The following is a 52867-nucleotide window of genomic DNA, read 5'->3' on the forward strand; positions in this document are numbered from 1 at the left end:
GAGGCTCTGGCTCGTGCCAAGGTGGGCAAGGACCAGGTCGGTGAAGTCATCATGGGTCAGGTGTTGACGGCGGCGGCCGGGCAGAATCCTGCGCGTCAGGCCATGATGGCGGCCGGCATTGCCAAGGAGACACCTGCGCTGACGATCAATGCCGTCTGCGGCTCCGGCCTGAAGGCCGTGATGCTGGCGGCTCAGGCCGTGGCAACCGGAGACAGCGAAATCGTGGTTGCCGGAGGCCAGGAAAACATGAGCCTGTCGCCCCATGCCGTGCCCAATTCGCGTGACGGTCAGCGCATGGGTGACTGGAAGATGGTGGACACCATGATCGTGGACGGTCTGTGGGATGTCTACAACCAATACCACATGGGCATCACTGCCGAGAACGTGGCCAAGGAAAAGAACGTCAGCCGCGCGCAGCAGGATGCGCTGGCGCTGGCCAGCCAGCAAAAGGCTGCGGCCGCGCAGGATGCTGGCAAGTTCAAGGACGAAATCGTTCCCGTGAGCATTCCCCAGCGCAAGGGTGACCCCATCGTGTTCGACAGTGACGAATACGTCAACCGCAAGACCAATGCCGATGTGCTGGCCACCCTCAAGCCCGCTTTCGACAAGGCAGGTTCGGTCACGGCCGGCAATGCCTCGGGTCTGAACGACGGCGCCGCCGCCGTGGTGGTGATGACGGCGGCCAAGGCCAAGGCACTGGGCCTCAAGCCTTTGGCCAAGATCGTGTCTTACGCCACCAGCGGCCTGGCCCCAGAGGTCATGGGTCTGGGTCCTGTCTATGCCACGCGCAAGGCGCTGGATCGCGCCGGCTGGAAGGCTGCCGATGTGGATCTGTTCGAACTCAACGAAGCCTTTGCCGCACAGGCCTGCGCGGTGAATCAGGATCTGGGCATTGACACCGCCAAGGTCAACGTCAACGGTGGTGCCATCGCCATCGGTCACCCCATTGGTGCATCGGGCTGCCGCATTCTGGTGACGCTGCTGCATGAAATGCAGCGCAGCGGTGCCAAGAAGGGCCTGGCCGGCCTGTGCATTGGCGGTGGCATGGGTGTTGCTATGGCTGTGGAAGCCTGCTGAGGCTTCAGGATTGCAGACTGCTCCGGTGCTCCTGAAGATCGGCGCAGTCTGGGAAGCCCGCTGATGCCAGCCTCCCGTCGACCCTAGGGAAGATCACGAGGTAAACCACGGCGAAAGCGGGCTCATTCGGACCTACTCGATTGCATACTGGCATGGCCAGCGTGCAGGGTGTGTGGCGTTCAAAACGATAAGCAATTCCTAAGAATTCTTATCGTTGATAGTGTGATCGTGAAATAACCATTGATTGACAGGAGAGATGAATGGGTCAGAAAGTAGCGTACGTCACGGGGGGCATGGGCGGTATCGGTACCGCAATCTGCCAGCGTTTGCATAAGGATGGCTTCAAGGTGATCGCGGGTTGCGGACCATCGCGCGACTACCGCAAGTGGCTGGACGAGCAGGCGCAATTGGGTTACACGTTTTATGCCTCGGTTGGCAATGTGGGGGATTGGGAATCCACCGTCGAAGCCTTCAACCAGACCAAGGCAGAGCACGGCAACATCGATGTGCTGGTGAACAACGCGGGTATCACCCGCGACCGCATGTTCGTCAAGATGACGCCGGACGACTGGAAGTCGGTCATCGAAACCAACCTCAACTCCATGTTCAACGTCACCAAGCAGGTGGTGGCAGACATGGTGGAAAAGGGCTGGGGCCGCATCATCAACATCAGCTCGGTCAACGGCGCCAAGGGACAGGCAGGGCAGACCAACTACTCGGCCGCCAAGGCCGGCATGCATGGTTTCACCATGGCGCTGGCTCAAGAGCTGGCTGCCAAGGGTGTGACCGTGAATACAGTCAGCCCTGGTTACATCGGTACCGATATGGTCAAGGCCATTCGTCCCGATGTGCTCGAAAAGATCGTGGCGGGCGTGCCCGTCAAGCGTCTGGGCGAGCCTGCGGAGATCGCTTCCATCATCTCCTGGCTGGCTTCGGAAGAGGGCAGCTATTCCACAGGTGCGGACTTTGCGGTCAACGGCGGCCTGCATATGCACTAAGCCTTTTCAGGCATTCAGCAAAAAAGGAGCTCAGGCTCCTTTTTTTCATGCCCTTCGTTTTGCACTGTGCGCTTCGACCGGAAAACTCGGTTAAGCAAATGACAAAACCCGCAGAGATCATTCATGCGGGTTTTGAGGAATGGGGGGCCACTTCAGAGAGTGGCAGGTCGAGCGCGGGGCAGTAAGGCTTGTGGGTTCTTTGGCCTATCAGTGCCGACTGCCCGGGCACCTGGCTGCAACACACTGCGCTTTGGTCTGCACAGTGTTGCGCGGCGAGCGCTTAGCGCTTGCGATCGCGTTCGTCTTCGGGCCAGATGGACATGATGTTCGTGGTTTGCATGGGAATCTCTCCTGTATGTCTGTTTAACGTCTGACGGATTCAGCTCGTTGACAGCTTTTTGGAAATTTTTACCTGTTCTTTTATCCAGTGATAATCAGGCTGCAAATGCGGGGGCACGCTTGCGATCACGTTCGTCCCAGGGCCAAGCCATCAGAGACATAGCTGCTGCGGCCTGTGCGGGCTGGGCTTTGGCGGTGTCGGTAACAGTGGTAGTCATTGCAGTTCACTCCTTTGAGTGGTTCAACGCCTGGCCTGAACTGCAGGTTGACAAGAAGCTGAATCAACAGCGCAAGAAAATGCAACTCGCGTTTGCTGATGTTTTAGCAGCCGGTATGCATGTGCAAAATGAAGAGCGCCCTGCCAAAGCTGGTCAGTGGCAGGGCTTTTCCTGGGGCAGGGCTTTTCCTGGGCTTAGCAGGTTTCGGTGGCCAGGGCTTCGATCTGCTCCGATAGCTCCAGCCAGCGCTCTTCCAGTTGATCGATTTCAGCGTTGACGGCACTCAGCTGTTTGCCCGCTTCCACGATATCGCCACCGGATAGTCCGGGCGTGGCCAGCTTTTCTTCCAGCGCGCCGCGCTGGGCATTGAGCTTGGGCAGCGTCTTGTCGATCTGTTCCAGCTCTTTCTTGAAAGGCTTGGTCTTTTCGGCCAGTTGCTGGCGAGCTGCAGCAGCCAGGCGACGGGCTTCCTTGGGGTCACCCACGTCAGTGGATGATTCTGTTTTCAGAGCGTCCAGCGCTTTTGTAGAAGGGGCTTCGGGCGTATTTGGCTTGAGCTCTACCGGAGTTTGCACCGCTGGCGCGCTGTTGGCCTGCTGTTCGGCATTGCGTGCTTCTTCGCGCAAGCGCTTGGACTCTTCGAGCAGATAACGCTGGTAGTCGTCCAGGTCGCCGTCGAACGGGCCGACAACGCCGCGGCCCACCATCCAGAAGTCTTCACATACGGCGCGAAGCAGGTGACGGTCGTGGGAGACCAGCATCACGGTGCCGTCGAAGTCGTTGAGCGCCATGGCCAGCGCTTCGCGCGTGGCCAGGTCGAGGTGGTTGGTAGGCTCGTCCAGCAGCAGCAGATTGGGGCGTTGCCAGACGATCATGGCCAGTACCAGACGGGCTTTTTCGCCACCGCTCATGCTGCCCACAGACTGCTTGACCATGTCGCCGCTGAAGTTGAAGGTGCCCAGCCAGTTGCGCAAGTCCTGTTCGCGGCTGGCGGCGGGTGCGGCAGCGCCGAGTTCCCTGGCCAGACGGGTCATATGCTCCAGCGGGTTTTCGCCGGGACGCAGCACGTCGAGTTCCTGTTGGGCAAAGTAGCCGATATTGAGGCCCTTGCCTTCGGTGACGGTGCCGGCCAGCGCCTTCATCTCGCGGGCGATGGTCTTGACCAGGGTCGACTTGCCCTGGCCGTTGGCCCCGAGAATACCGATGCGCTGGCCTGCCAGCACGGAGCGGTTGACGCCCCGCAAGATGGTGGTCTGCCTGCCGTCTTCATCCTCATAGCCGAAGCTGGCATCGGTAATCGCCAGCATGGGGTTGGGCAGATTGGCGGGTTCCTTGAATTCAAAGGTGAACTCGGCTTCGGCCAGCACCGGCCCGACCTTTTCCATGCGCTCGAGCTGCTTGACCCGGCTTTGTGCCTGCTTGGCCTTGCTGGCCTTGGCCTTGAAGCGGTCAATGAACTTCTGCAGATGGGCCATTTTTTCCTGCTGCTTGGCAAAGCTGGCCGCCTGCAGCTCCAGCTGCTGGGCACGCAGTTCTTCAAAGCGCGAGTAATTGCCGCCGTAGCGGTTGATCTGCCCGCCCTGAATCTGCAGTGTGACGTTGGTGATGGCGTCCAGGAATTCGCGGTCGTGGCTGATGACGATCATCGTGCCGCTATAGCGCTTTAGCCAGGCTTCCAGCCAGACCAGGGCATCCAGGTCCAGGTGGTTGGTGGGTTCGTCCAGCAGCAGCAGGTCGCTGGGGGCCATCAGTGCACGGGCCAGCTGCAGACGCATGCGCCAGCCGCCCGAGAAGCTGTTGACCGGGTGATCCAGCTCGGAGACCTTGAAGCCAAGACCCAGAATCAGGGCTTGCGCGCGTGATTCAGCATCATGTGCACCGGCATCGGCCAGATCCACATAGGCCTGGGCGATCTCCATACCATCGCCGGAGGCTTCGGCGGCAGCCAACTGGGCGTTCAGCTCGGCCAGGCGCGTGTCGCCATCCAGAACAAACCGGGTGGCTGATTCGTCGGTTTCCGGCATGTGCTGGGCTACCTGTGCCATGCGCCACTGAGGAGGGATGAAAAAATCACCGCCGTCTTCGCTGATGCTGCCATTGAGCAGGGCGAACAGGCTGGACTTGCCTGCACCGTTACGGCCGACAAGGCCGACGGACTCTCCCGGGTTGATGGTGGTGCTGACTTGGTCGAGCAGGACTTTGGTGCCGCGGCGCAGCGTGATGTTCTTGAGACTGATCATGACTGGGGTCGATTATCCGCGAATGCCCTCAGGCTCAGGAGCTTGAGGGAATGAGCAGGGCGGTAGCGATGCCCCGGTTGTGGCAGGTCTGTCCGAGCTTTCATATGGCCTGAAGACCTATGTTCTCCATCATCGTTTCGGTGAATTTCAGTTCATGCTCACACGCTTGGGGCCTGGGTGCAGACTCCAGCACGGTGATGAAGTAGCGAAGCGCACGCAGATCCATGATTGCAACTCGAAAAATCAGCTTGAAAGCCGGTATGAAAGCCTGTAGAAGGCTATTTGAAGAATTGTTAGTCTCCTGTAATGTCGGTGTAATCTGACATGGCGTAAGGGCCAAATGTCGACAAGATGGCATATCTCTAAGTCTGAAGTCCGACAGATTAAGTATGTCGGTCCTACAACTGATGCAGCAAAACCTGTCCCTCTCTTCACATTCAACCACCCCGAGCAGAAACGGCTCTGCCCACTGGCGCATTGAAGACATTGACTTCTCTGCCATCGATCGCAGTGCCATAGAGCACAACCAGGATCTGTTCTTCTTGCTGATGAGCGCCTCGTTCATCGAAACCGGCTCGGATACCTATGCGGCCAACCTGGCCGAGCATTACGCTGCCTGGCCCGAGATCGCGGTCTGGCTCAAGGATCAATGGGAGTCCGAAGAACTGCAGCACGGACGCGCACTACGGGCCTATGTGGAAGCCGTGTGGCCGGAGTTTCCCTGGCAGCAAGCCTACGACAGCTTTTTCGCCGAATATTCGCAGCTGTGCACCATGGAGGAGCTCTACCCCGACCCTCGCCTGGAAATGGTGGCGCGCTGCGTGGTGGAGACCGGCACCACGGCCTACTATCACACCTTGCGCGAACTCAGCGACGAGCCGGTTCTGAGCGAGTTGCTGGGCAATATCCGCAACGATGAGGTCAACCACTTCAAGCATTTCCTCAAGTACTTCAAGGAGCTGCAGCAGCAGTCGCCTGTGGGCCGCACGCGCATTGCCAAGGCACTGTATGGCCGCCTCAAGGAGTTGCGAGAGAGCGATTCGGATATCGCGCTGCGTCATGTCTGGGCGCACAAGGGTCCTTATTTCTCCGATAGCGGCACTCGCTTCGAAGACATGGCCCAGCGCATTTACGAGCTGGTCAGCCGTCGCCTGCCTGCCGATCTGGCCGTGCGCATGCTGCTCAAGCCCATGCTGCTGCCAGCACGCGTGGAGGGCATGGTGCGCACACCCATCTCCAAGCTGGCAACACGCATGATGTCGTACTGAGTCTTGCATGCATCCAGCACGCCGCAGCGCATGGCGGAACTGCTGGGCACGGCGGGCTTCGAGATGGAAGAGGATCTGGGGCCTGCGCAGCTCAATGCCCGCTTCTTTGCAGGCAGGCGCGATGGCCTGCAGATTGCGGGTGGCGGTTCTCGCTATCCGAGTGCGGTAAAGCGTGCTTGAGCGCTTGTTCAAAGACCTGCATAAAGAAAAAGGCACAGGGCTTTGAGCAGCCTGTGCCTTGGATGCGGGACGAAGAACTTACAGCTGCAAGGCGGCGGTATTGCCTTCGGACCAGTGGCGCAGCGCCTCTTCGGTAATCAGCAGCACCTGCTCGTCACCCGAGCTGGTGTCGAGCCAGAACACGGGCAGGTCGGGGAAGGCGGCCTCAAAATACGGCTTTTCATTGCCGATCTCCAGCACCACCACGGCGTCCTTGTTCAGGCGCGCGGGCAGGTCCTCGAGCAGTCGGCGGATGAAGTCCATGCCGTCGGCGCCGCCGGCCAGGGCCAGCTCGGGCTCGGCCTGGTACTCGGCAGGCAGCTTGCCCATGCTGTCGGAGTTCACGTAGGGCGGGTTGCACAGCACCAGATCCCAGGGGCCGGGCACCTGGCTCATACCGTTGCTTTCCAGCAGCGTCACGCGATCTTGCAGCCCATGCTTGTCCACATTGATACGGGCGACGGCCAGGGCATCGGTCGATATATCGGCACCGGTCACCCGGACTTCAGGATAGGCCATGGCGGCAAGGCAGGCCAGGGAGCCGTTGCCGGTGCATAGGTCGAGCACCTGCACGGTCTTGTCGGACAGCCAGCCGTCGATGCTGCCATCGGCCAGCAGCTCGGCGATGAAGCTGCGCGGCACGATGGAGCGCTCGTCGATGTAGAAGGGCACGCCCACAAGCCAGGCCTCGTTCGTCAGATAGGCTGCGGGCTTGCGGCTGCGTATGCGCTCTTCAAAAAGAGTAGCTATCTGCGCTTGTGCGTCAAGAGATACAGGATGATGTGCTACAGATTCCGGAGCGCCGGGTGTGAGTTCGCTGTCCAGTGGCAGGCCCAGCTTCCAGAGCACCAGCCAGGCCGCTTCGTCCTCGGCCGTGGCCGTGCCATGGCCAAAAGCCACGCCGGCAGCTGTGAGAGCCCGAGCGCCGCTGGCAATCAGTTCGGCAACGGTGTTGCCCGAGATCAGGAGGATGCTGGTGTTGCTCATGCGGTCTGGGGTGTGGTCTGCTGGCGCTGGAGTTGTTCCAGAGTCTTGCGGTAGATGTTCTTCAGCGGCTCGATATCGGCCACGGCGATGTGTTCGTCGATCTTGTGGATGCTGGCATTGGGCGGGCCCATTTCTATGACCTGAGGGCAGATCTGGGCAATGAAGCGGCCATCGCTGGTGCCGCCTGTGGTGGACAGCTCGGTATCCAGTCCGGTTTCATCCTTGATGGCGGCCTGCACGGCCTGCACCAGGGTGCCCGGTGTGGTCAGAAAAGGCTGTCCGCCCACGGTCCAGACCAGCGAGTATTCGACGCCATGGCGGTCCAGGATTTCATGCACGCGCTTTTGCAGGGAGTCGGAACTGGACTCGGTGCAGAACCGGAAATTGAAGTCGATCACCACATGGCCGGGAATGACGTTGCTGGCGCCCGTACCGCCATGAATATTGCTGATCTGCCAGCTTGTGGGCGGGAAGAACGCATTGCCGCGGTCCCAGACCGTGGCCGCGAGCTCTGCGAGTGCGGGCAAGGCCTCGTGAATGGGGTTGCGTGCCAGTTGCGGGTAGGCGATATGGCCTTGCACACCGTTGACGGTGAGCTTGCCGCTCATGGTGCCGCGGCGGCCGTTCTTGATCATGTCGCCGGTCTGCTTGACCGAGGTGGGCTCGCCCACGATGCACCAGTCCAGGCGCTCGCCGCGCTGGCGCAGCTCTTCAACCACGACCTTGGTGCCGTCGACCGAGGGACCTTCCTCGTCGCTGGTCAGCAGCAGGGCGATGTCGAAGGCAGGCTCGGGTGTGGTCTGCAAAAACTCTTCCAGCGCCACGACAAAGGCGGCGATGGAGGTCTTCATATCGCTGGCACCACGGCCGTAGAGCTTGCCGTCGCGGTGCATGGGTACGAAAGGCGGGCTGGTCCATTCCTTGAGCGGTCCCGGTGGCACCACATCGGTATGGCCGGCAAAGACCAGCACACTCCTATCTGAATTGATAGCGCCTTGCGTAGACTGAGCAATCGCAGGAGCGCGCTTTGCCCACAGGTTTTGTACGCGGAAGTCTGCGGGGCCGCTATCCAGGCGTTCGCAGGTAAAACCCATGGGTGTCAGGGCATCGGCGAGCAGCTCAAGGCAGCCAGCATCTTCGGGGGTGACGGAGGGCAGGCTGATGAGCTGCTCGGTCAATTGCAGTGTCCGGGACATGGAGGGGGCTTCAAACTAAAACAATGCCTATGCCGCCTTGGCTGGCGGCTTCAGGCGGTTCTGACATCCAGGGTGATTTCCGTGAAAGACGGCATATCGTCATCGCCGGGCAGAATCACATCGGTGACGGCCGGGGCGTTGGCAGCAGTGGCCGCGTGGCTGACGTCATTATCCATGCGCCACATCAGATTGGTGGGCGAGTCGGCATAGGCCAGCGCTTCACTGCGCTCAATTGTGCCACTGCGCACCAGGGCCGCCAGTGCGTCCTCGAAGGTCTGCGAGCCTTCGGCCATGGATTTTTCCATGGCCTCCTTCACGCCACCGAAGTCGCCCTTGACGATCATGTCGCTGATGAGCTTGGTGTTGAGCATGACTTCCACGGCCGGCACGCGCGTGCCGGTAACGGTACGGACCAGGCGCTGAGAGATCACGGCCTTGAGCGAGGCGGCCAGCTCGCCCAACATGCTGGGGCGTACCTCCTCGGGGAAGAAGGACAGGATGCGGTTGAGCGTGTGATAGCTGTTGTTGGCATGCAGGGTTGCCAGGCACAGATGGCCGGACTGGGCATAGGCCAGTGCGGCCGACATGGTCTCGCGGTCGCGGATTTCGCCGATCAGAATCACATCGGGTGCCTGACGTAGCGCATTCTTGAGTGCGGTTGCAAGGGTACTGGTATCGGTGCCGACCTCACGCTGGTTGACGATGGATTTCTTGTTGCGAAACTGGTATTCGACGGGGTCTTCCACCGTGAGGATATGGCCAGTGAGCGTTTCGTTGCGCTCGTCGATCATGGTCGCCAGTGTCGTGCTCTTGCCCGAGCCCGTGGCGCCAACGACAAGCACCAGGCCGCGCTTTTCCATGACCAGTTCGCTGACAATGGACGGCAGGTTCAGGCTGTCGCGCGAGGGCACCTGCTGCGAGATGAAGCGCACGACAACTGCGTAGGAGCCACGCTGGCGCATGGCGCTGATACGAAAACGCCCTATGCCGCTCATGGGAATGGCCATGTTCAGCTCGCCCGTCTGCTTGAGCTCCTCTATGGCTTCCGGCTTGACGACTTCGGAGAGCAAGGCCAGCGGAGCTTCGACCGGCAACTCCTGATTGTTGATGGGGATGCAGATACCGTTGATCTTGATCAGCGCCGGCGCACGGGCGGAGAGATAGACGTCCGAGGCCTTTTTCTCGGACATCAGACGCAGAATTTTTTCCATGGTGCTCATTTTTTCTTCATCCTTTTTCGCTCAGCCTCTCTATGCACGCATGTTAGCGTGTGTCAACTCGGTGCAGGTCGCGCGTGATGCGCAAAGCTGATTTCCAGCATGAAAAAAGCCTGCACGCTTGGGAGCGGGCAGGCTTGTGAGCGGGGCGGCCATGGCGGTGTCTGCATCAAGGCAGAGCAGGCGTGGCCAGGCTCCCATCAGTCGCGCAGCAGGTCGTTGATGCTGGTCTTGGAGCGGGTCTGTGCATCCACGCGCTTGACGATGATGGCGGCATACATGGAGTAGTCCTTGCCATCCTTGGTCTGCTTGGGGATGTTGCCGCTGACCACCACCGATCCGCTGGGCACGCGGCCGTAGGTGATTTCGCCGGTTTCGCGGTTGAACAGAGGGGTGGACTGGCCGATGTACACACCCATGCCGAGAACGGAGTTTTCTTCCACGATCACGCCTTCGACGACTTCGGAGCGGGCGCCGATGAAGCAGTTGTCTTCGATGATGGTGGGGTTGGCTTGCAGGGGCTCGAGCACGCCGCCCAGGCCCACGCCGCCGGACAGGTGCACGTTCTTGCCGACTTGAGCGCAGGAGCCCACGGTGGCCCAGGTGTCGACCATGGTGCCTTCGTCCACATAGGCGCCGATGTTCACATAGGAAGGCATCAGGATGGCGCCCTTGGCGATGAAGGAGCCGCGACGAGCCACGGCAGGAGGCACCACGCGCACGCCGGTGGCGGCGATCTCAGCCTCGCTCATGCCTTCGAACTTGGTGGGTACCTTGTCGAAGAAGTTCAGGGCGCCGCCGTTGATCAGCGCATTGTCCTTGAGACGGAAGGACAGCAGCACGGCCTTCTTGATCCACTGGTGCACGGTCCACTGGCCCACGCCTTCGCGGCTGGCCACGCGCAGCTTGCCGTCATTGAGTTCGGCAATCACGTGCTCCACGGCATCCACCACTTCCTTGGGGGCGGCGGAAGGCGAAATAGTGGCACGGTTGTCCCAGGCGTTGTCGATGATGGATTGCAGTTGTTGCGTCATGATGTTTTCGGTCAAAGATCGAAAGTTGAGGTGAATCGTTGAGTCATAAAGGCCTGCACCGGGCAGGCCCTGGGGTGGAAATCAGCGTATGCGCGACTCGATGAACCGGGCAATGCGCTGAGCGGCTTCAAGGCATTCTGCCGTCTCGGCCACCAGAGCCATGCGAATGCGGTTGGCTCCGGGGTTGAAGCCATGGGCCTCACGTGCCAGATAGCTTCCCGGTAAAACCGTCACGCCTGTATGAATATACAGCTCCTTGGCGAATTGTGCATCATCCATGCCCAGTTGCGGCGGAATGCCGGCCCAGAGATAGAAGCTGGCATCGGGCAGCTTCACATCCATGACCCTGGATAGCACGGGCGTGACCTGGGCAAACTTCTCGCGGTAGAGACGGCGATTTTCCTGCACATGGGCCTCGTCACCCCAGGCGGCAATCGATGCCGTCTGGACCACGGGGCTCATGGCGCCGCCGTGATAGGTGCGGTAGAGCAGGAAGGATTTGAGCAGGGCCGCGTCGCCTGCCACAAAGCCGCTGCGCAGTCCGGGCACATTGCTGCGTTTGGACAGGCTGGTGAACATCACCAGATTCTTGAAATCATGGCGACCGAGCTTTTGTGCCGCTTCCAGGCCGCCCAGCGGAGCTTCCTCCTGGAAGTAGATCTCGCTGTAGCACTCGTCGCTGGCAATCACAAAGCCATGCTTGTCGGACAGGGCGAACAGCTTCTCCCATTCGCCCAGTGGCATCACGGCGCCCGTGGGGTTGCCGGGAGAGCAGACAAAAATCATCTGCGTGTTCTGCCATACCTCCTCGGGCACGGCATCCCAGTTCACGGCGAAGTTGCGCGCGGCATCGCTGGCGGCGTAATAGGGTGTGGCCCCGGCTAGCAGCGTTGCACCTTCGTAGATTTGATAGAAGGGGTTGGGGCAGATGACGCGCGCACCGGCTCGGGTGCTGTCCACCACCACCTGGGTAAAGGCAAACAGGGCTTCACGCGAGCCATTGACGGGCAGAACCTGGGTCGCTGCATCGAGTTCTACGCCATAGCGCCGGTTGGCCCATTGCGCACAGGCCTGGCGCAGCGCTGGCAGACCGGCGGTGGCGGGGTAAACGGACAGGCCCTGGAGTTCGCTGCTCAGTGCTTTTTCAATGAACGCCGGCGTGGCGTGGCGCGGCTCTCCGATGCCCAGGCTGATGGGGCGCAGGCCCTCGGGCGGCTGGGCAGAGGCAAACAGTTGGCGAAGGCGTTCAAACGGATAAGGCTGTAAGCGCGAGAGCAGGGGATTCATAGTGAGACATTATGGGCTGATGCCATTTTCGCATGAGAAAACAGTGCTCATGGTTTCGATTTTGCGGGTTTGCAGGCACCGTAAATTGCAATTTGTTACGTAAGCTGGATGACAGAGCAAAGGGCTACCGTGAGAAGGCTGCAAGCTCAGCAAACGAAGTCGACCACAAAAAACGAATGGAGACAGGCAATGCAAAAGCGCATCTTGCCCGACAAAAAAAACCGCGTACGAATGAGGAATTCCGGATGGCTGTGCTTGGGGTTGCCATGGCTGCTGGCCGGGCCTGTTTTGCCCGTGCTGGGCCTGAGCGGAACATGGCAGCTGGGCTGGTTGCTGCTGTGGATCATGGGAGTGCTGTTGTGGGTCGGTGCTCTTCACAAGAGCTGGCAGCAGCAGTGGCAGGACATGCAGCTGGCGCTGGAAAAAGTCGCCCATGGCGACCTGAGTATGAGCGCTGCCAAAGGGGCGCAAGCGGCTGCGGCGACATCGGGCTTGACCGAGTCCATGGTGCATGCGTTGTCGGCCATGGTGGCCGATGTGCGCAGCAACGCGGCCCTGGTTGCCCAGGCTGGACAGGGCATGGTCAAGGACCACCAGGCCCTGTCTGAACGAACCGAGATGCAGGCGAGCAATCTGGCGCAGACGGTGGTCAGTGTCGAGCAGCTCAGCGCAGCGGTTCAGCACAGCGCCGAGGTGAGCAAGGCGGCCCATGGTCGTGCCGACGGCGTGCGCTCGGCCGCCGATCAGGGCGCCCAAGCCATGCAGCATGCCGTGCAGTCGGTGGAGCTGATCGAGCGCAATGCCGGGCGCATGCGGGAAATCATTGGGGTGATAGACGGCATTGCCTTTCAGACCAATATTCTGGCCCTCAATGCGGCCGTGGAGGCCGCCAGGGCCGGTGAGCAGGGGCGCGGCTTTGCCGTCGTGGCCAGCGAGGTGCGTACGCTGGCGCAGCGCAGCGCCGAAGCTGCCAAGGAGATACGCCTGCTGATCGGAGAGACAGTGCAGCAGGTGAGCCAGAGCACGCAGCTGCTGCGCAACGCCGTCGAGCAGACTCAAGGGGTGACGAGGGCCATCCATGATGTGGTCAGTCATATGGGGACGCTCTCGGACTCGGCCAGCAGCCAGAGCACGGGGCTTCAGGAAATCAGCAATGCCGTGCACCAGATCGATGGAATCACCCAGCACAATGCCCAGATGGTCGGTCAGGCGCTGCAGCAGGCCCGCGAGCTGCAGCTGCGTGCCCAGCACCTGTCGGACGCCGTGTCGCGCTTCAGATTGCAGCAGGGCACGGCCGAGGAGGCCGTGGCCCTGGTGCAGGCAACCATGCGGCAAGCCAAAAGCTCGTCCAGTGTCGCCAGCCTGCTGCAGACCGTGACCGATCCTGAGCAGCCATTCCACGACCGCGACATGTATGTGTTCGCTCTGTCCTCGGAAGGGGAGTACCGTGCCTTCGGCGGCAATCCCGCCAAGGTGGGGCTGCGCGTGCAGGATGTGCCCGGCATCGACGGCGACAGCCTGATGGCCGACATCATGGCTCAGGCCGAGTTGCGCCCGGGTTGGGTCGAGTATGACTACATCAACCCCAGCAACCAGCAGGTGCAGACCAAGATGTCCTATGTCTGCAAGCATGCAGGCCTGTACTGGGGCTGCGGCGTCTACAAAAGCCTGGTCAGCGCCTAGTGAGACCCCGAGAGAGCTTTGCAGCCCCAGGAGATGCTATTGAATCAAGAAGAGCTGTTGGCGCTTTTTTGCATGAGCGATAGCGGCTTATTCGGTATCAATTCTGGGCGCGCTGAGCCTTGGCCTTGGCCAGAATAGCGGCAATCGCAGCCTTTTTGTCGGGTGCTGGCGCTGCCGTCGTGACGGCCTGAGCACCGGCTTCTGCCGCGGGAGGCTGTGCCGTGGTGCGCACCGGCGCATTGGCCTTGCGACCCGTGCGCTGCAGATGCACGCCATAGCGGTGGCGGGCATGCTCGGCCTGGGCAGCGCTCCAGGCTGACCAGCCCGTGGCCTCCGCACTGGCATTGACCAGTTCTATGCAATCGACCGGACAGACGGGAATGCACAGCTCGCAGCCCGTGCAATGCTCGGCAATCACGGAGTGCATGCGCTTGTTGGCACCCAGAATCGCGTCGGTGGGACAGGCCTTGATGCACAACGTGCAGCCTATGCACCAGGCTTCGTCGATCAGGGCCAGGGTGCGCGGGGTTTCGATGCCATTTGCGGCGTTGAGCGGCAACTCCGGCCTGTCGGTGATGGACGCCAGGCGGCGCACGCCTTCCTGGCCACCGGGTGGGCATTGATTGATGGCGGCTTCTCCGCTAGCAATGGCCTTGGCATAGGACGCGCAATCGGGATAACCGCAGCGCGTGCACTGTGTCTGGGGCAGGGCTGCATCGATGTTCGCAGCCAGTGCTTGAAGCGAAGAGGCTGCGGACATGGATGAGTTCATTCTGGTCTGGCGAGCCTTTACGCCCTGGCGCGGTGGGGGCCGCGTCCTTTCTGGGCAGGGGCGCTATTTTGACCTGTTTTCAGGGTCTTGGCAGACTTGTCGGCATGGGCCTCGTTGCTTTCCAGCTCGGCTCCGTCGTCACTGACGCTGCTCAGATGGCCTGCTGCGCTGGCGGCTGTCGCGCTCGCGGGCTGGTGGGACAGGATGAAGTCGCGCACCTGCGGGTAGACGGTCTTGCGCCAGCGGCTGCCGCTGAAGATGCCGTAATGGCCTGCACCTTGGACTTCGATATGCTGGCGCGCCTCGGCAGCGATGCCGGCACACAGATCATGGGCGGCGCGGGTCTGGCCTGCGCCCGAGATATCGTCGAGCTCGCCTTCCACGGTCAGCAAGGCTGTGTGGCGGATATCCTGAGGACGCACCAGCTCGGGCTGGCCCTGCTCGTTTTTGACTTCCCAGGTGCCCTTGACCAGCTTGTACTCCTGAAACACGGTGGCGATGGTCTCCAGATAGTAGTCGGCATCCATGTCCAGCACGGCGTTGTACTCGTCATAGAACTTGCGGTGGTGCTCGGCGCTGGCCTCGTCACCTTTGATCAGATCCTTGAAATAGTCGTAATGGCTGTTGGCATGGCGGTCAGGATTCATGGCCACAAAGCCCGAGTACTGCAAAAAGCCGGGATAGACGCGGCGGCCGGCACCGGGGTAATTGTTCGGTACCTCGTAGATGACGTTGTTCTCGAACCATTCGTAGCTGCGGGTTTCGGCCAGGTTGTTGACGGCCGTCGGTGAGCGGCGCGCATCAATGGGGCCGCCCATCATGGTCATGGACAGCGGCGTCACCTCGCCACGGCTGGCCATCAGCGAGACGGCCGCCAGCACGGGCACCGTGGGCTGGCAGACGCTGACCACATGACACTGACCATAGCGCCCTTGCAGATAGCGAATGAATTCCTGCACATAGTTCACATAGTCGTCCAGATGGAACTCGCCCTCGGACAGCGGCACGGTACGGGCATTCTTCCAGTCGGTGATATAGACCTTGTGGCCTCCGAGCATGCTTTGCACGGTGTCGCGCAGCAAGGTGGCATAGTGGCCCGAGAGGGGGGCAACGATCAGCACCACGGGCTGGCTGAGCATGAGATCCAGTGTTTCTGGATCGTCGGAAAAGCGCTTGAAGCGGCGCAGCTCACAAAACGGCTTGTCGACCTCCACCCGCTCGCGGATGGTGACATCCACGCCGTTGACTTCGACGTTATGCAGATCGAATTCGGGCTTTTCGTAGTCCTTGCCCAAGCGGTACATGAGGTTGAAGCCCGCTGCCATGCGCTGGGCCAGTGGCACCTGGCTGAAGACCGAGTGGGGGTTGTTGTAGAACTTGGAGGCGGCCTGGGCAAAGTCTGCAAAGGGCTCAACCATTGCGCGTTGCATTTCGTAGATCTGATAGAGCATGGGACGCACTTCTGCGGGTTATGTTGCAGTGCAATATAACAGCAGAGTTTGACATGCGAAGTAGTGAATTCCCTTCAAACCGCGCAACTGCGGGGATTGCGCAACGCATGCCGGACTTGACCGCGCTTGAAAGTAAAAAAGCTGACCGAAGCCAGCTTTTTCATGCAGCGTCAAAGCATCTGCTCTGCGGGTTCCGGCAGGATCTCGTTCGGCTTGGTGCGGGCCAGCTTCATGACCTCGTGCGCAGGCAGGGTCTTGAGACGGTGATCGCTCCAGACCTGGCGCCAGCGGCGCGCACCGGCGAGGCCGTTGCGCAGCCCCAGCATATGCCGGGCAATCGAATACCAGTGCGTGCCATGCTCGCGTGCTTCGCGTTCCATATACAGCACCATCTGCTCTTCGATCTGCTCGCGCGTACGCTCCCTGCTCTCATCCTGATAGTAAAGAGCGTCCCAGGACGCCATCCACCAGGGGTTGTGGTAGGCCTCGCGGCCCACCATGACGCCATCGACCTGCTGCAATTGCTGCTGTACCACGTCATCGGTCTTGATGCCGCCGTTGACAGCGACGGTCAGGCCCGGAAAGTCACGCTTGAGTTGTGCGACGACTTCGTAGCGCAGCGGCGGGATTTCACGGTTTTCCTTGGGGGAGAGGCCTTTGAGCCAGGCGTTGCGGGCATGAACCACAAACACCTGGCAGCCTGCATCGGCAACGGTGCCGACGAAGTCGCGCACAAAATCGTAGCTTTCGATCTTGTCGATGCCGATTCGGTGCTTGACAGTGACGGGCACGGACACCACATCGGCCATGGCCTTGACGCAATCGGCTACCAGTGCGGCCTCGTTCATCAGGCAGGCGCCGAAAGCCCCACGCTGAACGCGCTCGCTGGGGCAGCCGCAGTTGAGATTGATCTCGTCATAGCCCCATTGCTCGCCCAGGCGTGCACTGTGCGCCAGATCTGCTGGCTCCGAGCCACCCAATTGCAATGCCACGGGGTGCTCTTCGGCCTCAAACCGCAGATGACGAGCCACGTCGCCATGCACCAGAGCTCCGGTCGTCACCATTTCGGTGTAGAGCAGGGTGTGCTGGCTGAGCAGGCGGTGGAAGTAGCGGCAATGCTTGTCTGTCCAGTCCATCATCGGCGCAACCGACATGCGCCACATTGAGTTAACTTGTTGATTCATAACGATTAATCACTAAATCCGCTGGGCATTTTTGCAAAAATGTTGCACTAAAAATGCCCCAAAAAAGACCGTTTTCCACCATTTTTTGGCTTTTGGTGCAACAATCGGTGCAACAAAAAAACTTGTTGCACCGAAGGGAGCTGAGCCATGGGAACAATCGCAACGCGCAAGAAAGCGAATGGTGAAAATTCATACACGGCCACCATCCGGGTCAAGGATGGTGGAGTCGTAGTCCTGTCCGAAAGTCAGACGTTCAATAAGAAGGCCTTGGCCAGCGCCTGGATGACCCGCAGGGAAGCAGAGCTTCAAAAGGTGCGAGCGACCGGTGCGCCAGAGGTTCGGAAAGTGACCGTTGCCGAGATTTTAGAGGCCTACGTAAAACAGGCTGAGGGCATCACCAAATGGGGGCGCTCCAAAACGGCAGACATCAAGCGCCTTAAAGAGTGCAATCTGGCGAACAAGGACGCACGTTACCTCACGGACTCAGACCTTATTGAGTACGCGGAAAGCCGCCGCACTGTCGATAAGGCTGGGCCCGCGACCGTGCTCAATGACATTGTTTGGCTGCGCCAGGCCTTCCTGTCTGCTCGAAGCCTGTTTCGTCTGGAAGAGCCGCTGCGCGCCGTGGACATGGCGAAAGCGGAGCTAATGCGGCGCCGAGTGATCTCCAAGCCGGCGCGTCGCTCTCGCCGGATTTCCCCTGCAGAAGAGAAACAGATCCTTGAATATCTGCGAAGCAAGACCCGTACACGAATACCCATGGCGGATATTGTTGAGTTTGCTCTGTTGACGGCACGCCGACAGGAAGAAGTATGCCGACTGAAATGGGATGAAGTGGATTTTGAGAGTGGTACTGCGTGGCTTGACGATGTGAAACATCCTACGCAGAAAGTTGGTAATCGTCGTCAGTTCAGGATATTGAAGCCTGCACTTGAGATTATTAATAGGCAGCCCAAGGTATCTGAATTTATATTTCCTTGGGATAGTAAATCGGTGGGTACTGCCTTTACCCGAGCAATGCGAATGATGGGCATTGATGATCTACATTTTCACGATACCCGGCACGAAGCCACTAGCCGGTTATTTGAGAAGGGTTACAGCATTCAGGAAGTGGCCCAGTTCACATTGCATGACAGCTGGGCCACTCTCCAGAGATATACGCACTTGCGACCCACAGATGTGCCGGAGCGCTAGTTTCCAGTAACCCGCTTCCAGTCGTTCATGGCGTCCTGTTTTTTCTTGTCAATGTGATCAGCCAACACCTTGGCATCCACAAACCATTTGCTTTTCTGGCTGCCGAGTCGGTAAACAGGCACTGGCAGCTCGTTTGAGCGGGCATAGTCCAGTGCCTTCTTTAATGCGATTCCGAAATAATCCTCGCAGCACTTTTCCAATGGGATATTTGTGTCGCCATATTTGGCGAGTAGGGCAAAGTGTGTGTTGCTCATTGTTCTATTTGGTGAGCCCGAAGCGGGTGATAGCCGCTTCAGGCGATTGGTGGTCGGTGTCGGTCAGAGTCCGGCACGGTTGAGCGCCTGCAGAGTGCTGCAGGTCGTGGCTGGATCAGTCTGGGTGCGTGGCTGGCGCTGGTAGCAGGGAGCGAACCCAGTCCGCGCCGGCGGCCACGCCATCGGACGCGGAGCGTTGGCCGTATTCAATGGCTACGGACTGAGGTGCCTTGTGCCGGCAGCAAGGCGGACAGCGTGGATCTCCGGCCCCTTGCGGATTGCCGGGGCCATGCCAATCCAGGCTGGTGCGGCAGTAGCCGTACTTGATTGACCAGTCATTGCCGGGCGGCGCTGGCCGGGTGCTGCACAGGTACGGTGAAACTCCATCACCATGCGCGGCCGTAGGGTCTTGGGATAGGGAGTCATCAGCTGGCATGCTCTTCGTCCTCATCGTTCCATGAGCCGTGAGCTATGTGAACTGTGCGTGAAACTATCCCGGGCGATGAGGTTGGGACGCGGTAGACATCGCCTGTTGGCCCCTTGCGAATGGTCATGCCTTCGGGGATGTACTGCAGATCATCGAGCGCCTCTGGGAGCCCGCGGGATTCAGGATTCAACCCAAGCCCACGGATCTTCTTGCGAACTGCTTCCGGGCCTTTGCCAAGGGCCGTGGCAATGTTAGAGACGGCGATTCGGCCGGCGTTGCGCAGCAGGTACTCAATGTCTTCCTCGCACCAGCTACCTCTGAGCAGCCTTGGGTTGTATTCGATCGCATCGGTGGTCATCCCAGCATCTCCTTGCTGATGGGCTTTACGTGTTCCCAGCTAGAGCCCGGCTGGCCAACGGCATTGCTGCCGGTGCAGGCCAACTCGTGGTTATGGGCGCGAGGGCAGCGCTTGTTTCCGCACTCGGGGCAGACCACGAATCGCATGTCCTGCAAGGTGATGGGCCGGCAGGTGGAGCACCAGCACTCCGGCGCCTGCTGCTGGAGGTGGTTAAGAATCAAAAGCACATCCTCTGGGGATGGGTCGAAGTGAAATCCTTCCGCCCCGAACTTCTTGCACAGGGACAAATGTCGCTCAGTGGCATCCCTCACACGCCATAGCGCCTGCAATATGCCAGCGTCGAGTAAGCTGGCTTTCGCCAGGGCGGCGAGACGCTCTGCCAGCACCCGTTCCCCTGGTATGGGCGGTGATGCAATGAACCCGCGAGCGCCAATCTCCAAGTCCTTTTCCCCTCGAAGAAGGGCTTTCAGGTAGCCGAGCGCTTGCATGCGGTGGCCGTCGAACTGCAGCGCCAGCCGGCGCCAGCTGTCGGTGGCTTCGGTTTCTTCGACGAGTTCCTTGCGAGCCTCGGCGTTCATGGCGGCCTGCATGCGGTGTTGCTCAGTCATCTGATCCGCGCGCAGCTTTTGCTGAGCTGTGCGGCCAGCTTCTGCTACCAGCTCTGCCTCGAGTTTGGAATTTCGTGCACGCAGACTGTTAATCAAGTCGAAGTTCGGAGCTTGGCCAATAGGCGGTTTCCAAAGTTCGCCCCCGCAGTATGTGTATCCCAGTGCCTGCAGCGTCTTGATCGCCGCGGTGGCCTCTGAATGTGTGGTCATGGTTTGTTCAGTCAAAGTTCAGGATACGGCTCGGTTCAATAACGCCTGGCATGTCGTCAATCCAGATGTTTACGTGGTAGCCGGCTCTCTGCGCGGCGTCGCGCTTGTAGTCAGGGCCAGAGCAGATCACTCTCACGCTGTTGGGCAAGACCGGCTCGCGTGAGAAGTCCGGGATCTCACGGCGCGCCGTAACGCAGACAACGGTGTGACCACGGCGCTCGGCATCGCTGATGAACTGGCGCCAGAGGGTGGGGTCAGCTGTAAAGGTGTTGTCGTAGTCCAGGCCAAAGATCAAGCTCATGTTGTCGGCTTTCCGGCCAGCGCGGCCACAAGGTCGTTCAAAGGGTTGGACTCGTTGCTGTTGAGGTTGGGGGAGTCCACTTTTTTTTCGCCGCAATCGCAGCGGTAGATCCCTCGCAACGAGAAGCTGCTGCCTCGGCCGCCAACTTGCGAGTTGGTTGCGTTTTTCAGCCACTTCCATTGGTGGCGTGGCCCAAGGGTGCATTTCTTCATGCTTCAGGTGCTCCCACATAAATAGCAAACACCCTCACTGGTTCGGGGCCAAAGTGAGGGTGTTGAATGGTTTTCATGGTGTAGCCGCGCCACGGGAGCCGCATGCGACGGGCGGCGTCGGCTGCTTTTGGGTAGCCCAGCCTCAGCTCGATGCTGTCGAAGTGCCGCCCTTCCAGGCGTTTGCGCCAGTAGGGGTTGTCGAGGCGGTATTCCTCGGGCTTGGTGCCGGCGCGGATCTGCTCGAAATACTCTCGTTTGAGGGGCAGAACTAGGGTGCTCATGAGGGTGTATCCAGATCTGGAGGGGCCGGCTCCGGGTAGCGCAGGGCCCAGTTCGGATTGTTGAAAACAGAGCCAGCCACCTTTGCCAGCTCGGCTGCCTTGGCTTTGTCGCCAAAGCGCCAGAGGTGCCGCAGGTATCGAGAGACATTGCCATAGGTGATGTCCCGGCCGTAGTGCGGAACGTTGAACCGGGCCAGGTCTTCCTGGCCGAAGAAAGGCAGTTCGGGCTGACTGGCCATTTCAGCCTCCCTTTTCTGCTTGGCTGGCGCTGGCCGGCGTGGTGACCAGCCCGCATGCCGGCGAGCTGTGCGTCAGGGAGTAGGAGAGCGGGATGAACTCTCTGACCGTCTTGCAGCCAGGGCAGACATGGCGGTAGCTCTTGCCCGGTGGAATGTAGAAGCCAGAAGCCGGCGCATGCTCTGGGTGGATGCATGTTTGGTCTGCTGGTAGAACGAAGAAGGACGAAGTGATTCCCATCGTTTCCTCTCCATCAAGGGGTTGGGTGCGAGCCACCAGTGCCTTGATAGTTTCAGCGAGTGCTTTCAATCCATCCGGCGTGTCTACGTGATAGCTTCCTACGGCGAGGCCCTTGTATTGCTCGGTTGGGCTGGGGCATCCGCAGTGGCCATTGACGCGGACGGCATTGCCATGCTTTGCATGCAGGGCCTCAGCTGCAGCCCATTCGATACCTGGCCCCTCGGCCATCCAGTAATACCAGGCGCGCTTGAACTGCCAGCCATGGAGAACACCCATGACGGTGGTTTTTACTTCGCCCGAGGTTCGCCGAAGAAAGTCAGCCATGTATTCCGGCCCCTTGCCTTCATGCTCCTGCAGGGTCTGAATGCCGGCTGCTTTCAGCTCGGCACGCAGGATCTCGTCGGTGTCGGCATGGTCGCCGGCTCTGTTGGGAAAGCGGTTCATCGATCATCCCCCGTGGTTGGCCGGCAGCCTGGGAGCTGCGGAACGCCTCGGGTGAGGGCGGCTCGGTTTTCCTGCATCTGGGCTTCGATCTCCGCTCTCGGCCTGCTTTCATGGAGCATCGCCGCAAGCAGGCTCTGCGTTTCCTCCAGAGCCTTGAACAAGTCCGGTGCAGACTCCATCAAGCTGGCGTCTTCGGGCTTTGGGTCTTCGTCAAAGCAGCAGATCACGGTACCGTCAGCACCATCAATCTGAGAGCAATACCCGCTTTCGCTCCTGAACTGCCACGGCCCGTTGGTGTATTTCGTGTTGCTCATGTCTTATTTCCCACTTGCTGCCGCGTTAGCGGCACGGTCAATTGCTTCAAGGCTGGCTTTGTGATCCAGAGGAAAGCCATCCGCGTCATGTAGTGCCGCTCCGAGCGCATCCATCCCGTCACGGCGAATCTCAGACAGCACGAATGCCAGGCGCAGTGCATCCTGCGTCTGAGGTGCGTGCATGGGCAGGGGGGAGTGCTTCGGCTTGGCTGCCTGCTTGGCCCTGATGGCTTCAACCTTCGTCCAGATACGCGCCAGCTCCGCTTCCCCGCAGGCGTGCATGTCCAGGCCACTGGCCAGGCAGAGCGCCGCAAGGGTGACCATCACGCCGCCTGCCTCTTGCATGGGATCGCCCACAGGCCGTGCAAATACATAATCCACCAGCTGGTGCGCTTCGCTGGCCGTGCTGCCGCAGGACTGCACCAGTTCCAAGGCCTCTTCCAAAAAGCGGTGGTTGCGCTCAATGCGATCGGCCGAGATTTCAGGGCCGAAGCAGGCCATCATCCAGGGCTGCACCCGTTGCTGGAATGCCAGCGCCTGGAGCTGCAGCTCGAGGTGCTCGCCATCAGCCTTGACCAGCTCCTTGATGGCTCCGGTCAGGTAAGACCACGCGAAATTGACGCCTTCATGCCCCAGTGCCGCGGCGATCTTCATTCGCGCCTTCTGGTCAGCCTGGGCCCGGTGGGTGAGATTTGCGACTACCTTGCATGCAGGCTCCAGCAAGTCTGTAACCACTGAATCGCCTTGCCACTCGTTGCTTCCGACAGCGGTGTTGATCGCTTCAACCAGCTTGAGGGGCAACGTCATTGCCTTGGTACAGTCAGTGCAGTCACATCGCTGGCAATCTTCGGCAACTGCAATCGCTTCCCGCAGATCGTGCGTTGTCGGCCGCGCGCCAATCAGGCCATTGGATACCCAACGAATTACAGAACCCTCTGCTGCAGGTGCGGATACTCCGCCCAGCAGGGCGCGCACTTGCTGCTCTGTATAGAGCTTTGTGCCGCGTACCACAGTGTCTATGAGCCATTTCACATCAGGCTTCTTGCGCCACTCGAATGTCACTACAGCGGCAGGCTCAGGCAGCACAAGGTGCTCAGCTGCTTCGGGTATTGCTTCAAGCGCTGCAGCTGCTGCCATATGTTCGTCATAGGCGGCTTTGGCGTCAGGCTCGCGCTCCCAGTCATCTCGGTTGATGCTAGTTGTGTGCGATTGCTGAAGTTCTTTGGCGACGTTGCGCAGCAGGCGCACGGCTGTCGCTATCGTTGCTGTATTCATGGTGCTATCCTGTTTTCCCGTTTTTGGCCGGGAGGTCATATGTGGACATGCAAGAGCTGCGGCTTGCTGGTGATGTTCAGTGCCGTTGATCCTGAGATAGATACACGCGGCTGCTACTTCCTGTGCCCTGGGTGTGAGCACAGGAATACGCTGATCAACGTTGATCGATCTGGCGACGGGGTAGCGCTGGCTCAGCCTTTGGATTGAGCGGCTGCCTTGGCTGCGATGCGGGCGCTCTTGAGGTCGCCTGCATGTGTGGCGTATTTCGATGCCATCGCCTCATAGTGATCCTGCAGGCCGCGCAGTGCGCGTGCCAGCGTGCCGTCCTTGTGCTCGTGCAGCCAGCGCGACCGTGTGCCGTAGCCCGATGACTTCGCGCTGTAGGTCACATGCCCGTTGTCTTCGCGGCGGGTGACCTCCAGCGTGGACAGCCGATTGCTGCCGCTTGATTTCGTGCCGGTTGCCGTGTACACGCTCAATCCCTCCGGCGCTGGCACCGCTTTGCGAAGCCATGCCGGATCGCGGTGAACCGTCCAGCAGTAGCCCGGCATGATCTTCACCAGTTCGGCGCGGAATTCGTTGCTGTTCATGCTGCATCTCCCTGCTGGGTTGCCTGGGCTTCATACGGAAACAGTTGCATGGGTCGGAAGGTTTCGATCTTCCCGCTCTGCATCTGCATAACGATTGCGTAGCCGCTGGCATGCTTCAGACTGACGACTCCTATTTGCTGGCCAACTTGGCCGGATCGGGAATCGCCAGATCCAGCACGCCACCATGGTCCATCTTCGATCGCGGTGTAGTCCACCAACTTCGACAGATCTATTCCTTTGGCGATTCCCATCACTCACCCCCTTGCGCTGCCTGGGCGGCGATGGCGGCGTCAATCCCTGACTCGGCCTCTGCAAGATCGGCACACAGCAAGCCAATCCCATCCAGAACCATTGGGTAAAACTCCGCCTGCTCGCGGCACCAGCGATAGCGCTTCGCATCCCGCGCGTCTGCCTGCGCCTGGGGTGCAGAGATCCGTGCATGAGCCTGTGCCATGCGGAAAATGCTTTTCGCGTGCCAGTCCGGGTCAAGAATGATGGTGTCGGCCGGATAGTTCTTTGCAAACCATTCGCGGAAGCTGTCTGGCGTATTCGCCAGCGCAGCCGGTGCAGATACTCCGGCTAGCAGGGCGCGTAGCTTGGCTTCAATGGGATTCTTCAGGCTTTTTGCTGATGCAAACTGAGCATTAAACTTTTCATGCGAATCAAGCAGTAGCTCTCCAGCTTTCATTGCAGAGTCCATTGCCGTCCCTACCAACTCCATAACTTCATTAACCGCTGCATCAGGATCAGGCGGTGCCACTGGCGCAACTGCGACGTTGTTCGTTGTGGCCAACTGAGCGCCAGGCGGGACAATCAGCATGCCTTTAGGGTCGCTTGCAATATCTCGCGCATCGCGGGGCTCGCCCGTGTACGGATTGAACAGCACTGGCGGCACGTATCGGCCAACCGGCGCGACATACCCAGTTGTGTGGGCTTTATTCATGGTTTTCTTCCTCGGGCGGAGCCTTGGCCCAGCGGTATGCCGCTGCGATGCCGAAGGCCAGGATGATCAAAAGGAACACGGCCCATTCCATGAGCCAGCGGTATTCGGTTGCTGCGCAGTTCATGGTTGGCCTGCGTTGGGATTTCCGTCCGGGTAAGCACCGCCGCGCGTTTCCCACTGCTCGCGCATTAGCTTTCCAAGCTCCGCGGCTCCGTTACCAGCGATGGTCATGCCCTGGTGCTGGGGCACAGCTGCTGCAGGGGAGGCGGAAAGGCTAGCTGCGGTGGCTGACAGAAGCACTTCCCCGCGCTCCACGCCATCACGCGCGTCCGGCTGAATAACTCGCTCCAACGATTCCAAGGTTCGGTCTCGCAACTCGTGTTGCTCAGGGCCGCAAAGCGAAATCAGCTCTTTCATCCAATGAACCGGCACCGATACGCGGGACTCGGAAGCAGGTGCAGATACTCCGGCCAGCAGGGCGCGCACTGTGTCAGCATGGAAAGCGCCGGTTGCAGTACCGTCATTACTCCAGCACTGCCAGCCACGATCAGGGTGGATGGTTGCGCCAGGTCGCACCCAGAAATCAGGCTCAGGCAGAACCTCTGGAGCAGCTGCTAGAACCTCGGGTAGGGTGTAGACAGTCTCTGCTCGGTGATCATTGTGAATAATGAGGTCTGCCGGGTGGCGATAGAAAAGATCCACTCCGGCGGGCGTCGTTACGACATATCCGAATGGCTGAGGGATTGTCCTCGCCACTGGCGCAGCTGCTGCCGCCAGCAGTTTCTGAACCTCGGCTATTGGATCGCCTTCCTCTTCCATGCCCAGCGCGGTCAGGATTCGACAGTAGTTGTTCGCGTCCTCTTTCGTGACGGTCACCATGTCGGGCGCAGCTGCTGCCGGGGCGGCAACCAGTGGACCCGGTGCCACGATCAGCTTGCCTTCTGGGTCACTTGCGATGTCGCGTGCATCTCGCGGCTTCCCTGTATGCGGGTTGTGCGTGACGATTCGTGCAGAGTTGAATTCGACCATCGCATGGTCCCCACACTTGCGGCAGCGAATCTGCATATGGTCGCCGAGCTGTCCTGGCGCAGCAGCTGCTGCCGGGGTGGCGGCAAGCGCGGCGCGGGCCTTCCATGCCTCAAGTGCATCGTGCGCGTCATCCCAGATTTGCTCATGCTCTTTTGCAGAGGATCGGTCAGTTAAAGCAGCCATTGAGGCCTCAAGCAGCTTCTCAAAAGCTGCGATCCCATCAGGCACTGCCACGGCTGCGGGCGCTGCCTGGGGCACTGGGAAGAGTTCGCGCAGCTTAGCTGCCATTTCCGCCGTGACAGCCATGTTCACGCTGTAATTGCCAAGATCCTTGAGGGCGCGGCATGCATCGAGGGCTGTGATTCCAAGGTCGCGGGCAATGTCGCGGATCAGCAGCGGCAGCGGCGCTGCTTGGTCAACTCGAGGGGCATGAGGGAAGTTGGCCCACCAGTTCACAGCGCTCAGAAAGTCATGGGCACTGATCAGATACTGGTCTTCATTGCATGGGGTCTGGTCTGCTGCTGCAAACTTTGCCGAGATGAAGTCGGCATGGAAGAAGTCTCGAACATCCTTGGCGTCTTTTGGCCAGGCAATGGGCAGCGCTGGTTGCAACGGGGGGGACTCCGGTATCTGGTTGGTGACTTCGGTATGCATCGGTGCTCCTGAAAAAATGAAGCCCGCTCGATGGCGGGCTGTGTGGCGGTGAGCTGGGTGTCAGCGGCGCTTGGCTTTTTTGCGCGCCGCCGCCAACTCGGTACCCATTTGCTTGGTAAAGCGGCGCTCGTTGTTGATGATGGTTTGAAGCTGGCTGGCCAATCGACGACTGCGGGCGGCCTCGCTGCTGGCCAGGGCCAGCGCCTCGGCCGAAGCGCGCAACTGGCGGTCTTTGCCTTCCACAGTGACCTGCATTTCGTCCAGTTCGACGTTCAGGCGCTCGATGTCAGCCCGCGCCTGGGCCAGCTCTGCCTGGCTCTGCTGCAGCTGCGGCTGAGCGATTCGGGAGATCCAGCTCAAGACTTTTTCAGTGAGGCTGGCGCTGGGGAGGGGTTTACTGGGGTTGCTTGCTGTCATTGCTATTTGCAGGCCTTTGCTTTCTTGTCGAGGCCTGGCCTTTGTTGATTGATGGAATCAGCCCTTCGCACGGGCAGGCTGTTGAGAAGAGAGCGCCATCCTCCATTGCGAGGCATACAGGTATGCGCGCATGCGTTCGGTGATCACCCAGCGGCGCAGGTTCAGCTCGGCGGCCAGGGCGGTTGTGGCCCAGCCTCCGAACGGATCTGCCACCAGCTGCCCAGGCTCGGAGGCAAAGCGCACCACATGCTCAGCCAGCGCCAGCGGCATCGTTGCCCCGTGGATGGGGATGCCTTCGGCCTTGGCCCAGGCGCGCAGGGCGGTCTGGCTCGGGCAGTTGTGGGGCACGGTGATCAGATTGCGGGGGATGCGGCCCGCTGTCTGGGCGCCGAATGCACCCGCCCGGCGCCGGTTGGCGCCATCGGCAAACACAGCCGCGGTCTTGGTGCCGCCGCTGGCGATCAGCCGTGCATGCTTTTCCGAATGGGGCTGCAGCACACGGCGGTTATCGGCAAAGCAGGCCTGCGGGTCGTTGGAAAACCAGTAGATGGGCTCCCATGCGGTGTTGACCTGCACCCGGCGCTTGCTGGCCCAGGCCACGGGGCCCGGTGCTTTGCTGGGGTTGTGCCAGATCCACTCGTCCATCTTGTGCAGGCCCAGGCGCTCATGCAGCGCCAGCACCAGCCTTTCGCGGTAGAGGGATCGTGCGGGGCTGCCCGTCTCGAAGATGTCATTCGACACGCTCAGGAACAGGCTGCCGCCGCTGGCCAGCCGCGCGACAACCGGCTCCAGGCAGGTGCAGAGCCAGTCCACGTACTCAGCACGCTCGGGCCCGCCGTAGTCGCGCTGGCGTGCCAGCGGGTAGGGCGGGCTGGTCAGCACCAGATGCACGGGTTCATCGAGGCGGCTGAAGGCGTCCTTGCAGTCCGCCCACAAGGCCATGCCCAGTTCGGTGCTGAATCCAAGCTGCATCAGTCCTGGCGCGCAGGGCTCCAGATCCTGCTGGCGCTGCTCGATGGTGCGGCGGCCTGCAGCCGTGGGCCGCCAGACCCCGCGCTTGCCGGCCACCGGCTCCAGCAAGCCCAGGCGTTTGAGGGTCTGCTGATACCAGCGAACCCGGCGCTTGAGAGGGCTGTGCGGCTGACCCGCGGTGCCTACCGGTTGCCGCTCGGCCCAGGCCTCAGCCTTGATTCCCAAGTCTCGGCCCAAGCGCTCGTAGGCTTGGGCGTTGACCTGTGCACCCGCTTCATAGGCGTTGAGCACTCCGAAAAGGCTCAGTTGCATGATGAGCCTCCTTGAGTCTCGGTTTCGGGAAGAAGGCCAAGACGCCCGCTCAGGATAGCGGCCTTGATGGTGTTTAGCTCCCAGCTGTAGGTGCTGGCATCCGCATAGATGCGCAGTCCCTTGCGGTAGTCGTGCTTCTTGCGCTTGATGAATGCTTCTGCAGCTGCCTTGGTGAAATGCTGATTCAGCGTCTCCCATCGGGTTGTCACATACAGCAGTGAGTAGTCGGGCAGGCACTCTTTCAGGGCTTGCTCTTGCTCGTACTCGTCAGAGTCCATAAAAGACCCGTCGCATGCTTTGTCGAGCTTTGCCTTGGTTTCGTCGCAGCAGCCTTCATAGAAATCAGGCACTGGCTCTGAATGCTCGCAGCCGTCAAAGATCACCGGGTCACCGCCGTAGCCTTCTGGCACCAGTTGCTCCACGGCCTGCTGCACCAGAAACACAGCGTCGGCCGTGTGATGGTCGCGGACGCCTTCGCCCACACAGTCATGGCGCAGGCGAGCTACGAAGTCGGCCCATGTCTCGGGGGTCAGTTCAGCGCCCTGTGCCAGTGTTGTTGCCTGGGTCATGCTTGCCACCGCTCCTTCATTTCGCACAGGTGGCGGGTCGCCGCTGCCTCAATGGTGTCGGCCACCGCCGCTCGGGCTGTCCGCTCCAGGCCGGGCAGGAAGTCGGCGCGCTTGGCTTCCAGCAGGTGCAGCCCTGCAATCAGGTCAGGGTGCAGCTCCAAATAGTCCAGCGATGGATCGAGGATCTCATTGCGGGCATAGCAGATGACATGGCACATGCCTCCCAGCACACGGCCATAGAAATTGGGGGCGGTACGCAGCAGCTTTGCAAGGCTGTTGTAGAGCGCCTGCAGGTGGCGCGGGTCGTCTTCATCGAAGTTAATCCAATCGCCATCCTCGTCCTGAGGCTCCAGAAGGGCGCGCAAACTGCGGGGGCCTTCCGTTTCCCATGGGCCACCAAAGCGGCCATCAATGGAACTCAAAACCCAGTGCAGTTCGTCAGCGGCGTCAATATCACGGGCGCTTGGCTTTGCCATTTTCATGACGGGGCTCCTTTGGTGCTGGGCCGGTGGCCCGGTTGTATGCATCCCATAGCTGCTGGCCATCGGCGCAGCGCGCCTGCTTGCCGCCGGATAAGCCGGCAGCGCAGCAGGTATCGCAGTTGAAGTGGTGGGCTATGTAGGCCTTGTCTTCTGGCAGGCCTACCGTGCTGGCGCTGGTAGTCAAGAAAGACTGCCTGTAATGCCGTAGGCAATCCGCTGCAGATGATTCGGGCGAGTGCCTTCTGGGCAGATGGCAATATTTGCTTCCAAGCCATCCAGAGAGCAGCGCGCCCCTTGGGTGTCATAGCCTGGCTCCAGACCGAGAAACTGGAATTTCTGGCCGCAGTCTGCACATTGAATGCGAACCTCAGCGTTAAATCCGGTGATGGCGCCGCCTGGCTTGTCCTCAAGGCGTGCAACGCCCACAGTTGCCGCGAAATTCATGTGAACGCATGTCATGCGAGTCTCCAAAAAGTGAACCCCGCGTGGTAGCGGGGTTGCTTGTCAGGCTTGAGGGATTTCGTCCCAGGTGCGGCCGTCGAGTAGGCGGCCAGCGGCCTTCTTGCCGACGCGGGCTGCACATACGCCGTCCGGCCAGTCGTAGAACTCAGGGTTCGCGGGGCCGTGCGGGCCTGCAGCTGGGAACGACAGCTTCACCGTGTCTCCATCTTTTTCGCCCGGCATCCACTCGCCCCACTGCTTAAATAGAAAGTCGGTGCCGGCGTCTTCGCACTGATCGCGGAGGCTGCGTGCCCAGTCGGGATGCATGGGGCGGGCGCCGGGCCCGGACTCGCCGCCGACGATCACCCAGTCCAGCATCGCCACACTTCCATGACGGAGTGATGCAGCACATATATATGGGTCTGCCAGTTCCTTCCATGTTCCTTTGCAGACTTCTTTCTCAGCCAGGTCGCAGGCATGCTCCAAGTCCACCGGGGCCAGCAGCGGCTCCATGCTCAGGAAGCGCACCTTGGCAGGCACGGCCAGCAGCTTGGGGATGTCGCGGTCTGCCTCTTCCTGATTCACTACTGTGGCCCCGATCCACACATTGGGCAGCGGCATCATGTCCAGCAGGCTCAGGTCTGGGTCACTGCCGTGGGCCAGATCGGCAAGCATGGGCTTCACGTTGCCTATGCGCTTGGTCAGCAGCAGCCAGTCAAGGTGCGGCGTTTTCAAGATCAGGCCAAACAGGTCAATGCGCCAGCTCGGGTTTACCGCGTTGTCGAACACATCGGCCAGAGATGCGCAGAACACGCGCTGACGGCGGCCGTGCTCTGCAAAGAAAGCCTCGTGGTTCGCGTTCCATGTCAGAGGCTTATTCCAGTAGCCTGCGCTGGTCATGCGCCGCGGTGCACCTGGCCCCCAGTTCACTGCCTGCCCACCGGCGAAGCGGGCATTGCGGGTTTCGGCGTAGCAGTTGTCGCAGCCAGGCCCCACCTTCTGGCAGCCTTCCCATGGGTTAAACGTGTGGTCTGTCCACTCGATCTTGGTGTTTTCGGCCATGCGGCCCTCCAGAAATGAACAACCCCGCTCGAGGCGGGGCTGGTGTTGGGGCTACTCGGGGAAGAGGTTGCGGGGCGGTGGCATGATGACCTTTGCCCAGGCATAAGGGGAGAAGAGGTAGGACTTGCTGAAAGTCGGCTCCCCTTCGTGATTCCAGTTCTTGCCGTCCCAGTGCAGCGTGTGCGTCTGCTCGCCTTCGTCGGTTTCGACGGCGCAGAGGTAGTCCATGGGTTCGGGCGGCTGGGTGTCGGTGCCCGTCCACTGGATAGCTTGGTGTGCAGTGCAGGTCTGGTGCATGCTTTCAATTTCCGTAAAAAGAAAGCCCGCTTTGCTGCGGGCTGTGCTGGTCTTCGATTTCGCGCCAGAAGTCACTGTCTTGGTCGTCCTCGGCGTCGTGGCTGGATTGGTTGACCGCATCCGCCTCAGCGCGCTTGTCACGCTGGGTTCTGGCTCGCTTGCTCATTGGGATCTCTCTTGCTTCTTGTGATGCCTGCATACAGCAGGATTGCGCCATAGGCGGTGAGTGGTAGCTTGCGTTTGTCCGTGTCTGGCATGCCGAACGCACCCAGAGTTACGCACACAGCCAGGCTGCACTGGGCCGCCAGCTTCAGGCGGTCTAGGACTCGTCCGGGCATGGATCGGCATCCTTTGTGAGCAGTTGCTCTGCTGTGGCCACACCCAGCATTGACAGCCATTCGCCCAGCACAACGCGCAGAATGGCGTCGCGGTGCTCACCCAGGTTATCTATGGGTTGCTTGCCTCTGGCTGCATCCACAAAGAAGGAGACAGGGATCACATGAACCTTATCCGCGTGGGTGGTGAAGGTCAGGTGGGGCCGGTGGTCGTCAAGCTGGATGACTTTGGCAGACGGCGGCGCAGGGTCGGGGATCGCAGCTGGCGCTGGTACGCTGCTGCAGCAAGCCGTAACCCCGGGTATCCCGCCGCAGTTGGGGCAATGCCAGTAACTCATGGTTGCTCCGCCTCTACCAGCTGATTGAAATGCCTGATCATTCCTATGGCTTCCAGTTCAGAGCGGGTGAGTCTATGAACAGAGCCCAGGGCATGGTCAATCACGACCTTCCGCTTCTGCCAAGCGACTTCATCTAGCCGACCAAGCTGCAGGCGCGGCGCGATTCTTAGGTCATTCCGTCCTATATGTTTAGCCAGGGAGGATGGGTAGTAGGTGCTATTTGTGCACCAGACGAAGATGGCAGCGGCAGGGGCTTTCAACATCTGCCGGGTTGTCAGCCCGGTTTGCCGATTGAAATCAGCTGCCGTCATGCGTTTCTGAGGCGCGTCGAGCGGCCTCAGCGCCCAGCACCCAATTCATGCCCAGAGCCGTCTGCACTGCGTCAAGGGCTCTGCCTGCTGCAACGGTGCCATGCTGGCGCGTGTCCATGGCGTAATGGAAATCACGAACCGCTTGTGCGACCTTTCCCAATTTTTCCGCGCCTTTGTCTTCATCCAGAAGCTCAAGCAGCGGCAGCCCGCCATGCTTCCTGCATTCGTCATCCAGCAGGCCAGCGATGTCGCACAGCATGGCCTGCTTGGCAGCCCCATGCTCTCCGTTCAGTGCTACGTCAATGCCTCGCACCAGGCGGTGTACGTCTTCTGCGCAGATCCAATGGCCAATCGTTGGGTCAGATTGGACTTGTGCTGGCCGTGCTTTGGCGGTGGAGAGCAGCAGGCGGGCAAACTGCCGATAGCCCCAGGACTTCAAAAAGCCGCTGGCGCCATCGGGCATTTGGTTGAACACTGCATCGATCTCAAGATCTGTCAGCGTTGTGGGCTCAGGCTGGTGTTCTTGTTCCATGCTTTGATCGTCCTTAGCGGTTTCGTCCGCGCTTGTTGGTTTCATCTTTCCACTGGGCGCGCCTCCGGCTGCCCGTGTCCCATGGGGAAGGTTTAGGCTCTGGCCCGGGGGTGAGCGCATGTTTCAGCCCTCGAACTTCGCGGGAGGCATCCGCTGTCACGACTGGTACGCTGGCAGCGAGCAACGCTTGCGCCACCAGCCGTGCATGCCTTCCGCCTCCGATAACGACAACTCTTTGAGGGCGTGTCACTTGCTCTTCTCCTTGCCTGCATCACCGCAAAGGTCGCAGAGATACAGGCATTCTTTTTGGGATCGCGGGTCACCTATGGGTTGCCCGCAGTTATGAGTGCAAACCTTTGATGCAGGATCAAATTCGGACAGTGCGACCGGATCGGCGCGGGGCCAAGGCACTGGTTCAGCCATTGCTCTGCTCTTTCTGGGCCTGTTCGTCCGGTGCTGCTGGCTCCGGCGCATCAGGAGGGGAGAACTCCCAGGAGCAAGCCACCGGCTCACGGTCTGCCGCGCCCCATTGGGTGGCAAGCCATCCTGCGCACAGCTTGTTTCGCCCATCTGCGTAGTGCTCGACATGGCATAAGAAGGGTTTCTGCTCAGACATGGCTTTGACCGCATCCATCATGGTCTGCAGGCAGCCGTTGGGCACAGTTCCAGCGCGAAAGGCGCACGACTTGCAGCGTTCATCAGGCTCGCCGTGGGCTTCGAGGTGCCTGATGACAGGCTCAACCAAGCTCACCAGCTGAGATCCGATAGCGCGCCCTTCAGGGCTTACGCGGTGGTGGTCATATTCCATAACTGCCTCCTTGGGTCTGGGCACGCTGTATGGCTCTGATGCCGCTTTCCCATTGGTCGATGTAACCGGCCATGTAGGCATGCTTCGCCCAAAGCGGCCATTGCTCTCGGTCTTGACCAAGCCACATGGCCTTACCCTGGGATCGCGCGCGCCGGCCCATGGCCACAAACCAGCGTTTGCCCGCGAGTCGTTTAGCCATGCTGCGCTCCGTCCGTGGTTGCTGGCAGATGCTTGGTTACCCAGCTGTGCATGTGCAGCCAGCGTTTTTTTGCGATGATCACTGGGTCAATCCTCACCCGAACCGAGCGCTCATGCGTCTTGTGCCCATAGGGCAGGAAGTGGTACGGCGGCATCGGCCCACAGATCACTACGTCGATCCATTCGTGAGTGTCGGTGCCTTCATCGTTCTCGTAGACAATCTCGCGCACCATTGCTGGTGCAATGTCGAATAGCGCGGCCACGGCATCCCAGTCATCTGGGTCAACAGCACGCATGTCCAGGCCTCTGGCAGAACCGAGAACCCCGAGCGTGCAAAACTCCCCGTCAGCCGTAACAAGAGATTCGCCAATCAGCACCTTCTGCGGCATGGACTCCAGTGCTGCAAGGGTTTCGCGCAGGGCCGCTTGACCGCGTTTCCCGTTGATAGCGCGCGCAACAGCCCCGCGCCAGAGACCACCCGTTCCGTCTTCGTCGTAGTCGTCGGTATATCCGCTTCGGCTCATGCTGGCCCCCCGTGCGCAGCCTGGGCGGCGCGCTGCGCGTAAAACTTGATTGCGTCCTTGCTCTGATTGAGCAAGGTTCGTTGCGTGAAACCATCTACTGGCGTGCCGCATGACCACTCGGGCGAAGCGGCACTAAGCCACTCGACGCGCTCCTTATGGTTTTGCAGGTCGGCGCGTTCGCGCTCTTGCTGAATTTGGAGTGCACTCACTACTGCTGCTCCTCTGCTGCCTGGGAGGTGATGCGGATGCGAACAAGGTCGAGCGCATCATCCTCATAACTCTCGCGGAATGCCTCTCCGATGGTTGGCACCCCAAAACCGTCAGAGCCAGACCCGTGCCCGGTCTGCGTCCATCGAGCATCTGCCTCGTTTTTGAAGAAAACGCCTTCTCCGCAAGGGGCGATCACACCCCAGAACTCGCGTGCATCCTGCGCAGCCGGGGGCGTAGCCTCCTGAGCGCGTGCCCACCATGCAGCCGGCCCATCCTCAGTGTCGAAGATGGCGACGAGATTCCATGCTTCACCGATGGGCGGCCGTGGTATCCAGGCGCTCCAGTTCTCAGCGTCGTTCATGGCGTCGTATTCGTCCATGGACAGATCGTCATCGGCCATGGTGTGCTTCATCTCTACACCCAGGGCGGCGAAGAATGCGCGCGGCTTCATGCCTTCATCCAGCAGCGGAAGCTCGGGATGCTCGGCAAAGCCCTGCTGATCGCGTACCAGCTCTCGCCCATCCAGTAGACGGTCACGCCATGGGTAATCAAGAACCAGTCTGGTAGTTGTAGCCAGCAGGGCGCGCAGCTTGGATTCGATGGCTTTCCATGCGGCGCGCTCTTTCGAGGCCCTGTCTTTCGCGCAATCAATTTCCTCTTGAGTGGCTTCAGAGTGGTGAGCGTCTATCTCTGCCTCTCCGCGCAAATGGGATTCCATGCCCCATTCATCCACCAGCCCCATCACTTCGCTGATGAGCGCATCAGCCTCAGGCAGCGCCACCGGCGCAGCTGCTGTAGTCAATGTCGGAAAATCCCACTTTGCCGAGGGGGCGGCAAGGGCGGCGCGGGAGTTTGTCCAGCTCTGCCAGAGTTGCTCAAGCTGAATGCTGTGGTAGTGCCCGGTTCCGCGCATAGCACGCTCAAAGCCTTCGTAACCCTCAAGAGTGGCCCACTCCTCAAACTCCTCACGCCCATCAGGCACTGCCACGGCAGCTGGCGCTGCCTGGGAACGGCCTTCGTCCAGACCTGCATGCCATGCGGCTTGTTCTGCAGAGGATGGCTCCTGAATTTGGTGCAGGCATTGAGGTGCTCGCGCTTTTTGAACCAGTGCTGCGAGGTCGTCAGCGATGGGCAATAGCTTGGCCAAGGCCTCTTGCTCGTCGAAATATGCCTGTGGCGGCAGATGGATAAGAGACTCGTGAGGCGGGGGGGTCTTGTCTTGCATACGGGCTCCCAAAATGAGTGAAGCCCGCGCGGTGGCGGGCTGGGTTCATGGCTCTCTTTGCTCAGGCATACATCCGAGCTTCGTGTTGAAAATTCCACCTTGCCAGCGCCGCTGCCATATATGGACTGACGCTGTTACCGATCATTCGCACCTGGGCGGTGGTCGTGAGCTTGATGCGCGGGATGTCCCGTGGATCGTCTACAGCCTGCACGCCATCCTTGAACAAGATCGCCGGGTCTGGGATCTCTTCAATCTGATAGCTGTCAGGAAAGCCCTGTGCACGCGCGAGCTCGCGGGGCTTGAGCATGCGAAGGGTGATGTCAACCAGCGCCCACCATTGGCCGCTGTGCCACATCAGCACAACGTCAGCGGCTTCTGGGAACTGCTCGGGCAGGTGCTCGCGCAGTAGGTCTGCGCACAGCTTGGCTCGCTCGGCGTGCTCAGGTGCCAGATGAGAGGCAGGTACCTTGGCGGTTTGCACCAGAGCCATGCGCGCCTTTGTGGGGACGGTATGCATGGGCTCGCTGCAGCTGCTGTCCTGACCGCCTTCGCTGTAATACTTGACAAGGCAAGCAGTTATCAAGCGCTGTTGGGTTCCGCTGGTGGTGATGGTCGAAAGCGGCTCGTCGGCCGGCCGACCATCCCCGTCATAGAAACCACCATAGGCCTGCTCCAGGCATACGGCTGCCAATGCACTCGTTGCGCCGCTGGCAGTGACGGTGTTCAGCGGCATTTCGATGTTGCGCGTGCCGTGGCTCCAACGCTTCCCACCCGCAGGCCCTTCGCCGTGGCCCATATCTACCAGATGTGCGGCGACCATCCCCATGGTGATCCCGGTACTGGGGCGCTTGGGCTTCCCGCCTGCCGTGACGGTGGGCAAGGGCTCATCCAGCGAACTACCGACAGCACCCGTGTTGAACTTGGTGATGTGGGCAGCAGCCAGGGCGTGGTGGCGACCGCCTGCGGAAACCGTTGACAAGGGCGATTGAACGCTGTGGCCGCCTAGGTGCTGCTCGCTCGTGCCACGCAGAGGCACGATGATCTGCGCGGCGCCGTCCACTGGTTTCAATGGTTGCAGCTCAGGTGTAACTACAGAGAAATGGCCACCCTTGACCTGGGCGCATACCGTGCGCAGCGGCTGGTCGGCCGGCATGGTGCGTTGGTTGCTGCCATTGGCGTGCTCATTGATAAACGGAGCGAGCACAGGAGCCGCGAGTGCCCCTTGAGATCCCTGGCTTGTCACAGTCCAATATGGGGCGTTCACATCGCGGATACGCGGCTCTTGTCCCTCGCGTTCACCGTTGCGGGTGTTCACGATGAAGGGCGTAGCTGTATTCAGCACATGGCGGAACACTCCCTTTGCTACCCGGCGCAGTGTGTTGGTCACGAGATCGCGCTTGCGGCCGAAGATGCTTTCAGCGGGCAGGTCGAAGTCAATGCACTGTGCAGCAGTGCGATGGGCAGCCAGCAAGCCAGCAATAACTCTGTGATCTGTGGGCGCTGCATGAGAAGGGTCGCCCCAGTGAATGGGTATGCCGTCACGGCGCGCAACAAGGAACAGGCGCTTGCGAATGGTGGGTGCCCCCTGATCGCAGGCGCGCAGCTCGCGCCATTCCACGCTGTATCCGTGGGCGCGCAGCTGACGCTCAAAGGACTTGAAGGTGCGGCCTTTCTTTTTGGGATCTGGTCGGGCATTGCCGTTGGCATCCACCACCAGGGGGCCCCAGTCTTGGAACTCTTCGACGTTCTCCAGCATCATGATGCGTGGCTTGGTCTTTGCGATCCAGCGCAGCCCCACCCAGGCCAGGCCGCGTATCTTCTTGGAAACTGGTGTGCCGCCTTTGGCCTTGCTGAAATGCTTGCAATCCGGCGAGAGCCAGACAAGGCCGACAGGTCGATTGCCGGTCACTGAAATGGGGTCAACCTCCCAGACACTCTCGCACAGGTGCTTGGTGTAAGGGTGATTGATCGCATGCATGGCCAGCGCTTCGGGGTCATGGTTGATGGCGATATCGACGGGACGCCCAAAGGCCCATTCAAGACCTTTGCTGGTGCCACCTCCGCCAGCGAAGTTGTCAATGATCAACTCACGCCCAAGATCCAGCGGCAGAGTGAAGTCGTCGCGCTTCATCGTGTCTCCAAAAAAGACAAAGCCCGCTCTGTGGCGGGCTTGAAGTTGAAATGGGATATGGGTTTATTGGCCGGCAGACTGCGGCGGCGCAATGATCTGGAAGGCCGAGCGGTCTTTGTCGCGTATCCAAGCCGGGGGCTTGCCGCGACCTGTCCATGTGCTGCCCGTGCTCGGGTCGCGGTACTTGGGCGCGACCTTGGCGGGCTGGCGCTGGGTGTGCGGACTGCTGCTTTTCGAGAAAATATCAACCTCTGTGAGGTCATATGCATCGCGCAGGCCTTTGACGGTCACGATGGCGTCCAGACGCAGGCGCGAGTATTCCTCGGCAATGCGTTTTTCCAGCACGTCGCGCTGGGAAAGCAACTCTTGATAGCTACTCATTTTTTAGATCTTTCGTGTTGGTCGGTTATTCGGCTGCCATGAGGATGGCTTGCAGGTCACCGCGCTCGATGTCGCTGGCGTAGGGCTTCAGTTCTGCTGCCGTGTACTTGCCGGCATGTACGGTGTCGGTGGTGTAGCCGCTGTAATTGGGGCGGAAATAGGCATCGCCCTTCCTGATCAGATAGAGAGGCTCGGGCGCTGGCCACAAGATCCCCTTGAGCACCTCGGCACGCTTGAAATCCATGGCTTTGATGGCTTTGCCCATCAAGTCCTCCAGGCGTTGGCGGCGCAGGCGATCGTTCTTCTTGATGCGAGGGTCGCCAGGGCACCTCACGTACAACTCGCTATTGCACTTGCGTGCCCAATCCCATTTCCCTGTCACCAGATCCCACATGCCGCCATCGCAATAGGCAATGCCGGTGCCCATGCGCCCGTGGTGATCGTAGAAGTAGACGCGCATGCCGTTCTGCAACTGGTGGCCGTCCGCTGATGTGCTGTGGTAGCTGTCAGGTTCTTCAAGCCAGTCCTGATCCCTTTTTCCAGTGACGCGATCTATCGCAGTGATCGTCAGCGGCTTGGGGTTGTTGGTGCGCTTCACCGTCTCGAATGCGTAACCGCTGAAAACAGCGCATAGGTAGTCACGAATGCGCCGGCGCGTGCGCTCCATTTCAAGCCGGATAACGTAGGGCATGCGCTTTTCCTTGTCGAAGTCGTAGCGCCCGCCGTTGCGGTTCTTGCTGGGGGTAACGTCCTGCCACATTTCAAATCTGATGACGCGACCACTTGTTTCTAGCCAGCCCTTGAGATCCCCTTTGTGGCAGATGCGGTAGTCACGGGCAAAGGCTTGGCCGTACTGCTTGATGTAGTCCTGCGGTATCTCGCAAGTCCAGCCCAGGCGATTGAGGGTCTGCACAATGCGAGCGAAGACCTGGCGCTTGAAAAGCACCTCCCACTCTTTCGCTGCTTTCCACTCTCTGGGGATACCTTCCTCCCAGATGCTGATGCTGGCGTCTCCGAAGTTGACGCTTCCCTCTCGTTGAATCTGTCCCTTTGGTGTGAGCATGTTCTTTCCTGACTTGCTTCTTAAAAAGGTGCCTCGCCCGGGGCACTATCGGTAGGCGCGTCTTTGGGGCCTGTGGTGCTGGCCGGAACTTTCAGCGCGGCGGGCAGATCGCCCAGGCCGGAGCGTCCTTCGCCGCCCAAGGCTTCAATCAGGTCGGGGATCAGGTGCGACAGTTCACCAGTGGCAATGGCCACATCGGTGTCGAACCCGCCATCGTCCTGGCTGTTGCCATCCATCACGGCATCGAGCAGGCAGATCTTCTTGAGCTGCAGGCCGTCCGTCAGTTCAAAGCTCACCCGGTCGTCCCAGGTCATGGCCAGCCGGGTTGGCAGCTTGCCGTGCTGTACGTGCTCGCGGATCTGGTCAATGTCCAGAGGATGGCGCGCGTAGCGAACGATGGCCTTGGATTCGTCAGCCGCTTTCAGCTCGCAGGCGCGGTCGATGGAAAAACCTGCGGGAGGCTCCTGCGTCATCAGCCAGTGCGCCATGGCAGCCTGCGGACTGGTCTGCGTATCCAGCAGGGCTAGGGCAAAGCCGGGCAGGCCTTCGACCAACAGCGTCACCACTTCATCGGCGCGGCCTTGGGCGCAGGTATCGAGCACCAGGGTGTGCGCCTGCGGGTCGATCCAGACCCACATGCTGCTTTGCTGGGTGAAGGCCATGGGCAGCAGGTCAAGCTTGGCCTCGTCCTTGAGATCGCGCTTTTCCTTCCTACCAGGCTTGCGGCCCTCGGTCTTTTCGATGTGCTCGGCCTTTTCATTGACCTTGCGGTTGAGGACGTTAGCGGGAAGCAGCTTTGACTCGCTCTTAAAGCGAAGCATCCACTGACCTGCCACGCTTTCTGCCAGTGGGCCGTGTTCTTCTCCGCGCGGCGGCACCCAGCCCACAGAGCGTTCCTGGGTCGCACCGCACTCTTCAAACACCGTCTTTTGCAGCGCTTCTTCCAGTACCTGCAGATCGCCTTGCCACGTTGGGACAATGCGATAGGTGGTCATGTTCTGTAGCATCCTGGGCTCCGAATAATGCGCGGGCCCGCGCTGGGCGGGCCTCTTGGGAAGGTTGGCTTAGGCGGCACGCAGGCCGTTGAGGGCTTGAATGCCCTTGGTGATATGGAAGATGGCCAACTGCTGCAGGTTCAGCGCTTCGGGCGACGCGGCTTCGATCTCGCCGGCCGAGCTCAAGAGCATCGCGGCCATGATGCGCTCGCTGTCTGCCTTGGTCTTGCCGCCGGGGGTGATGCCGCCCACTTGGTTCGCAACGTCCATGGCGATGCGGCCAGACATACTCATGGAAAAGGCGATTTCTGTTCGTGCCGAGCGCTTGCGGGCGGATTCGGGGAAGAGCATGTTCATCAGCGTGCAGGCCGGGCAATCACAGCTTTCACCATCACCGAGCGGCGGGGGTGCGGCGGTCTGAGGGCCATCAGCGCCGGGTACTGCTGGGGCACTGGCTTTATCGCAGTCTTCCTGCAGGGCCTTTTTGATTTCAGGAGGCGCACTTTCGAGCATGTCGTTGAGGAATGCGGCCAGCAGCTTGACGATGAAGTCTGGTTGGGAGGAAGGTTGGTTCACGGGTGGATCCTTATGGGCAACAAAGCAAAACCGGCATTGGGCCGGTTTTGGAAAAGAGGGGTTGGTCAGCGTCCGCTGGGCAAGTCGTACCAAGACCACTTGCCCTTGTTGGCAGGGTCAACGTAGCGCCAGGCGGGGTGTGTGCCTGTGGTTTCCTTGAGTTCATCCACCGAGTCCAAAGCGCATTGGCGCAGCTTCGCCAGGCCTTGAGTCATCTTGGGCGTCTTGTATTGGCGCGTCACAAACAGGGCATCGGTTGCGACCGTAGCCACGCCGGCAGCATTCATGCGCTGATAGTTCAGGCGCGCTGGTCGATACACGCCCTTGAGCTTTTCGACCACGGGTGCAGGAATGGGCAGCAGCTTGTATTCAGGGCCGAGCTTGCTCACGGTACCGAGCGGTGCGCCGCCGACAAAGACTGCTGCAGCAATCTGCCCAGCCTCGAGTGCCTTGAGCACGGCATCGCCGTTTTCGTGCGGCACCACCTGAAACGGGATCTCGGATTGCAGACGGATGACCTGGGCGGTGATCAGGGAGCCACCGGCTGCGCCTACCTTGCGCCCTGCCAGCGATGTGAGGTCAGTCAGCACTACCGCCTTTGCGCCAAAGCCCATCGTGCCGCCTTCCTTGAGCCCTGAGTTCACCGGAGCGACGATGTGCACCTGCTCGGGGTGCAGGGCCAGCAGCGTTTTGACATCGCCAAGATCTTCGGTGCGGGCGCGCAGCCAGAGCACATCGGACTGGGTGAATGCTGCGTTGACCTGATTGCCGACCAGCTGATTGATGTTGTCATTCGAGCCGGTGCTGGGGATTTCCACCACCGCCACATCACCAGCGCAGCGGGTGTTGAGCTGGCGCAGCATGGACGAGTAGGTGTCACCAGCTTTGCCGGTTGCGACACGCATCTGTGCCTGGGCTATAGGCAGCAGGGCTGTAGCGGCGAGGACTGCAGAGAGAATGATCTTCTTCATGGTGCTCCTTATGGAATGCGGAGGGATTGCATGGCGCTGTCATCAGCGGCGGGGGAGGCGGCTGCAGGTGCAGGGCTGGCGCTGGGCTGCTGGTACTCCAGCAAGACCCCGGCACCTACGACGCAGACCAGTAGCAACAGGGTTGCGATGATTCGATAGCTCATTGGCGTACTCTTTCTTGGATCTCGATCGCGCGAACGTCGATCGGTGGGGTGGCCGGGCTCGGCAGAGCCGGAGGCGCTTGCATGGCCAGGGCCGAATCCAGTTCCGCCAGAGCGCGATTCATGGACGACTGCACCGAGTCGAGCGATTCGGCAGCGAGCAGCTTGTTCATTTCATCGTCGGCCACAGAGCCGGAGAGCTTCTGCATGCGAATCGCGGCTTGGGCCACCTTCCACTTGTTGGAGGCCCGCGCGGTTGCCGCCTCAAACTCATCGGCATTGCGCTTGGCATCCGCGAGGCGCTGACGCTTGAGTTCCAGCAGCCGCTGCAGTCCCTTGAGCTGTTCGTCAAAGTCGGCGGCGTCGTCCGGCTGGTCGGTGCGTAGCGTCTTTACTTGATCCGCAAAGTTGCGCACCTCGGTGGCGAAGTTCGTCAGCTCTAGCTCGGCATCCTTGATACGGCCCCGGGCCTGCAGAGCGATGTTCTGCCGGGTTTCGATGGGGTTCTGCCGCGCTTCCTGCTTCAGGCCTTTGAGTTTCCAGTTGGCGAACTTCATGGAGAGCACTGGAGCACCATGCACGATGGCGAGCCCTAGCACCGAAGCCAGGGCAAGCCCGACGATGCCTTTCACAGCCAGGAAGACAAACGGAGCGATCAGGACAGCGCCAGCAAGGCCTATCCCCCATTTGGCCCAGGCGGCGATGCGGGCCTTGCGTTGTTCAGTAGTCAATGTAGTCATGCTGAAAACAGAAAAGGCCCGCTTTGTGGCGGGCCTGGGTTATCAAAAGTAATAGCAACAAGCGTTTTCAGGACTTGGGCTATTCGTGGTTTTAAGATCTTTTCAGGTCTGCCACATGCTCGAGCAGCTTGTCGCAAAGCTGGCGAAATCCTGCTGCTGCCATGTGTACAGCGCCACGCTCTCTGCGAATCGTGACGCCCAGGGCGGCAAGATTGGAGGCGTCTACCTTGATCACTTTCAGGCGAGCATTGAGCTGACCGAGGGTGATGGTTCCGCCCTGGCTGATCAGCTGTAGGAACTCGTCTTCGCTCAACTCGTTGAGGCCGAGTCCTGTCGGTATCGCTGGCGCTGCTGGATCGGTATGGGGTAGTGGAGCAGGGGAGCTGCTGGTCATAGTGTCCAAGGAGGATTGAGGCTCAAGAAGGCGACAGTCAAGACAGCAAGAATGCTGAAGCCGAGCCAGAGAAGCAAGGCCCAGCCGAGGCTGGGGGCGGGGGGAGCAGTCACGGCTTGCGGGCCATGGCCATGAAGAGGATGGCCACAGCGATCAAGGCCAGGGGCATAAGGTTGTCCATGCGGATCTAACCCTTAGCGTGTAGAGCCATGTCCAGTGCCGCGCGAAGCTGGTTGGCCGCGTACTGCTGCTGGGAAAACTGGCCTGTCCCGCCATCGGCAGCTTTAGAAGCTGGCACGAGCCCGCACTCAATGGCGGCTTGGATTGCGGCCTGCATTCTGGGTGCAGCCATCAGCATGGTGCGGATCTGATCGCCGGTCAGCCCGGTTTCCTCGCGCAGATTGAACATCTGTGCGATGAATTTGGCGTTTTCGCGTGCCGCGTCCTCGCCGCCTTCGGTGTCGGAGAAGCAGCCTGCAATCAACGAATGCAGGTTGGAGCCGAAGTCATGGGCGGCAACGGCCCAGCTCTGCTTGAAGGTTTGGCTCATGCGCGGCCCGGCTGGGCCTGCATTGAAAACAGGGGCTGCGCTCATTCTGTGGCACTCAGTCCGAGGCGGGCCCGGCAGAATGCAGCCGCGCCTTCCTTTGTAGAGTGGGCGATGCCGCGAGCGATCACTCGGTCATCCCAAAGGCTGACATCGAAGGTCACTTCTTCAAAGTAGTCCTTCTCAGTTGCTGCTTCGACATAGTAGGTTTCGCCGGACTGCATCAGGTGACTGATGCGGGTGTCCGCCAGTGAAAAACCGTTGATGGTGGCATCCTGGGGCTTGTGGCGATACTTGGTTTTTTCGTTCCAGAGGGGGTGCCCGTCTAGGCTGACCCAATCCGTGGAGCCTTCTTCCAGCTTCTGCCATTTCAGCCAAGCTCGCTTGGTCTGGCCGGAGTCCTTGGCATAGAGGAGCATTTCTTTGGCGTGTACGTGCGCGGTCATTTCGCCTGGTTCTTTCCTGATTCTTGGATGTGGGTGAGCTGACGGCGCAGGCGCTCGCAGCGTTCGTGGAACATTTCGACCGTCGCGGCTGCATGGTCGTAGGCGTTTTCGGCGCTTAGCAGCTCGCGCTCCGCTTCCTCGAGCTGGCGCTGCACGAGCACCTCAAGTGGGGGGATGCAGAAGGTGTAGCTCAAGCGTCTGAGCTTTTTCACGAGAGCGAACATGGTTCAGATCTCTTTCAGGCATTGCATTTCGGACTTGGAGATCCAATCAACGGCGTGGCCTGGAGGGCAGGCCTGCTGGGCCCCAAGCTCCGAGCGGGTCAGTGGGCCCTCAGCTGCTGCAGAGGCTTGGCTGCAAGCTGTGTTGGCCAGTGCCGCTGCAGCGCAGAGGAAAGCGGCGGCAAGGCGGGCGCAGCTTGAGTTCAGTCGTTGATTTCGCATGGTCAAGTCCAAAAAAATGCCCGCCCAGTAATGAAACGAGGCGGGCAAAAGTCAGCTACTGCTGACCCCACGATGACAAAAAAGGCCGGTCGCCAATACTGGCGAGTTCAGGACGAATTAAGGGAGGGAGGGAGGAGAAGCGCCCTGAGCCGGCACAAAAGGTAGACAGCACAGCTTTCCCTTGCCCGATGAGGGGCGAGCAGGGGAAATGCGCACTTTGGTTAAAAAAGTTGCTGTGCCATCTGGTGTGACCGCTGTTCGCCACCAACCAAGCAGGTCATGCTTGGCCGATGTTCCTAATTGCCGCCTGCTCGGGCCCATTCCCAAACAGACGTACCTGCTAGAGCGGTCACGCCAGATAGCCCTCGCTACTTTCCCGAGGTGGTCATTGATGCGCGCCTAAGACCGGCGCGTTCCTCTTGCAGTATTCCGGCCCAGCCCCCACGGGCCGGGCCATTGGGGTCGCGGGGCCGAACCGCGATTGCATCAAAAGCCGGTCTTGATACCGGCCCTGGCCTTTTTCGCCGCCAGGGCGGGCGCCGCAGGGCTACTTCTTCCACCAGCGTCGGAGCTTTTCCCTGAACGCACCCCAGGTGCGAAACTTGGAGCCAGCCCAGAAGCCTGCGGCGAAAGTGCAGCCGAGCGCTATGGCATCGACCAGCATGGCTTAGCCGTTGATCGCGGCGACAATCAGCTCTGCAGTCGAGCCGAAGGCTTCGGCTTCCGCCACGGTCTTCACATCCACAATGTCGTGCTGCGCGCCCTGGGCCTTGAGGTCGTCGTCCAGGGACTTCAGCCAGGCCGTTGCTGCAGAGTCCGAGCCCACCTGCACGAACAGGATGGTCAGGTCATCGTCGTTTTGCTGCTGGTTGGCCGTGTCGATGATCAGCTTCTTCACAGCGTCCTTGTTGTCGGGCACGCCATCGGTAAAGACCATGATGAAGTCCTTCTTGTCCGACTTGCCAGCCAGCTTCAGGGCTTCCTGCAGGGCTTCATACAGGGGGGTGGAGCTGACAGGGCGCATGCCCGCAAATGCGGCATCCAGCTTGTCGGGGGTGACGCCGTCATGTGCCTTGATGTCCACGCCGTTGAAGATCACCAGACCGATGCCGTCCGAGTCCAGCTTGTTCGTGTCGCGGCAGAACATGCCGAGTGTCTCCTGCACAGAATCCCAGCGCGAGCGACCTTTGACGTCTTCAGTGGTCATGGAGCCAGAGGCATCCACCACAGCGATGTAGTCGAATTCGGTCAGCTTTGCCAGTTGTTCAGGGGTGAGGGTCATATCGAGTTTCCAAAGATGCTGGAGAAAGAAGGCGCTCCAGCTTCGCCATAGAAAACAATGAAATCACCTTCAATCACTTATCTGGTAAGTGTTTGAAGCTATGAAATTTGAAACAAACGGGCAAAAAAAGAGAGGCCTAGGTAACGGCTTTGCCTAAAAGGCCTAGGGTGCGGTGGCGATCACGGCAGATGGTGAGCAGCGCCAGCGCTTCGTCTTCGCTCACGGACGTGCCTGCGGTGATCTCGTCCATTAAGCGCACTGCTTCTTCCAGCTCGGCTGGGGTTTGAACCTTGGCCAGGATCAGTGCCATTTCTGCAAACTTGTTCTGGCTTGTGGTCGAAATGCGCCGAGTGGCCTCGTGCAGTGCTTCCATAGGGCACTTGTTCTGACCAGTTGCGGTAAGCAGAATTGCGAAGCAGTCTGCTTGGTTGCGCACGGGCGCGGGAACCATCTGGCTCTCTGCTAGCAGCGATGCGCACTCCCTGATCAGTGATAAGTGCGACAGTGAGGGTGAACCATCCCCTGCGGTATTCGATGACTGCATTTTTCTGTGGTGGCGTTGAGTGATTGGAGCCTTTGCCGTTGCAAGGCCTTCAGTAGCCGCTCGGGGGCAGCCATGTTGTGGTGCCTCTCCAAAGAGAGGGGGTGCTGTCCTGCACCATCGCGGCGGTGGATTGGGCCAACTAGACCTAGCGCGCATGGCGCGTCGGTGTAGCCCACGGAGTCGAACCGTGTCCAATCCACCTGCGTGATGGCCCCGCTTAGCCCTGCGGGAGTGGGCAACGATCAGGGCTCGTATAGGCCCGAGGCAAACATTTCAATCTCCTTTCAACCTCAAGCCATCTGTCACAAGGCTTGAGGTTGAAGCCCGGATTACGCGCCGGGTCGCAGGGGCCGCTGGCCGCCCCAATGACGGCATCAATATGCCGCGCCGCTTTTTTGTTTCCCTTTGGTGTCATCCCGTCCGTTAGCTGCGCCACATAGGCGCAGCAGCATCAGCCTGCGAGGGCGGTGTTTCATTTGTCGGCTCTTGGATAGCTGGCGCTACCCCGTCACGGCCTCCCGCCTACGCTGCACATGCAAGCTGTGCTGTCCGTATCTTTTCCCAAGGCCCTTCACCGATTTAACGGACTGGCCACCGCGCGGAAATTCGCGGCGCGCTGCTGGCTCTCACCAGCCTGGGCCATGCCCCAGTGCGCAATTGACCCGGACGAATGCCCCACAGGTAGGGCAAGCAACATCGGGTGACGATTTTTTAAAGAGCGAAGCGGAGAGCATTTGCCCGCCGAACGGAAATGCATTTGCTTTTCTGATGTGGTGAATCTTGCCATAAGTGGAAAGAAAAATGCAAAAGAAGTCGATAGATTTTTTGAATAAAGAATCTCTCTTAATTAGAAATATCTTCAACATATGGAAAATTACTGTACGTATCATCAGTAGTAGAAACCACAATTGGTAAATAATTGTGTAGATAACTTCTGGAGACGTTAGTGGCCGGTGTATGGGATGTGGGAGAGGGCGGGGTGTTGGTTTGCAGGTGCGCTGAGGGCTTTTCGGCGCACGCGCTGGCGCTGGCTGCGCAGCAGCTGTGGCTGCACGGCGGTATTACTGGAAGAGCGTTTGCTTGGCTTTTAGAGTTGCCAGGTGTTCGTCTGTCGGAGTGGCAGAGACTCGAGCTGGCTGCGGTTTTGAGGGAGGCGCTGACCGCGAAAACGCTGCCCGGTGCAGTAGTTGTGCTTCCGGGGGATGAGGATTGGATGCGCCAGCAGGCCTGGTCTCTTGCGCGAGAGACAGGCGGGGTGCTGGGCGTCTTTGTGGAGAGAGACGAGGCCCAGGAGTGGGCCCGTCAGCAGGCGTTGGTCTTTATTGGTGAGTCCGTCTGGCGAGTTCGAGAACTTGCAAACACGTTGCATAGGCCTGTGTCGAGGCCCCCGGGTCTTTGATCTTGTCCAGCTGACGGGCAAGGAAGATTGCCTTGTCAGACAGGGGTTCGCCCTTGTCCGAAGGGGCGAAGTTGGGGTTCAGCAGCTCATGGATCTCCAGGCCAAAGGCCTTGGCAATCTTTTCAACCTTGTCTAGGCCAATTCCAAGGTCGGCATTCTGAAGTCGGGCTACGGTGCCCAGGCCAATTTCGGCGTCACGAGACAGGCGGCTGATGTTGATTTTTCCGTAGTGCTGCAACATCAGCTTTTCAACCGCTGTCCACAGCTGGCTTTTTGCGTCGGGTGTTGGGTTGGAATTCATGCCACAAATGATAAGACTTCCGTGTAATTTTCGTAAGTGGTAAGGACATTGCGGGCTGTAAGAGCTTGCCGCAAGTTGAAAATTGCTTTCCAGATATGGCAAGATATTAGGCATGAACGATCTCATGTCCGTTTTTGCCAAACTGCAAAAGCGAATCTCGAAACTTACTGGTGCCCAGGTCGATAAGCTGGCAGAACTGTCTGGCGTATCCGCGACCACGATTCACCGCGTCCGCTATAGCTACAAGAAGCCGCGCCTGGAGAACATTAGCGAGCTCCAGAAGCACATCGATGCCGCAGAACGTGCGCCCAAACGTCGCCCGCGCAAGAGCCAGCAGGTGGCAGCATGAGTGCGGCGCAGTCAGTCTGGGAGATCTCCCGCAAAGAAGCCAATACCGCGAAGCCCTCTGCAGTTGGGCGCGTCAAGCTCAACCAGCCTCCGCACTATGGTCGGATGAGCATGCAGAGTCAGTCGCGCGCTGACCTCCCAGCCGATGAGCTGGCGGCTCAGAAAGCCCGCAGCATTCTCAAATGCTCGCAGCTCTCAGCCCTGCAGCGTGGCAGGAGGGTTGTCGAGTGAGCCAGAACACACCGCACCCCGCGGCCAAGCCCGACATGCGCCGTCAATTGCTGGCAACAGCCCGCAGGCTTGGCGAGCAGGCAGCCCAAGCCGCACTGGATCGCACGGAGCAAGACGACCCCACGTTCAGCACGCGGGCTTATGAATTCATCGTTTCCTATGTGCGCGACCATGGCCCGGTGCCCGGTGAAGCGGTCACGTTGGCCGCGCGCTGCGCCGGTATCAAGCCGGCAAAGGATGACCGGGCTTTTGGCGCCGTGTATGCCAAGGCTCTGCGAGACGGAGCCATTCGGGTGGTGGACAGCACCAATCGCGTGCGGGGCCATGGCAGTGCGGGAGGTAAGGTTTATGGCCCAGTCTGAGCCACCGCAGCCGCTGACACCTGCAAATTGCGATCTGCAGGACTTTCCATTCATGCCTTTGGATGTGGCGCGCTTGCGTGACTCCGAATTGGCTTCCAACGAAACGCCTGATGCTTGCTGGGCTGCGGTTCTACTTTGGTCTGCGTCATGGCATCAGGTGCCTGCAGCCTCAATTCCAGACGATGAACTTTGGCTTGCAAAGCAGGCGGGCTACCAGCTGCGCGGAAAAATCGACAAGGCTTGGTTAAAAGTTCGTACCGGTGCATTGCGCGGCTGGGTGAAGTGCAGCGATGGTCGTCTGTATCACCCAGTCGTCGCAGAAAAGGCTCGCGACGCATGGCAGGCCAAGCAGCGGCAACGCTGGGGGACGGAATGCGCTCGCATCAAAAAGCACAACGAAAGGCATGGGACAAGCATTGCCCGGCCTACGTTTGATGAGTGGATTGCAGAAGGGTGTCCCCAGGGACAGCCGCTGTTTGTCCCTAGGGACACAACTGCGACAAATCAACGACAGTGCGGCATTGTCCCTAGTGAATTGGACTCCAAGAGACAGGGAGAGGGACAGGGACAGAGACAGGGAGATTCTTATTCCGTACCTGACGGTACGGACGGCGGCTCAGCGCCACCGGCGCCGGCAGCTCCGCCAGGCCCAGCTCAAAGCCCGAAGGAAAAGAGCCCCGAGGAAATGGCCAAGGTTGAGCTATGGCGCGCTGCAGTCTCTGTGCTGGAGCAGGGGGGGTGCCCTGAATCGCAGGCTCGGACGTTCATGGGGAAGCTGGTCAAAGACTACGGGCAGGACATTGTTCGCGATGCCGTGACCGCTGCTGTGGCTACCCAACCGGCAGATGCGCGGGAGTACTTGAAAGCCACCTGCTTACATGCAGCCGGTAAGCGAAAGCGTCCAAATCAGCAAGAGCAGCTGGAGGAGAGCAACCGACTGGCGGGCGAGCAATGGGAAGCGGAAATGCGCGCAAAGATGGCTGGAGGCGGCAATGCGTCTTGAAGACCTGACCAATTTCCGTTCGCTGGTGACTGATGCTTTGGCGTACTACGGCAAGGACTGCACGCCATTCGTGCTTAACGTCTGGTGGGCTGGTTGCAGCCGCTTCGACTACGAGCAGGTCGAGAAGGCGCTGCAAAAGCACGCCATGGATGCGCAGCGCGGGCAGTTCGCACCGAGGGTGGCCGACATAGTGCGCCTGCTGGAGGGCACCCACACTGACCGAGCAGCCATGGCCTGGTCGAAGGTGCATACCGCCATGAGCGATGTTGGCGCCTACACGGATGTGGTTTTTGACGATCCGGCGATTCATGCGGTCGTGGAAGACATGGGTGGATGGCCAAAAGTTTGCCGTTGGCCGCTGGGCGAGTTGAGCTATCTGCAGCACCGTTTCAGTGAGGCCTACCGTAGCTACGCGGCTCAGGAGCAATACCAGTTTCCGGCTCGCCTAGGTGGGGAGCGCTGCGCTGACATTGAGTTTGAGCGCAAGGGTTTGCCGCCGCCTATGCCGGTGCTGGTGGGTGATCCCCGCCGCGCGCAGGAGGTCTACAGGCTGGGCGGAGCAAGCAGCGCTGCTGGTGTTGGCTACACCGTGATGCAAGCGCTCTCGCTCGATGCTGGTCTGGTCAAAGCACTTCCCAAGCTGGTCTCGCCGGAGGCTGCTGATGACTGATTCCGCAGAAATCGTTGCTCAAGCAGCACTCCATCGCTCGAGACAGTTAACCGAAATTACTTCGTTGGCTGCGCTGACTGCGGGCATGAGCGGGCGGGACAGAAGGCTATTTGCGCGGGCGTTGAAGAAATTGGCGGCCCGTGGAGAGCTGCGTCGCTTCCGCTTTGATGGCCGTTTGCACTTCGCCCCTCTGAGCCGTGCGGGTGATGCCGCATTTGTTGCCAAGTTCGCTCTGGAGTCAACTGCTTGCGGGTGCGGCGAGGGGAGCTGCATGCCCTGGTCTGGCAAGTTTTTCAAGCCGCGCCAGGGCCCGGTGGTGAACCTCGACGGCAAGGAGTATGTGCTGCGCCGTGTGATCTATGAGGTGCGAACCAGAAAAAAGCTGGCGCAGTCGGAGTCCGTTCGTCCTTCCTGCGGCGAAGCCAACTGCATCCACCCCCAGCACCTGACCAAAGAGCCGCGCAACACGCCGCTGATCGGCAGGGCCCGGCTGCCGTCCACACGCGAAAAGCTGGCCAGGGCTCAACAAGCCAAAGCCCCGTACTCCATGGAAGAGGTTCAAGCGCTGCGCGGTCGCTGCATCCGCGGCGAACTGACACGAGTGGCCGCGGCCAAGTGCCTGGGGGTTTCCGTGGAAACCATGGAGCGGATGGTGAATGGGCTGGCGTGGCGTGACTTTTCCAACCCCTATCAGAGCCTGACGGCATAGGAGAGACAAATGAGCATAGTGGGCATTGACCCGGGCCAGTCCACTGGCCTTGCAGTTTATGAAAAGGGCAAGCTGCACTGGTTGCATACCGTGAGTGCGGATCGGTTGGAGCAGTGGCTCGCCCAGCACCCCGCCCAGTTGGTCATCTTTGAAGACTCGCGCAAGACCAGCAAGACCTTTACCGCAGCCAAAGGCGTCAGCGCAGCGGCGGCTTTGAAGATCGCCCGCAATGTGGGAGAGATCGACCGACTGTGCAAGGACATCGAGGCCATGTGCAAGCGCATGGGGATTGAGGCCTACGGCGTTGCCCCCCTTGCCAAGGGCTCAAAGGTCAATGCGGGGGACTTTGCCCAGATTACCGGCTGGAAGACGCGCAGCAGCCAGCACGCCCGTGACGCAGCCATGGTGGCTTGGCCCTACCGCAACAAGGCGAGCAAGGCATGAGTGCCCAGCGACTAGCTGCCGTAGAGCGCGGCCTGAACGGGATGGAGCGCAAGGTTCTTGAGGCTGTCCCCATGCAGGAGCCATGGAACGCCAAGGCGATCCAGGGGGAGCTGCACCGTCTCGGTAAGCCCATGGAGATCAAGCAGCTGGCGGGTTGCCTGCGCAGCCTGCGCGATGCTGGGCTGATCAAGCTCAATGCCACCGGCGAATACATCCGGGTTGCCGTGGAACGCCCCCGTGCAGCCAAAGCGCCATTCCCAAGCACACCACCCATACAGGCGAAAGCCGAAAGAGAAACCATGACTTTGACAGCAGCACCAGCGCCAGCAGCTTGCGCCGAATCACCTGCCAAGGTGGACTTTATGGCCGTGCTTGCCAAGAAGGCCGCCCGCCTGCGCCAGGAGGCAGACGCGCTGGACGAGCTGGCGCTGGCAATAGGTGAGCGTGAGCAGCAGCACGAGGCAGATCTTGCCAAGTTCAAACAGCTGCGCGAGCTGTTGAAGGGCATCTGAGCACCATGGCCGGTATCCAGATCGTTCGCAACCCCAGCGTTCAAGCCAGCCCGGCTGATCGTGATGTTGCCATGCGCGTGCTGCTGGGTCACATCGATGGCCTGGGTGAAGACAACCGGAAAAGCTGGCGGAGATTTCTTCGGCGTCTGCTGGCGCTGGAGCCCGGCGGCATCGTGGAGATCAACACCAAGCAGGCCCGGCTGGGCTGGTACCACCGCAAGCACATGGCCTTGGAACTCGCATTCTTCAACACCCAGGACAAGTTCCCTCAGTTCGACCGCTTCCGCGACTGGCTCAAGCTGGGCGCGGGGCATGTGGACTGGGTTCCCACCATCAATGGGATGGTGCCGCTGCCCAAGTCCACCAGCTACTCGAGCATGGAGCAAGGGGAAATGGAGCGCTTTCACGGGCATTTCGTGGACTTCATGCGTACCGACTAC

At 60.1% G+C, this 52867-nt stretch carries 69 protein-coding genes (2 of these 69 only partly in view); 14 read left to right on the top strand and 55 right to left on the bottom strand.

The window, feature by feature from the left end:
* A protein-coding gene (locus FSY45_RS19135; protein ID WP_003064978.1) for an acetyl-CoA C-acetyltransferase crosses the window boundary here: on the top strand, positions 1-1077 show its 3' portion. Its footprint begins 105 nt before the window's first position; the window shows 1077 of its 1182 coding nt (coding positions 106-1182); its start codon lies off the left edge, out of view; it ends in the stop codon at positions 1075-1077.
* 260 nt (positions 1078-1337) lie between these two features.
* Positions 1338-2075 (top strand): acetoacetyl-CoA reductase, encoded by a 738-nt coding sequence (gene phbB, locus FSY45_RS19140; RefSeq protein ID WP_003064980.1) that lies wholly within the window; start codon positions 1338-1340, stop codon positions 2073-2075.
* A 434-nt stretch (positions 2076-2509) separates the two neighbouring features.
* On the opposite strand, the gene FSY45_RS28290 is transcribed toward phbB, so the two are convergent.
* Positions 2510-2632 carry a hypothetical protein gene (locus FSY45_RS28290; RefSeq protein ID WP_003064982.1) on the bottom strand — a complete coding sequence of 41 codons (123 nt, stop codon included), beginning with the start codon at positions 2630-2632 and terminating at the stop codon, positions 2510-2512.
* 194 nt (positions 2633-2826) lie between these two features.
* On the bottom strand, positions 2827-4872 hold the full coding sequence (locus FSY45_RS19145; RefSeq protein ID WP_046461493.1) for an ABC-F family ATP-binding cassette domain-containing protein: 2046 nt from the start codon (positions 4870-4872) through the stop codon (positions 2827-2829).
* Positions 4873-5279: 407 nt separating this feature from the next.
* Between FSY45_RS19145 and FSY45_RS19150 the strand changes: the two genes are divergently transcribed.
* Complete coding sequence (locus FSY45_RS19150) at positions 5280-6140, top strand: ferritin-like domain-containing protein (RefSeq protein WP_046461492.1); 861 nt, start codon at positions 5280-5282, stop codon at positions 6138-6140.
* Positions 6141-6143: 3 nt separating this feature from the next.
* Entirely contained in the window at positions 6144-6320 is a 177-nt protein-coding gene (locus FSY45_RS27875; RefSeq protein WP_187427574.1) for a hypothetical protein, read from the top strand.
* A 78-nt stretch (positions 6321-6398) separates the two neighbouring features.
* Here the strand turns inward: FSY45_RS27875 and prmB are convergent, their stop codons facing one another.
* From prmB to dapC, 5 genes are all read right to left on the bottom strand, one after another.
* Positions 6399-7346 (bottom strand): 50S ribosomal protein L3 N(5)-glutamine methyltransferase, encoded by a 948-nt coding sequence (prmB, locus tag FSY45_RS19155; RefSeq protein ID WP_046461491.1) that lies wholly within the window; start codon positions 7344-7346, stop codon positions 6399-6401.
* Positions 7343-8542 (bottom strand): succinyl-diaminopimelate desuccinylase, encoded by a 1200-nt coding sequence (gene dapE / locus FSY45_RS19160; protein ID WP_003065000.1) that lies wholly within the window; start codon positions 8540-8542, stop codon positions 7343-7345. Before dapE ends, prmB begins: the two co-directional genes overlap by 4 nt.
* Before the next feature lie 50 nt (positions 8543-8592).
* Positions 8593-9762 carry a PilT/PilU family type 4a pilus ATPase gene (locus FSY45_RS19165; RefSeq protein WP_003065002.1) on the bottom strand — a complete coding sequence of 390 codons (1170 nt, stop codon included), beginning with the start codon at positions 9760-9762 and terminating at the stop codon, positions 8593-8595.
* A gap of 197 nt (positions 9763-9959) precedes the next feature.
* Positions 9960-10793, bottom strand: a complete 834-nt coding sequence (gene dapD, locus FSY45_RS19170) for a 2,3,4,5-tetrahydropyridine-2,6-dicarboxylate N-succinyltransferase (RefSeq protein ID WP_003065004.1) — start codon at positions 10791-10793, stop codon at positions 9960-9962.
* Between the two features lie 81 nt (positions 10794-10874).
* Positions 10875-12080, bottom strand: a complete 1206-nt coding sequence (dapC, locus tag FSY45_RS19175) for a succinyldiaminopimelate transaminase (RefSeq protein ID WP_046461490.1) — start codon at positions 12078-12080, stop codon at positions 10875-10877.
* Between the two features lie 189 nt (positions 12081-12269).
* Here dapC and FSY45_RS19180 point away from each other — a divergent pair, with 189 nt between their 5' ends.
* A complete protein-coding gene (locus FSY45_RS19180) occupies positions 12270-13763 on the top strand; it encodes a methyl-accepting chemotaxis protein (protein ID WP_052951079.1) in 1494 nt (497 codons plus the stop codon).
* 97 nt (positions 13764-13860) lie between these two features.
* Here the strand turns inward: FSY45_RS19180 and FSY45_RS19185 are convergent, their stop codons facing one another.
* The 3 genes from FSY45_RS19185 to dusA all read right to left on the bottom strand — a co-directional run bounded on the left by FSY45_RS19185 (position 13861) and on the right by dusA (position 17170).
* A complete protein-coding gene (locus FSY45_RS19185) occupies positions 13861-14523 on the bottom strand; it encodes an RnfABCDGE type electron transport complex subunit B (protein WP_003065010.1) in 663 nt (220 codons plus the stop codon).
* A 29-nt stretch (positions 14524-14552) separates the two neighbouring features.
* Positions 14553-15986: a polyhydroxyalkanoate depolymerase gene (locus tag FSY45_RS19190; protein ID WP_003065012.1), complete on the bottom strand. Its 1434-nt coding sequence runs from the start codon at positions 15984-15986 to the stop codon at positions 14553-14555.
* 170 nt (positions 15987-16156) lie between these two features.
* Complete coding sequence (gene dusA, locus FSY45_RS19195) at positions 16157-17170, bottom strand: tRNA dihydrouridine(20/20a) synthase DusA (RefSeq protein WP_148748168.1); 1014 nt, start codon at positions 17168-17170, stop codon at positions 16157-16159.
* A gap of 147 nt (positions 17171-17317) precedes the next feature.
* Here dusA and FSY45_RS19200 point away from each other — a divergent pair, with 147 nt between their 5' ends.
* On the top strand, positions 17318-18364 hold the full coding sequence (locus tag FSY45_RS19200; protein ID WP_148748169.1) for a tyrosine-type recombinase/integrase: 1047 nt from the start codon (positions 17318-17320) through the stop codon (positions 18362-18364).
* Here FSY45_RS19200 and FSY45_RS19205 read toward each other — a convergent pair.
* The 45 genes from FSY45_RS19205 to FSY45_RS19415 all read right to left on the bottom strand — a co-directional run bounded on the left by FSY45_RS19205 (position 18361) and on the right by FSY45_RS19415 (position 48262).
* Complete coding sequence (locus FSY45_RS19205) at positions 18361-18618, bottom strand: pyocin activator PrtN family protein (protein WP_148748170.1); 258 nt, start codon at positions 18616-18618, stop codon at positions 18361-18363. The genes FSY45_RS19200 and FSY45_RS19205 overlap by 4 nt on opposite strands.
* Positions 18619-19043: 425 nt before the next feature.
* A complete protein-coding gene (locus FSY45_RS19210; RefSeq protein WP_148748171.1) occupies positions 19044-19403 on the bottom strand; it encodes a hypothetical protein in 360 nt (119 codons plus the stop codon).
* Complete coding sequence (locus tag FSY45_RS27880) at positions 19400-20221, bottom strand: hypothetical protein (RefSeq protein WP_187427575.1); 822 nt, start codon at positions 20219-20221, stop codon at positions 19400-19402. Before FSY45_RS27880 ends, FSY45_RS19210 begins: the two co-directional genes overlap by 4 nt.
* Positions 20222-20228: 7 nt before the next feature.
* The gene (locus tag FSY45_RS19220; RefSeq protein ID WP_148748172.1) at positions 20229-20522 is read right to left on the bottom strand and encodes a hypothetical protein; all 294 of its coding nucleotides are present in this window, start codon (positions 20520-20522) and stop codon (positions 20229-20231) included.
* The gene (locus tag FSY45_RS19225; protein WP_148748173.1) at positions 20519-20734 is read right to left on the bottom strand and encodes a hypothetical protein; all 216 of its coding nucleotides are present in this window, start codon (positions 20732-20734) and stop codon (positions 20519-20521) included. Before FSY45_RS19225 ends, FSY45_RS19220 begins: the two co-directional genes overlap by 4 nt.
* A complete protein-coding gene (locus FSY45_RS19230) occupies positions 20731-21015 on the bottom strand; it encodes an ASCH domain-containing protein (RefSeq protein WP_148748174.1) in 285 nt (94 codons plus the stop codon). Before FSY45_RS19230 ends, FSY45_RS19225 begins: the two co-directional genes overlap by 4 nt.
* Complete coding sequence (locus FSY45_RS19235) at positions 21012-21254, bottom strand: hypothetical protein (RefSeq protein ID WP_148748175.1); 243 nt, start codon at positions 21252-21254, stop codon at positions 21012-21014. The genes FSY45_RS19230 and FSY45_RS19235 overlap by 4 nt, the downstream gene beginning before the upstream one ends.
* A gap of 1 nt (position 21255) precedes the next feature.
* Positions 21256-21936, bottom strand: a complete 681-nt coding sequence (locus FSY45_RS19240) for a hypothetical protein (RefSeq protein WP_148748176.1) — start codon at positions 21934-21936, stop codon at positions 21256-21258.
* Positions 21933-22250 carry a hypothetical protein gene (locus FSY45_RS19245; RefSeq protein WP_148748177.1) on the bottom strand — a complete coding sequence of 106 codons (318 nt, stop codon included), beginning with the start codon at positions 22248-22250 and terminating at the stop codon, positions 21933-21935. The genes FSY45_RS19240 and FSY45_RS19245 overlap by 4 nt, the downstream gene beginning before the upstream one ends.
* Positions 22251-22253: 3 nt before the next feature.
* Positions 22254-23564, bottom strand: coding sequence for a hypothetical protein (locus FSY45_RS28030; RefSeq protein WP_222864869.1), 1311 nt, complete (start codon positions 23562-23564; stop codon positions 22254-22256).
* A gap of 152 nt (positions 23565-23716) precedes the next feature.
* A complete protein-coding gene (locus tag FSY45_RS19255; protein ID WP_148748178.1) occupies positions 23717-24115 on the bottom strand; it encodes a hypothetical protein in 399 nt (132 codons plus the stop codon).
* Positions 24112-24366 carry a hypothetical protein gene (locus tag FSY45_RS19260; RefSeq protein WP_148748179.1) on the bottom strand — a complete coding sequence of 85 codons (255 nt, stop codon included), beginning with the start codon at positions 24364-24366 and terminating at the stop codon, positions 24112-24114. The genes FSY45_RS19255 and FSY45_RS19260 overlap by 4 nt, the downstream gene beginning before the upstream one ends.
* A complete protein-coding gene (locus FSY45_RS19265) occupies positions 24366-25058 on the bottom strand; it encodes a hypothetical protein (protein ID WP_148748180.1) in 693 nt (230 codons plus the stop codon). Before FSY45_RS19265 ends, FSY45_RS19260 begins: the two co-directional genes overlap by 1 nt.
* Positions 25051-25182 (bottom strand): hypothetical protein, encoded by a 132-nt coding sequence (locus FSY45_RS28295; protein ID WP_255443378.1) that lies wholly within the window; start codon positions 25180-25182, stop codon positions 25051-25053. The genes FSY45_RS19265 and FSY45_RS28295 overlap by 8 nt, the downstream gene beginning before the upstream one ends.
* Positions 25179-26741 carry a hypothetical protein gene (locus tag FSY45_RS19270; RefSeq protein WP_148748181.1) on the bottom strand — a complete coding sequence of 521 codons (1563 nt, stop codon included), beginning with the start codon at positions 26739-26741 and terminating at the stop codon, positions 25179-25181. Before FSY45_RS19270 ends, FSY45_RS28295 begins: the two co-directional genes overlap by 4 nt.
* Before the next feature lie 60 nt (positions 26742-26801).
* Positions 26802-27101 carry a hypothetical protein gene (locus FSY45_RS19275; protein WP_148748182.1) on the bottom strand — a complete coding sequence of 100 codons (300 nt, stop codon included), beginning with the start codon at positions 27099-27101 and terminating at the stop codon, positions 26802-26804.
* Between the two features lie 114 nt (positions 27102-27215).
* Positions 27216-28442, bottom strand: a complete 1227-nt coding sequence (locus FSY45_RS19280; RefSeq protein ID WP_148748183.1) for a site-specific DNA-methyltransferase — start codon at positions 28440-28442, stop codon at positions 27216-27218.
* Positions 28433-29011 carry a hypothetical protein gene (locus FSY45_RS19285; RefSeq protein WP_148748184.1) on the bottom strand — a complete coding sequence of 193 codons (579 nt, stop codon included), beginning with the start codon at positions 29009-29011 and terminating at the stop codon, positions 28433-28435. Before FSY45_RS19285 ends, FSY45_RS19280 begins: the two co-directional genes overlap by 10 nt.
* Positions 29008-29493, bottom strand: a complete 486-nt coding sequence (locus tag FSY45_RS19290; RefSeq protein WP_148748185.1) for a hypothetical protein — start codon at positions 29491-29493, stop codon at positions 29008-29010. Before FSY45_RS19290 ends, FSY45_RS19285 begins: the two co-directional genes overlap by 4 nt.
* A 180-nt stretch (positions 29494-29673) precedes the next feature.
* Positions 29674-29937, bottom strand: coding sequence for a hypothetical protein (locus tag FSY45_RS19300; RefSeq protein ID WP_222864861.1), 264 nt, complete (start codon positions 29935-29937; stop codon positions 29674-29676).
* Between the two features lie 60 nt (positions 29938-29997).
* Positions 29998-30996: a phage Gp37/Gp68 family protein gene (locus FSY45_RS19305; protein WP_148748187.1), complete on the bottom strand. Its 999-nt coding sequence runs from the start codon at positions 30994-30996 to the stop codon at positions 29998-30000.
* A gap of 51 nt (positions 30997-31047) precedes the next feature.
* Positions 31048-31293 carry a hypothetical protein gene (locus tag FSY45_RS19310; RefSeq protein WP_148748188.1) on the bottom strand — a complete coding sequence of 82 codons (246 nt, stop codon included), beginning with the start codon at positions 31291-31293 and terminating at the stop codon, positions 31048-31050.
* 4 nt (positions 31294-31297) lie between these two features.
* Complete coding sequence (locus FSY45_RS27885) at positions 31298-31459, bottom strand: hypothetical protein (protein ID WP_187427576.1); 162 nt, start codon at positions 31457-31459, stop codon at positions 31298-31300.
* 153 nt (positions 31460-31612) lie between these two features.
* Entirely contained in the window at positions 31613-31966 is a 354-nt protein-coding gene (locus tag FSY45_RS19315; RefSeq protein WP_148748189.1) for a hypothetical protein, read from the bottom strand.
* Positions 31967-32263: 297 nt separating this feature from the next.
* The gene (locus FSY45_RS19320; RefSeq protein WP_187427581.1) at positions 32264-32929 is read right to left on the bottom strand and encodes a hypothetical protein; all 666 of its coding nucleotides are present in this window, start codon (positions 32927-32929) and stop codon (positions 32264-32266) included.
* A 295-nt stretch (positions 32930-33224) separates the two neighbouring features.
* Entirely contained in the window at positions 33225-33617 is a 393-nt protein-coding gene (locus tag FSY45_RS19325) for a hypothetical protein (RefSeq protein ID WP_148748191.1), read from the bottom strand.
* Complete coding sequence (locus FSY45_RS19330) at positions 33607-33816, bottom strand: hypothetical protein (protein ID WP_148748192.1); 210 nt, start codon at positions 33814-33816, stop codon at positions 33607-33609. The genes FSY45_RS19325 and FSY45_RS19330 overlap by 11 nt, the downstream gene beginning before the upstream one ends.
* Positions 33809-34339 (bottom strand): hypothetical protein, encoded by a 531-nt coding sequence (locus FSY45_RS19335; RefSeq protein WP_148748193.1) that lies wholly within the window; start codon positions 34337-34339, stop codon positions 33809-33811. The genes FSY45_RS19330 and FSY45_RS19335 overlap by 8 nt, the downstream gene beginning before the upstream one ends.
* Positions 34336-34548, bottom strand: coding sequence for a hypothetical protein (locus FSY45_RS19340; RefSeq protein ID WP_148748194.1), 213 nt, complete (start codon positions 34546-34548; stop codon positions 34336-34338). Before FSY45_RS19340 ends, FSY45_RS19335 begins: the two co-directional genes overlap by 4 nt.
* Entirely contained in the window at positions 34548-35774 is a 1227-nt protein-coding gene (locus FSY45_RS19345; RefSeq protein ID WP_148748195.1) for a hypothetical protein, read from the bottom strand. Before FSY45_RS19345 ends, FSY45_RS19340 begins: the two co-directional genes overlap by 1 nt.
* 61 nt (positions 35775-35835) lie before the next feature.
* Positions 35836-37905, bottom strand: coding sequence for a DNA cytosine methyltransferase (locus tag FSY45_RS19350; RefSeq protein ID WP_148748196.1), 2070 nt, complete (start codon positions 37903-37905; stop codon positions 35836-35838).
* 63 nt (positions 37906-37968) lie between these two features.
* A complete protein-coding gene (locus FSY45_RS19355; RefSeq protein WP_148748197.1) occupies positions 37969-38286 on the bottom strand; it encodes an H-NS family nucleoid-associated regulatory protein in 318 nt (105 codons plus the stop codon).
* Positions 38287-38311: 25 nt separating this feature from the next.
* Positions 38312-39349: a hypothetical protein gene (locus FSY45_RS19360; protein ID WP_148748198.1), complete on the bottom strand. Its 1038-nt coding sequence runs from the start codon at positions 39347-39349 to the stop codon at positions 38312-38314.
* Positions 39350-39369: 20 nt separating this feature from the next.
* On the bottom strand, positions 39370-40356 hold the full coding sequence (locus FSY45_RS19365; protein ID WP_148748199.1) for a recombination-associated protein RdgC: 987 nt from the start codon (positions 40354-40356) through the stop codon (positions 39370-39372).
* 57 nt (positions 40357-40413) lie between these two features.
* Complete coding sequence (locus FSY45_RS19370; RefSeq protein ID WP_148748200.1) at positions 40414-40920, bottom strand: hypothetical protein; 507 nt, start codon at positions 40918-40920, stop codon at positions 40414-40416.
* Between the two features lie 65 nt (positions 40921-40985).
* A complete protein-coding gene (locus FSY45_RS19375) occupies positions 40986-41891 on the bottom strand; it encodes a TAXI family TRAP transporter solute-binding subunit (RefSeq protein ID WP_148748201.1) in 906 nt (301 codons plus the stop codon).
* Positions 41892-41899: 8 nt separating this feature from the next.
* The gene (locus FSY45_RS27890) at positions 41900-42055 is read right to left on the bottom strand and encodes a hypothetical protein (protein WP_187427577.1); all 156 of its coding nucleotides are present in this window, start codon (positions 42053-42055) and stop codon (positions 41900-41902) included.
* On the bottom strand, positions 42052-42783 hold the full coding sequence (locus FSY45_RS19380; RefSeq protein WP_148748202.1) for a hypothetical protein: 732 nt from the start codon (positions 42781-42783) through the stop codon (positions 42052-42054). Before FSY45_RS19380 ends, FSY45_RS27890 begins: the two co-directional genes overlap by 4 nt.
* 100 nt (positions 42784-42883) lie before the next feature.
* Complete coding sequence (locus tag FSY45_RS19385) at positions 42884-43105, bottom strand: hypothetical protein (RefSeq protein ID WP_187427578.1); 222 nt, start codon at positions 43103-43105, stop codon at positions 42884-42886.
* Positions 43106-43373: 268 nt separating this feature from the next.
* On the bottom strand, positions 43374-43736 hold the full coding sequence (locus FSY45_RS19390; protein WP_148748204.1) for a hypothetical protein: 363 nt from the start codon (positions 43734-43736) through the stop codon (positions 43374-43376).
* A 41-nt stretch (positions 43737-43777) separates the two neighbouring features.
* Positions 43778-44179, bottom strand: coding sequence for a hypothetical protein (locus FSY45_RS19395; protein ID WP_148748205.1), 402 nt, complete (start codon positions 44177-44179; stop codon positions 43778-43780).
* Positions 44176-44403, bottom strand: a complete 228-nt coding sequence (locus tag FSY45_RS19400) for a hypothetical protein (RefSeq protein WP_148748206.1) — start codon at positions 44401-44403, stop codon at positions 44176-44178. Before FSY45_RS19400 ends, FSY45_RS19395 begins: the two co-directional genes overlap by 4 nt.
* A gap of 886 nt (positions 44404-45289) precedes the next feature.
* Positions 45290-45904, bottom strand: coding sequence for a VWA domain-containing protein (locus FSY45_RS19405; RefSeq protein WP_148748207.1), 615 nt, complete (start codon positions 45902-45904; stop codon positions 45290-45292).
* Between the two features lie 136 nt (positions 45905-46040).
* Complete coding sequence (locus FSY45_RS19410) at positions 46041-46277, bottom strand: hypothetical protein (RefSeq protein ID WP_148748208.1); 237 nt, start codon at positions 46275-46277, stop codon at positions 46041-46043.
* Between the two features lie 1490 nt (positions 46278-47767).
* Positions 47768-48262, bottom strand: coding sequence for a helix-turn-helix transcriptional regulator (locus tag FSY45_RS19415; RefSeq protein WP_187427579.1), 495 nt, complete (start codon positions 48260-48262; stop codon positions 47768-47770).
* Between FSY45_RS19415 and FSY45_RS19420 the strand changes: the two genes are divergently transcribed.
* The 8 genes from FSY45_RS19420 to FSY45_RS19455 all read left to right on the top strand — a co-directional run.
* A complete protein-coding gene (locus tag FSY45_RS19420; RefSeq protein WP_148748210.1) occupies positions 48261-48497 on the top strand; it encodes a hypothetical protein in 237 nt (78 codons plus the stop codon). The two genes, FSY45_RS19415 and FSY45_RS19420, sit on opposite strands and share 2 nt — an antisense overlap.
* A gap of 226 nt (positions 48498-48723) precedes the next feature.
* A complete protein-coding gene (locus tag FSY45_RS19425) occupies positions 48724-49089 on the top strand; it encodes a hypothetical protein (RefSeq protein WP_148748211.1) in 366 nt (121 codons plus the stop codon).
* Entirely contained in the window at positions 49076-50092 is a 1017-nt protein-coding gene (locus FSY45_RS19430) for a DUF1376 domain-containing protein (protein ID WP_148748212.1), read from the top strand. Before FSY45_RS19425 ends, FSY45_RS19430 begins: the two co-directional genes overlap by 14 nt.
* Positions 50082-50762 carry a DUF6475 domain-containing protein gene (locus FSY45_RS19435; RefSeq protein WP_148748213.1) on the top strand — a complete coding sequence of 227 codons (681 nt, stop codon included), beginning with the start codon at positions 50082-50084 and terminating at the stop codon, positions 50760-50762. The genes FSY45_RS19430 and FSY45_RS19435 overlap by 11 nt, the downstream gene beginning before the upstream one ends.
* Before the next feature lie 271 nt (positions 50763-51033).
* Positions 51034-51471, top strand: a complete 438-nt coding sequence (locus FSY45_RS19440) for a hypothetical protein (protein ID WP_148748214.1) — start codon at positions 51034-51036, stop codon at positions 51469-51471.
* 9 nt (positions 51472-51480) lie between these two features.
* Positions 51481-51915 carry a hypothetical protein gene (locus FSY45_RS19445; RefSeq protein WP_222864862.1) on the top strand — a complete coding sequence of 145 codons (435 nt, stop codon included), beginning with the start codon at positions 51481-51483 and terminating at the stop codon, positions 51913-51915.
* Positions 51912-52427, top strand: coding sequence for a hypothetical protein (locus FSY45_RS19450; RefSeq protein WP_148748215.1), 516 nt, complete (start codon positions 51912-51914; stop codon positions 52425-52427). The genes FSY45_RS19445 and FSY45_RS19450 overlap by 4 nt, the downstream gene beginning before the upstream one ends.
* 5 nt (positions 52428-52432) lie before the next feature.
* Positions 52433-52867 carry the 5' portion of a hypothetical protein gene (locus FSY45_RS19455; protein ID WP_148748216.1) on the top strand. It continues 84 nt past the right edge of the window, so only the first 435 of its 519 coding nucleotides appear in the window; it begins with the start codon at positions 52433-52435; its stop codon lies beyond the right edge, outside the window.

The organism is Comamonas sp. Z1, assembly GCF_008121555.1.
GTDB lineage: Bacteria > Pseudomonadota > Gammaproteobacteria > Burkholderiales > Burkholderiaceae_C > Comamonas > Comamonas thiooxydans.

Coding starts and splice junctions, on each gene's coding strand:
- phbB (WP_003064980.1), top strand. CDS start 1,338: ATGGGTCAGAAAGTAGCGTACGTCACGGGGGGCATGGGCGGTATCGGT.
- FSY45_RS28290 (WP_003064982.1), bottom strand. CDS start 2,632: ATGACTACCACTGTTACCGACACCGCCAAAGCCCAGCCCGCACAGGCC.
- FSY45_RS19145 (WP_046461493.1), bottom strand. CDS start 4,872: ATGATCAGTCTCAAGAACATCACGCTGCGCCGCGGCACCAAAGTCCTG.
- FSY45_RS19150 (WP_046461492.1), top strand. CDS start 5,280: ATGCAGCAAAACCTGTCCCTCTCTTCACATTCAACCACCCCGAGCAGA.
- prmB (WP_046461491.1), bottom strand. CDS start 7,346: ATGAGCAACACCAGCATCCTCCTGATCTCGGGCAACACCGTTGCCGAA.
- dapE (WP_003065000.1), bottom strand. CDS start 8,542: ATGTCCCGGACACTGCAATTGACCGAGCAGCTCATCAGCCTGCCCTCC.
- FSY45_RS19165 (WP_003065002.1), bottom strand. CDS start 9,762: ATGAGCACCATGGAAAAAATTCTGCGTCTGATGTCCGAGAAAAAGGCC.
- dapD (WP_003065004.1), bottom strand. CDS start 10,793: ATGACGCAACAACTGCAATCCATCATCGACAACGCCTGGGACAACCGT.
- dapC (WP_046461490.1), bottom strand. CDS start 12,080: ATGAATCCCCTGCTCTCGCGCTTACAGCCTTATCCGTTTGAACGCCTT.
- FSY45_RS19180 (WP_052951079.1), top strand. CDS start 12,270: ATGCAAAAGCGCATCTTGCCCGACAAAAAAAACCGCGTACGAATGAGG.
- FSY45_RS19185 (WP_003065010.1), bottom strand. CDS start 14,523: ATGTCCGCAGCCTCTTCGCTTCAAGCACTGGCTGCGAACATCGATGCA.
- FSY45_RS19190 (WP_003065012.1), bottom strand. CDS start 15,986: ATGCTCTATCAGATCTACGAAATGCAACGCGCAATGGTTGAGCCCTTT.
- dusA (WP_148748168.1), bottom strand. CDS start 17,170: ATGAATCAACAAGTTAACTCAATGTGGCGCATGTCGGTTGCGCCGATG.
- FSY45_RS19200 (WP_148748169.1), top strand. CDS start 17,318: ATGGGAACAATCGCAACGCGCAAGAAAGCGAATGGTGAAAATTCATAC.
- FSY45_RS19205 (WP_148748170.1), bottom strand. CDS start 18,618: ATGAGCAACACACACTTTGCCCTACTCGCCAAATATGGCGACACAAAT.
- FSY45_RS19210 (WP_148748171.1), bottom strand. CDS start 19,403: ATGACCACCGATGCGATCGAATACAACCCAAGGCTGCTCAGAGGTAGC.
- FSY45_RS27880 (WP_187427575.1), bottom strand. CDS start 20,221: ATGACCACACATTCAGAGGCCACCGCGGCGATCAAGACGCTGCAGGCA.
- FSY45_RS19220 (WP_148748172.1), bottom strand. CDS start 20,522: ATGAGCTTGATCTTTGGCCTGGACTACGACAACACCTTTACAGCTGAC.
- FSY45_RS19225 (WP_148748173.1), bottom strand. CDS start 20,734: ATGAAGAAATGCACCCTTGGGCCACGCCACCAATGGAAGTGGCTGAAA.
- FSY45_RS19230 (WP_148748174.1), bottom strand. CDS start 21,015: ATGAGCACCCTAGTTCTGCCCCTCAAACGAGAGTATTTCGAGCAGATC.
- FSY45_RS19235 (WP_148748175.1), bottom strand. CDS start 21,254: ATGGCCAGTCAGCCCGAACTGCCTTTCTTCGGCCAGGAAGACCTGGCC.
- FSY45_RS19240 (WP_148748176.1), bottom strand. CDS start 21,936: ATGAACCGCTTTCCCAACAGAGCCGGCGACCATGCCGACACCGACGAG.
- FSY45_RS19245 (WP_148748177.1), bottom strand. CDS start 22,250: ATGAGCAACACGAAATACACCAACGGGCCGTGGCAGTTCAGGAGCGAA.
- FSY45_RS28030 (WP_222864869.1), bottom strand. CDS start 23,564: ATGACCTCCCGGCCAAAAACGGGAAAACAGGATAGCACCATGAATACA.
- FSY45_RS19255 (WP_148748178.1), bottom strand. CDS start 24,115: ATGAACAGCAACGAATTCCGCGCCGAACTGGTGAAGATCATGCCGGGC.
- FSY45_RS19260 (WP_148748179.1), bottom strand. CDS start 24,366: ATGGGAATCGCCAAAGGAATAGATCTGTCGAAGTTGGTGGACTACACC.
- FSY45_RS19265 (WP_148748180.1), bottom strand. CDS start 25,058: ATGAATAAAGCCCACACAACTGGGTATGTCGCGCCGGTTGGCCGATAC.
- FSY45_RS28295 (WP_255443378.1), bottom strand. CDS start 25,182: ATGAACTGCGCAGCAACCGAATACCGCTGGCTCATGGAATGGGCCGTG.
- FSY45_RS19270 (WP_148748181.1), bottom strand. CDS start 26,741: ATGCATACCGAAGTCACCAACCAGATACCGGAGTCCCCCCCGTTGCAA.
- FSY45_RS19280 (WP_148748183.1), bottom strand. CDS start 28,442: ATGCAACTGAGCCTTTTCGGAGTGCTCAACGCCTATGAAGCGGGTGCA.
- FSY45_RS19285 (WP_148748184.1), bottom strand. CDS start 29,011: ATGACCCAGGCAACAACACTGGCACAGGGCGCTGAACTGACCCCCGAG.
- FSY45_RS19290 (WP_148748185.1), bottom strand. CDS start 29,493: ATGAAAATGGCAAAGCCAAGCGCCCGTGATATTGACGCCGCTGACGAA.
- FSY45_RS19300 (WP_222864861.1), bottom strand. CDS start 29,937: ATGAATTTCGCGGCAACTGTGGGCGTTGCACGCCTTGAGGACAAGCCA.
- FSY45_RS19305 (WP_148748187.1), bottom strand. CDS start 30,996: ATGGCCGAAAACACCAAGATCGAGTGGACAGACCACACGTTTAACCCA.
- FSY45_RS19310 (WP_148748188.1), bottom strand. CDS start 31,293: ATGCACCAGACCTGCACTGCACACCAAGCTATCCAGTGGACGGGCACC.
- FSY45_RS27885 (WP_187427576.1), bottom strand. CDS start 31,459: ATGAGCAAGCGAGCCAGAACCCAGCGTGACAAGCGCGCTGAGGCGGAT.
- FSY45_RS19315 (WP_148748189.1), bottom strand. CDS start 31,966: ATGAGTTACTGGCATTGCCCCAACTGCGGCGGGATACCCGGGGTTACG.
- FSY45_RS19320 (WP_187427581.1), bottom strand. CDS start 32,929: ATGCGCTCACCCCCGGGCCAGAGCCTAAACCTTCCCCATGGGACACGG.
- FSY45_RS19325 (WP_148748191.1), bottom strand. CDS start 33,617: ATGGAATATGACCACCACCGCGTAAGCCCTGAAGGGCGCGCTATCGGA.
- FSY45_RS19330 (WP_148748192.1), bottom strand. CDS start 33,816: ATGGCTAAACGACTCGCGGGCAAACGCTGGTTTGTGGCCATGGGCCGG.
- FSY45_RS19335 (WP_148748193.1), bottom strand. CDS start 34,339: ATGAGCCGAAGCGGATATACCGACGACTACGACGAAGACGGAACGGGT.
- FSY45_RS19345 (WP_148748195.1), bottom strand. CDS start 35,774: ATGCAAGACAAGACCCCCCCGCCTCACGAGTCTCTTATCCATCTGCCG.
- FSY45_RS19350 (WP_148748196.1), bottom strand. CDS start 37,905: ATGAAGCGCGACGACTTCACTCTGCCGCTGGATCTTGGGCGTGAGTTG.
- FSY45_RS19355 (WP_148748197.1), bottom strand. CDS start 38,286: ATGAGTAGCTATCAAGAGTTGCTTTCCCAGCGCGACGTGCTGGAAAAA.
- FSY45_RS19360 (WP_148748198.1), bottom strand. CDS start 39,349: ATGCTCACACCAAAGGGACAGATTCAACGAGAGGGAAGCGTCAACTTC.
- FSY45_RS19365 (WP_148748199.1), bottom strand. CDS start 40,356: ATGCTACAGAACATGACCACCTATCGCATTGTCCCAACGTGGCAAGGC.
- FSY45_RS19375 (WP_148748201.1), bottom strand. CDS start 41,891: ATGAAGAAGATCATTCTCTCTGCAGTCCTCGCCGCTACAGCCCTGCTG.
- FSY45_RS27890 (WP_187427577.1), bottom strand. CDS start 42,055: ATGAGCTATCGAATCATCGCAACCCTGTTGCTACTGGTCTGCGTCGTA.
- FSY45_RS19390 (WP_148748204.1), bottom strand. CDS start 43,736: ATGAGCCAAACCTTCAAGCAGAGCTGGGCCGTTGCCGCCCATGACTTC.
- FSY45_RS19395 (WP_148748205.1), bottom strand. CDS start 44,179: ATGACCGCGCACGTACACGCCAAAGAAATGCTCCTCTATGCCAAGGAC.
- FSY45_RS19400 (WP_148748206.1), bottom strand. CDS start 44,403: ATGTTCGCTCTCGTGAAAAAGCTCAGACGCTTGAGCTACACCTTCTGC.
- FSY45_RS19405 (WP_148748207.1), bottom strand. CDS start 45,904: ATGACCCTCACCCCTGAACAACTGGCAAAGCTGACCGAATTCGACTAC.
- FSY45_RS19410 (WP_148748208.1), bottom strand. CDS start 46,277: ATGGAAGCACTGCACGAGGCCACTCGGCGCATTTCGACCACAAGCCAG.
- FSY45_RS19420 (WP_148748210.1), top strand. CDS start 48,261: ATGAACGATCTCATGTCCGTTTTTGCCAAACTGCAAAAGCGAATCTCG.
- FSY45_RS19415 (WP_187427579.1), bottom strand. CDS start 48,262: ATGCCTAATATCTTGCCATATCTGGAAAGCAATTTTCAACTTGCGGCA.
- FSY45_RS19430 (WP_148748212.1), top strand. CDS start 49,076: ATGGCCCAGTCTGAGCCACCGCAGCCGCTGACACCTGCAAATTGCGAT.
- FSY45_RS19435 (WP_148748213.1), top strand. CDS start 50,082: ATGCGTCTTGAAGACCTGACCAATTTCCGTTCGCTGGTGACTGATGCT.
- FSY45_RS19440 (WP_148748214.1), top strand. CDS start 51,034: ATGCCCTGGTCTGGCAAGTTTTTCAAGCCGCGCCAGGGCCCGGTGGTG.
- FSY45_RS19445 (WP_222864862.1), top strand. CDS start 51,481: ATGAGCATAGTGGGCATTGACCCGGGCCAGTCCACTGGCCTTGCAGTT.
- FSY45_RS19450 (WP_148748215.1), top strand. CDS start 51,912: ATGAGTGCCCAGCGACTAGCTGCCGTAGAGCGCGGCCTGAACGGGATG.